The organism is Pseudomonas sp. RGM2987 (genome assembly GCF_022952855.1).
Lineage (GTDB): Bacteria > Pseudomonadota > Gammaproteobacteria > Pseudomonadales > Pseudomonadaceae > Aquipseudomonas.
On sequence record NZ_JALJDX010000222.1, the window covers coordinates 230,209 to 287,879 of the forward strand.

The 57,671-nt window shown below is 61.7% G+C and carries 35 protein-coding genes and 1 pseudogene (2 of these 36 only partly in view); 13 read left to right on the forward strand and 23 right to left on the reverse strand.

Going from position 1 to position 57,671, the window contains the following annotated elements:
- Nucleotides 1–1,184, reverse strand: partial view of a sigma 54-interacting transcriptional regulator gene (locus tag RGM2987_RS27215; RefSeq protein WP_245146172.1) — the 5' portion only. It extends 823 nt beyond the left edge of the window; only the first 1,184 of its 2,007 coding nucleotides appear in the window; the start codon lies at nt 1,182–1,184; the stop codon falls past the left edge of the window.
- 189 nt (nt 1,185–1,373) lie between these two features.
- Here RGM2987_RS27215 and RGM2987_RS27220 point away from each other — a divergent pair, with 189 nt between their 5' ends.
- The 8 genes from RGM2987_RS27220 to RGM2987_RS27255 all read left to right on the forward strand — a co-directional run bounded on the left by RGM2987_RS27220 (nt 1,374) and on the right by RGM2987_RS27255 (nt 8,186).
- Nucleotides 1,374–2,396 (forward strand): Gfo/Idh/MocA family oxidoreductase, encoded by a 1,023-nt coding sequence (locus tag RGM2987_RS27220; protein ID WP_245146041.1) that lies wholly within the window; start codon nt 1,374–1,376, stop codon nt 2,394–2,396.
- Nucleotides 2,393–3,184, forward strand: a complete 792-nt coding sequence (locus RGM2987_RS27225) for a TIM barrel protein (protein ID WP_245146042.1) — start codon at nt 2,393–2,395, stop codon at nt 3,182–3,184. Before RGM2987_RS27220 ends, RGM2987_RS27225 begins: the two co-directional genes overlap by 4 nt.
- 69 nt (nt 3,185–3,253) lie before the next feature.
- Nucleotides 3,254–4,180: a sugar ABC transporter substrate-binding protein gene (locus RGM2987_RS27230; protein WP_245146044.1), complete on the forward strand. Its 927-nt coding sequence runs from the start codon at nt 3,254–3,256 to the stop codon at nt 4,178–4,180.
- A gap of 277 nt (nt 4,181–4,457) precedes the next feature.
- Complete coding sequence (gene yfcF, locus RGM2987_RS27235; RefSeq protein ID WP_245146046.1) at nt 4,458–5,090, forward strand: glutathione transferase; 633 nt, start codon at nt 4,458–4,460, stop codon at nt 5,088–5,090.
- Nucleotides 5,091–5,181: 91 nt separating this feature from the next.
- Nucleotides 5,182–5,451: a YceK/YidQ family lipoprotein gene (locus RGM2987_RS27240; protein ID WP_245146048.1), complete on the forward strand. Its 270-nt coding sequence runs from the start codon at nt 5,182–5,184 to the stop codon at nt 5,449–5,451.
- Nucleotides 5,452–5,578: 127 nt separating this feature from the next.
- Nucleotides 5,579–6,484 carry a transcriptional regulator GcvA gene (gene gcvA / locus RGM2987_RS27245; protein WP_245146054.1) on the forward strand — a complete coding sequence of 302 codons (906 nt, stop codon included), beginning with the start codon at nt 5,579–5,581 and terminating at the stop codon, nt 6,482–6,484.
- A 75-nt stretch (nt 6,485–6,559) separates the two neighbouring features.
- Entirely contained in the window at nt 6,560–7,387 is an 828-nt protein-coding gene (locus RGM2987_RS27250; protein WP_245146055.1) for an EamA family transporter, read from the forward strand.
- Nucleotides 7,388–7,424: 37 nt separating this feature from the next.
- The gene (locus tag RGM2987_RS27255) at nt 7,425–8,186 is read left to right on the forward strand and encodes an SDR family oxidoreductase (protein WP_245146057.1); all 762 of its coding nucleotides are present in this window, start codon (nt 7,425–7,427) and stop codon (nt 8,184–8,186) included.
- Nucleotides 8,187–8,253: 67 nt separating this feature from the next.
- On the opposite strand, the gene RGM2987_RS27565 is transcribed toward RGM2987_RS27255, so the two are convergent.
- The 5 genes and pseudogenes from RGM2987_RS27565 to RGM2987_RS27275 form a co-directional block, all read right to left on the reverse strand.
- Nucleotides 8,254–8,382 carry a hypothetical protein gene (locus RGM2987_RS27565; protein WP_280640067.1) on the reverse strand — a complete coding sequence of 43 codons (129 nt, stop codon included), beginning with the start codon at nt 8,380–8,382 and terminating at the stop codon, nt 8,254–8,256.
- 51 nt (nt 8,383–8,433) lie between these two features.
- On the reverse strand, nt 8,434–9,141 hold the full coding sequence (locus RGM2987_RS27260) for an RES family NAD+ phosphorylase (RefSeq protein WP_245146059.1): 708 nt from the start codon (nt 9,139–9,141) through the stop codon (nt 8,434–8,436).
- Nucleotides 9,134–9,805 (reverse strand): MbcA/ParS/Xre antitoxin family protein, encoded by a 672-nt coding sequence (locus RGM2987_RS27265; RefSeq protein ID WP_245146061.1) that lies wholly within the window; start codon nt 9,803–9,805, stop codon nt 9,134–9,136. Before RGM2987_RS27265 ends, RGM2987_RS27260 begins: the two co-directional genes overlap by 8 nt.
- 297 nt (nt 9,806–10,102) lie before the next feature.
- Nucleotides 10,103–10,769 (reverse strand): annotated as a pseudogene (locus RGM2987_RS27270) (RNA 3'-terminal phosphate cyclase).
- 4 nt (nt 10,770–10,773) lie between these two features.
- Nucleotides 10,774–11,994, reverse strand: coding sequence for an RtcB family protein (locus RGM2987_RS27275; RefSeq protein ID WP_245146178.1), 1,221 nt, complete (start codon nt 11,992–11,994; stop codon nt 10,774–10,776).
- 214 nt (nt 11,995–12,208) lie between these two features.
- Between RGM2987_RS27275 and rtcR the strand changes: the two genes are divergently transcribed.
- The 4 genes from rtcR (at nt 12,209) to RGM2987_RS27295 (ending at nt 17,006) form a co-directional block, all read left to right on the forward strand.
- A complete protein-coding gene (gene rtcR / locus RGM2987_RS27280) occupies nt 12,209–13,849 on the forward strand; it encodes an RNA repair transcriptional activator RtcR (RefSeq protein WP_245146063.1) in 1,641 nt (546 codons plus the stop codon).
- A 234-nt stretch (nt 13,850–14,083) separates the two neighbouring features.
- Entirely contained in the window at nt 14,084–14,647 is a 564-nt protein-coding gene (msuE, locus tag RGM2987_RS27285; protein WP_245146065.1) for an FMN reductase, read from the forward strand.
- 59 nt (nt 14,648–14,706) lie between these two features.
- Entirely contained in the window at nt 14,707–15,894 is a 1,188-nt protein-coding gene (locus RGM2987_RS27290; RefSeq protein ID WP_245146067.1) for an acyl-CoA dehydrogenase family protein, read from the forward strand.
- A gap of 8 nt (nt 15,895–15,902) precedes the next feature.
- Nucleotides 15,903–17,006, forward strand: coding sequence for a sigma-54 dependent transcriptional regulator (locus RGM2987_RS27295; protein ID WP_245146069.1), 1,104 nt, complete (start codon nt 15,903–15,905; stop codon nt 17,004–17,006).
- A gap of 59 nt (nt 17,007–17,065) precedes the next feature.
- On the opposite strand, the gene RGM2987_RS27300 is transcribed toward RGM2987_RS27295, so the two are convergent.
- The 9 genes from RGM2987_RS27300 to RGM2987_RS27340 all read right to left on the reverse strand — a co-directional run bounded on the left by RGM2987_RS27300 (nt 17,066) and on the right by RGM2987_RS27340 (nt 25,702).
- Complete coding sequence (locus tag RGM2987_RS27300; RefSeq protein ID WP_245146072.1) at nt 17,066–17,848, reverse strand: PhnD/SsuA/transferrin family substrate-binding protein; 783 nt, start codon at nt 17,846–17,848, stop codon at nt 17,066–17,068.
- Between the two features lie 35 nt (nt 17,849–17,883).
- Entirely contained in the window at nt 17,884–19,212 is a 1,329-nt protein-coding gene (locus RGM2987_RS27305) for an LLM class flavin-dependent oxidoreductase (RefSeq protein ID WP_245146074.1), read from the reverse strand.
- A gap of 34 nt (nt 19,213–19,246) precedes the next feature.
- Nucleotides 19,247–20,152, reverse strand: coding sequence for an ABC transporter substrate-binding protein (locus RGM2987_RS27310; RefSeq protein WP_245146076.1), 906 nt, complete (start codon nt 20,150–20,152; stop codon nt 19,247–19,249).
- Between the two features lie 48 nt (nt 20,153–20,200).
- On the reverse strand, nt 20,201–20,884 hold the full coding sequence (locus RGM2987_RS27315; RefSeq protein WP_245146078.1) for an ABC transporter permease: 684 nt from the start codon (nt 20,882–20,884) through the stop codon (nt 20,201–20,203).
- A complete protein-coding gene (locus RGM2987_RS27320) occupies nt 20,884–21,513 on the reverse strand; it encodes an ABC transporter permease (RefSeq protein WP_245146080.1) in 630 nt (209 codons plus the stop codon). Before RGM2987_RS27320 ends, RGM2987_RS27315 begins: the two co-directional genes overlap by 1 nt.
- Nucleotides 21,510–22,541: an ABC transporter ATP-binding protein gene (locus RGM2987_RS27325; RefSeq protein WP_245146082.1), complete on the reverse strand. Its 1,032-nt coding sequence runs from the start codon at nt 22,539–22,541 to the stop codon at nt 21,510–21,512. The genes RGM2987_RS27320 and RGM2987_RS27325 overlap by 4 nt, the downstream gene beginning before the upstream one ends.
- A 19-nt stretch (nt 22,542–22,560) precedes the next feature.
- The gene (locus RGM2987_RS27330) at nt 22,561–23,505 is read right to left on the reverse strand and encodes a fatty acid desaturase (protein ID WP_245146084.1); all 945 of its coding nucleotides are present in this window, start codon (nt 23,503–23,505) and stop codon (nt 22,561–22,563) included.
- 513 nt (nt 23,506–24,018) lie between these two features.
- Nucleotides 24,019–25,449 carry a diaminobutyrate--2-oxoglutarate transaminase gene (locus RGM2987_RS27335; RefSeq protein WP_245146085.1) on the reverse strand — a complete coding sequence of 477 codons (1,431 nt, stop codon included), beginning with the start codon at nt 25,447–25,449 and terminating at the stop codon, nt 24,019–24,021.
- Nucleotides 25,450–25,486: 37 nt separating this feature from the next.
- The gene (locus RGM2987_RS27340) at nt 25,487–25,702 is read right to left on the reverse strand and encodes an MbtH family NRPS accessory protein (RefSeq protein WP_053154124.1); all 216 of its coding nucleotides are present in this window, start codon (nt 25,700–25,702) and stop codon (nt 25,487–25,489) included.
- Between the two features lie 201 nt (nt 25,703–25,903).
- Between RGM2987_RS27340 and fhuF the strand changes: the two genes are divergently transcribed.
- Nucleotides 25,904–26,641 (forward strand): siderophore-iron reductase FhuF, encoded by a 738-nt coding sequence (gene fhuF, locus RGM2987_RS27345; RefSeq protein WP_245146087.1) that lies wholly within the window; start codon nt 25,904–25,906, stop codon nt 26,639–26,641.
- Between the two features lie 8 nt (nt 26,642–26,649).
- Here the strand turns inward: fhuF and RGM2987_RS27350 are convergent, their stop codons facing one another.
- The 8 genes from RGM2987_RS27350 to RGM2987_RS27385 form a co-directional block, all read right to left on the reverse strand.
- Nucleotides 26,650–28,293: a cyclic peptide export ABC transporter gene (locus tag RGM2987_RS27350; RefSeq protein ID WP_245146088.1), complete on the reverse strand. Its 1,644-nt coding sequence runs from the start codon at nt 28,291–28,293 to the stop codon at nt 26,650–26,652.
- Nucleotides 28,290–32,078, reverse strand: a complete 3,789-nt coding sequence (locus RGM2987_RS27355; protein ID WP_245146090.1) for a non-ribosomal peptide synthetase — start codon at nt 32,076–32,078, stop codon at nt 28,290–28,292. Before RGM2987_RS27355 ends, RGM2987_RS27350 begins: the two co-directional genes overlap by 4 nt.
- A complete protein-coding gene (locus tag RGM2987_RS27360) occupies nt 32,075–41,128 on the reverse strand; it encodes a non-ribosomal peptide synthetase (protein WP_245146092.1) in 9,054 nt (3,017 codons plus the stop codon). Before RGM2987_RS27360 ends, RGM2987_RS27355 begins: the two co-directional genes overlap by 4 nt.
- A gap of 2 nt (nt 41,129–41,130) precedes the next feature.
- Nucleotides 41,131–50,595 carry a non-ribosomal peptide synthetase gene (locus RGM2987_RS27365; protein ID WP_245146097.1) on the reverse strand — a complete coding sequence of 3,155 codons (9,465 nt, stop codon included), beginning with the start codon at nt 50,593–50,595 and terminating at the stop codon, nt 41,131–41,133.
- A gap of 67 nt (nt 50,596–50,662) precedes the next feature.
- Nucleotides 50,663–55,480, reverse strand: coding sequence for a non-ribosomal peptide synthetase (locus RGM2987_RS27370; protein ID WP_245146099.1), 4,818 nt, complete (start codon nt 55,478–55,480; stop codon nt 50,663–50,665).
- 70 nt (nt 55,481–55,550) lie between these two features.
- On the reverse strand, nt 55,551–56,540 hold the full coding sequence (locus tag RGM2987_RS27375; RefSeq protein WP_245146102.1) for a TauD/TfdA family dioxygenase: 990 nt from the start codon (nt 56,538–56,540) through the stop codon (nt 55,551–55,553).
- A 117-nt stretch (nt 56,541–56,657) separates the two neighbouring features.
- Entirely contained in the window at nt 56,658–57,611 is a 954-nt protein-coding gene (locus RGM2987_RS27380; protein WP_245146104.1) for an iron-siderophore ABC transporter substrate-binding protein, read from the reverse strand.
- A 51-nt stretch (nt 57,612–57,662) separates the two neighbouring features.
- Nucleotides 57,663–57,671, reverse strand: partial view of an iron ABC transporter permease gene (locus tag RGM2987_RS27385; protein WP_245146107.1) — the final stretch only. The gene runs 1,041 nt beyond the window's last position; 9 of the gene's 1,050 nt are visible here — the last part of the coding sequence; its start codon lies off the right edge, out of view; it ends in the stop codon at nt 57,663–57,665.

The following is a 57,671-nucleotide window of genomic DNA, read 5'->3' on the forward strand; positions in this document are numbered from 1 at the left end:
CGCCGGTCGCTGGCGTTATGGATCGCCTGGGCGAACAACTCCTTGCCGGTGCCGCTCTCACCGAGGATCAGCGTGGTCGAGTCGCTGCGACTGGCGATTCGTCCAAGGTGCAACGCGTCTTGGATGGCGCGGGAATGGCCCTGGATGGTGTCGAAGGTGTAGCTGGCCTGGGTGCCGATGATCCGCCGGGTGATTTCGCGGATGCGCCGGTTCTCCCGCAGCGAAACCACGCATCCGCCCCACTCCAGTGAACACACCGACACCTGGCACGCCAAGGCGCTGCGATCGTGCAGTTCAAAGGTGCAATCCAGATCCCGTGGGCCTTGGCCGCCACGCAGCAGTATCTCATCGCTCAGCTCGCTCTGGCCCAAGTGCCGGAACGGGCTGCCCAGCAGGTCGTTGCCAACGCGGAACAACTGTCGGGCGTAGCCGTTGATGGCGCGGATGCAACCCCGTTCATCCAGCACGACCAAGCCTTCGTTGAGCACTTCAAGGACGGTCTGTTGCTCCTTGAGCAACGCCTGGAGCGCCATCTGCCGCGAGACGGCTTCGGCGGCGGCCTGCACCGTGCCCAGGGTGTGGAAATGAAACCACCCCGGCTCGGCGGTCAGGGTCAGGATGGCTTGCGTACGGCCCTGGGCATCGCGGACGGGCGCGGCGGCGCAATGCATGCGTCGACGTCTGAGGCCGGCACCGAAGTTTTCCTCCGCCAACACGTAGACCAGGCGATCCTCGGCCAGCGCCAGCCCCGTGCAGTTGGTGCCCTGCACAGACTCCAGCAAACGGCTGCCCACTGGCGTCAGGTCGAGGCCGCAGAAATACAGCGTCGTGCCTTCGGCATCGGTCAGGTTGATATGGCCCCTGGGGTTGTAGGCCAACAAGCCGCGCATGACCTCGGCCGCGGCGGCAATCATCACCCGGTGGGCGGCCTGCGTTGCAGCCAGGGCATGCGGATCGATAAAACGATACGCGCCATCCTCGGGATCAATGTCGGCACCGACGCTGCGTAGCCAGGAATCCCATATCACCTGCCTGACGCAGGCAGGTCGCTCGACTTGCCCGTTCAGGCACGCCAGCCAGGCCTGTTCCAACTCGGCAATCGGTCCTTCGTTCAACGCTGCTGGACCGAGTGCGGTGATGTAGTCGAGGTCTGGCTCGCTGACCGCGATGGGCTCCGGGATCATATTCATTCCCTATGTTCATTTTCTAGACATGTCCAGTATAGGCATGTCATGAAAATAGACACTTTTTAAGCTATGCGAATTGAGAAAACCTTACTTATCAATTCGTTACAGTCTGGCACAGGGTTTGCTCCCTACCCCTCCAGCAGCCAGGACACTCCAGCTGAACAATAAAAAAGGGGATTCATGAACATGAGCAAATCCAAGTGCATTCGTCTCGGCCTCATCGGCGCAGGCCGCATGGGCAGCTTCCACGGCCTGACGGCGGCGCGACACATTCCCGGTGCCTGCCTGGCCGCCATTGCCGATCCGACAGCCAGCCAGGCCGCCAGACTGGCAGCGGAGTTGGACGTGGAACGGGTCTATACCGACCCGCAACAACTGCTCGACGATCCGCAAATCGACGGCGTACTGATCGCCGCCCCGGCCCGCAGCCACGCCGAACTGGTGATTGCCGCAGCCCGAGCCGGCAAAAGTGTCTTCTGTGAAAAACCCATGGCCATCACCCTCGACGAAGCCGATCGCGCCATCGCCGCCGCTGCCGACGCCCGGGTGACCTTGCAAGTGGGCTTCAATCGGCGCTTTGCCAAAAGCTTTCGCAGCGCCCACCTGGACGTGGTCGCAGGACGGATCGGAACCCCGCAACTGCTGCGCTCGCTGACCCGCGACCCGGCGCTGAACAATCCGGCCAACTCACCGCAATGGGTGATCTTTCTGGAAACGCTGATCCATGACTTCGACACCTTGCGCTACCTCAATCCCGGTGCCGAAGTGGTCGAAGTGTTTGTGCAGGCCGATGCGCTGATCGCCCCGCAGTTCAAAGACAAGGGATTCCTCGACACCGCCCTGGTGAGCCTGCGTTTCGACAACGGCGCCCTCGCCACCGCCGAGGCGAATTTCCAGGCCGTGTATGGCTACGACGTTCGCGGCGAGGTGTTCGGCAGCGCCGGCATGCTGACCATGGGCGGCGTCAATGACTCGGACCTGGTGCGCTACCTGTCCTCGGGCGTGCAGGCTGATACCCAGCGCCTGGACACCGACCTGCTGCGTGATGCCTACGTGGCCGAGCTCAACCATTTTGTCGACTGCCTGCGCACGGGTAACAAACCCATCGCCAGCGGTGAAGACGCCCGGGCCGCCCTGGCCATTGCCCGTGCCTGCATCGAGTCTTACCAACAGGGCCAGCCAGTGCGCGTGCAGGGAGGCCGCCCATGAGTTTCTCGCCGTTCAAACTGGCGATCAGCGCCGAGATGGTATTCCTCGACCTGCCGTTCACCGAACGGGTCGAGCGAATCCATGCGCTGGGTTTCAGCGCCGAAATCTGGGACTGGACCCAGAAAGACATCGCCGCCCTGGTTGCCACCGGCGCTGACTTCACTTCGATGACCGGCTACATCGCCGGCAACCTGACCGACCCCGAGGACATCCGGCAACTGCTCGACAGCGCGCGGGAGTCACTGGCCGTCGCCGCCCGCTTGAATTGCCCGAGCCTCAACCTGCACGGCACGGGCCTGGGCGACCAGGGCCTGCCGGTCAAACCGGTGGCCCTCACTACCGGGCGCATGTGGCTGAGCGCCTGCAAGACCCTGGAGAAGATCGCTCGCCTGGGCGAAGACGCGGGCCGAGTGTTCCTGCTGGAAAACCTCAACACCGAGGTGGATCATCCCGGCACGCCATTCGCCCGTGCCGACGATACCTTGGCGCTGATCGAAGCCGTAGGCAGCCCGCATTTGAAGATGAATCTGGACCTTTACCATGCGCAGATCGGCGAAGGAAACCTGATCGAACTGATCCAGCGCGCGGGCAGCGCCATCGGTGAAATCCAGGTCGCCGACGTTCCCGGACGCATGGAACCGGGTACTGGCGAAATCCATTACCCGGCCATCGCCAAGGCGCTGTTCGAGATAGGCTATCGCGGTGTCGTCGGCCTTGAGGGCTGGGCCAGTGGCGACAGCGAAGCAGCACTGGAACGATTCCGGCAAGCCTTTACGCTGGACGGATGAAACGGCGGTACCTCGGACGTCGGCCACCGTTACGCTTGAGCCATTCATAACAACAAAAGGAACATCATCATGCGTCGCTGCACACTGCTTTTTGCCACGCTGCTACTCCTCTTCAGCCAATGGGCCAGCGCCAGTTACCGCATCGGCGTCAGCATCGCCAGGGTCGACGACAACTTCATGACCTATGTGCGCAATGGCCTGGACGAGGCCGCCAAACAGAACGATGTCCAGATCCAGTTCGAAGACGCCCAGGGCGATGTGGTGCGCCAGCTCAACCAGGTCCAGGGCTTTATCAACCAGAAGGTCGACGCAGTCATCGTGCTGCCGGTGGACACCGCCGCCACCACCAATATGACCCGTGCCGCAGTCGAGGCGAAGATGCCGTTGGTCTACGTCAATCGGCACCCGGACGAACGCGTGCTGCCCAAGGGCGTGGTCACCGTGGCCTCGAACGACATCGAGGCCGGGCAGCTGCAAATGCATTACCTGGCGAAAAAACTCGACGGCAAAGGCACCCTGGCGATCATCATGGGCGACTTGGCGCAGAACGCGACCCATGACCGCACCGAAGGGGTCAAGCAGGTGCTCAAGGACTACCCCGGCATCAAGATCGTCGAGCAGCAAAGTGCCGAATGGCAACGCGCCAAAGGCATGGACCTGACCAGCAACTGGCTGCTGGCCGGCACTTCGTTCGATGCCATCGTCGCCAACAACGACGAAATGGCTATCGGCGCGGCCATGGCGTTGCAGCAGGCCGGTAAAACCAAGGGCGAGACGGCGATCGTCGGCATCGACGGCCTGCCCGATGGCCTAGCGGCCATCAAGCGCGGCATGCTGGTCGCCTCGGTATTCCAGGATCCCAAGGCCCAGGCGACTTCAGCGGTGCAAGCGGCGGTCAAGATGATCAAGGGCGAGGCGGTCGAGTCAGAGGTCTGGGTGCCTTTCCAACTGATCACGCCGGAGCAGGTGGCGGTGTTCGAACAGCATTACAAATAGCGTCGAGCTGACACTGACGCCGCTGACCCAGCCGGGGTCGGCGGCGTTTTTTGGTTGAGCGAGAGCGGCTGGGCAGCATCGCTGAGTTCGATGCACATGGCTTGGAAGCCCACACCTATGGCAAAGTGGACGCCTTGGTAGCGGAGAAAGCCGACTAAGAACCGCCACTCGAGCCTGAGCGCTATTCCGGCCAGGAATACGCCCATGAAAAAGCTGAATTGTATTTATCGCGCCGGAACTCGTAGCGTGTGTTCTCCCAACATAAGGAGATGAGACCGTGACCGATTCCCGCCTGCGCCTGTACGTTGACGCCCAGTTCAGCAGCCCCTATGCCATGTCGGTGTTCGTGGCACTTCGTGAAAAGGACATCGAATTTGAAATCAGCCCGATTGACCTCGATGCGTCCGAAAACCTGGCCCGGGACTATGCCAGCCTTTCGTTGACCCAGCGGGTACCCACGCTCGTGCATGGCGACTTCGCCCTGTCTGAATCCTCGGCAATCACCGAGTACCTGGAAGAGGCCTTCCCTTCGATGCCGGTTTATCCCCAGGATCGATTCCAACGTGCCAAGGCGCGCCAGCTGCAGGCATGGTTGCGCAGTGACTTGCTGCCGATCCGGCAGGAGCGCTCCACATTGGTGGTGTTCTATGGGGTGAAGTCGGCGCCGTTATCGCCAACGGCCGAATCGGCAGCGCGCAAGCTGGTGAGTGCCGCACAGACTCTGCTGGCCGACAGCCCGGAGTACCTGTTCGGTCAGTGGTCGATTGCCGACGTTGACCTGGCGTTGATGCTTAACCGGTTGATACTCAACGGCGACGCCGTGCCCGCCGCGTTGGTGGAATATGCGCAGCGCCAATGGCAACGACCTGCGGTGCAGGAGTGGGTCAAGCTGCAACGTCCTGCGCTGTAGAAGACACGCGGCAAAATCTTGCGCCTAACGACTATGAGAAGCCGGTCAGTTTCAGTGCTACAGTCTCACCCTTTCAGGGTGAGGCTACATCATGCGACTCATGCTAACGGCTTTGACCATGGCGCTGCTGACAGGGTGCGCAACTGTCAACGAAAGCTCCAGCTACGGGCACATGTGCGGCCTTCATCCTTACTGCGGCGTTACGGTGGACATGGAGATCATCAAGGACGCGACGGCTAAAGATGCGGGGGCCATGAGTGCCCTGGCGCCGTTTGCAGTCATTGACCTGCCGTTCAGTTTCGTCGCCGATACGCTGATCCTGCCGTACACGATTTTTCATATGAAGAGTGCCGACGAGTAGCGGTACCCCGCGTACTTTTCAAAACCGGCCTCCGACGGCCGACTTCTCATCCTGCGACCGAGATGCTCTAACATGAGCTAGCGTTCATGCCACGCATTTCCGATGACTCGCCGGGATACCTTCATACATGAGAGACCTGCCACCGACCGCCACACTCCGTGCCTTCGAAGTCGCCACCCGGCACGCGACCTTTACCTCCGCGGCCCAGGAGCTGCACGTAACCCAGAGTGCGGTCAGTCACCAGCTCAAGCATCTCGAGGCGCTTTGGGGCCTGCAATTGTTCGAGCGTGGCAAGTCATTGAGCCTCACAGCGGCGGGCGCCACGCTGGCGCCCATCGTGCGGGAATTCTTCATGAGCCTGGAGGCCACCCTGAATGATCTGCGCGAGCAGAAAGACCGGGTCCGTCTCGAAGTCAGCGCCACCTATTCCTTCGCCCTGAAATGGTTGCTACCACGGCTGCCCGGCCTCTCTCGCCAGCATCCCGAGTTGTTGGTTTCGCTGGACACCACGGACAGGATCATCCACTTCTCCGACACCCAGGCCGATGTCGCGATCCGCCTGGGCAAGGGCATTTACCCAGGCTTGTACTCGCAATTCCTGTTCGGCGAACAGGTGTTTCCGGTGGCAAGCCCCGACCTGCTGCAGCGCTTCGGGACACCCCACAGCCCCGCCGAGTTGCTGCACTACCCGTTGCTGACACGCGATGGCGCTGAGCTGGTGCCAAAATGGGAGGTCTGGTTTGAGAAGGTCGGACTGGAATTCTTGCCGCTCAAGGACAGTGTCAGGTTCGGCGATACCAATATGACGGTCGAGGCCGCCTTGCTCGGTCAGGGCGTTGCCTTGGTGCGCAGCGGGCACGTTGAAGCCGAAATCAGCGACGGCCGTCTGGTGCGGCTGTTCGATGTGTCGTTCCCCTCACCGCTTGCCTACTATTTCGTCTGTCCAAAAGGCATCGAATCGCAGCCGCACATTGTCAGCTTTCGCCAGTGGCTGATGTGCGAGGCGCTGAAAGCCCAACAGTCTTATGGTTAATGCATGAGGATTTACTCATGCAACGATGAGGAGACTTCGCTGTAGTCCGCGCACCGGGTTGCTTAACATCGGCCCATGCCTATCCATATCACTCTGCTGGTTCTTTTCGCCGCCCTGCTGCATGCCGGCTGGAATGCGTTGCTGCGTGGCGGCGCCGATCGGCTATGGTCGATGACAATGATGTGCATCGCAGTCGCCATCGCCAGTGCCGTTGCAGCTGCGCTCATGGTCGCGCCAGCACCCGCCAGCTGGGGCTATGCGGTGCTCTCGGCGCTGCTGCATGTCGGCTACAACCTGTTTCTGGTGCGCAGCTATCGGATCGGCGACCTGGGGCAGACCTATCCGATTGCCCGTGGTTCGTCACCGGTGCTGATCACCTTGGGCGCCGCGATCTTTGCCGGCGAAAGCATTGCCCCCAGCACGTTACTGGGGATCGGGCTGGTGTCAGGCGCAATCATTTCGCTGGCCTTCAGAAATCGCAAAATGGCGGTGCCCAGCCTGCCCTACGCACTGGGAACCGGCTGCTTCATCGCGGCCTACAGCGTCACCGATGGCATCGGCACCCGACTCTCCGGCGCGCCGCTGGCCTACACCGTTTGGATGTGCGCCTTGTGGGGCGTGCTGATGCCTGTGGTGTACATCGGCCTGCGCGACGCCCGCAGCCTGTTCTCGATCCGCCCCGGCATGTTGACCGCCCTGGCCGGCGGGCTGGTCTCCCTGCTGGCTTATGGCATTGTCATCTACGCCATGAACGAAGCGCCCCTGGGCGCGGTGTCGGCATTGCGCGAAACCAGCGTGCTGTTTGCCGCAGTGATTGGCTACCTGTTCCTCGGCGAGCCACTCACTGCCCGCCGGATCCTGGCGTGCGCAGTGATCGCCAGCGGCATCCTCATCATCGGCTGACACAGCTGACTCCCCACCGCTACAGGAGACTCTCACGATGGATAACGTCTCGCAGGCACCGCTGATTCTGATCACCGGCGGCAGCCGCGGCGTAGGTGCTGCCACAGCTCGGCTAGCCGCCGCACAAGGCTATGACGTCGCGATCAGCTACGTTGCCAACGAATCCGCAGCGCTGGCGGTGGCGGCGGATATCGAGGCGTTGGGCCAGCGGGCGTTGGCGATGCGGGCTGACAGTGCAGACCCCGAGCAGGTCGCCAGCTTGTTCACGGCCATCGACCGCTCGTTCGGGCGCATCGACGTACTGGTCAATAACGCCGGGGTACTGGCGCGTCAGTCACGCCTGGAGGACCTCGGCCTGGAGCGCATGCAGCGCATTTTTGCGGTCAACGCCATCGGCCCGATTCTCTGTGCCCAACAGGCGCTCAAGCGCATGTCCTATCGACACAACGGCCCGGGTGGAGTGGTGATCAATGTGTCCTCGGCGTCGGCGCGTCTTGGCAGCCCCAATGAATACGTGGACTACGCGGCATCAAAGGGCGCCCTGGAGACGTTCACCATCGGCTTGGCAAAGGAGGTGGCTCGGGAAGGAATACGCGTCAACTGTGTGCGCCCCGGTCATATCTATACAGAGATGCATGCCAGTGGCGGCGAGCCTGGGCGAGTCGATCGAGTCAAGGACTCGATCCCCATGGGCCGGGGTGGACAGCCAGAGGAAGTGGCACGGGCCATTCTGTGGCTGGCCAGTGCTGAAGCGTCGTTCGTTACCGGGACGTTTCTTGATGTGACGGGGGGTAAATGAGTTGGGAATGGGGACTTTTGAATTTTTTGCGTGAGGGCGCAAGCGTCCTCACAGCATTGCCTGGCGGCTATCCAGGCAACTGGTGGTTGTCCAGTACGCGATTGACCACTAACCCACTCAACATGATCACCTGTTGCAGCACTAGCATCGTGTTGCGCTGCGAGCCTTGCATCGCTTCGGCGATATCACTGGCCATGTCACTGGCATCCCTGGATGAGAAAATTCAGGCGCTGCACGGCTATCAGTTTCAGCTTTTTCCCGCGACGATGACGACTCCAATCCGGTCTGCCAGATCCAGCACCGTGTCGAACGCATTCGAATTCCCAGTCAAGCTGCGTGACATCCCCTGCGGATCGAGCGCCCCGTCAGGAATGCGGTCACCGAAGAGCACCACCGCACGTGCCGAGTCATCTTGTCGCGACACCCATGACAACCCGTGCACCTCCGGGCATTGACGGTGGATCGCCTCAGCCCATTTACGTGTAGCAGGGTATTGATCTTTCTCAGTGTCGATCAATTGCTTACGCGTAATGCCCAGTTTACGCAGAGGAACACTGGACAGATCAACCAGTTGCAACGGTTGGCTAACCTGGACGGAGGAATGCATCTGTCCAGCAAGCTTGCCCTTGTCGAAGCTCTTGAAGCCAGCCGTGTGGGGAACGTCGTGAAAAACGGTCTCCATCAAGGCGCACTCAACCGTAGTGCCGCCATACAAAGTGGGAATCGCCCGCCCCTGATCATCCTGAATCGGACTGAAGCGTGCATTACCATGCACACCGGGATTGAATTGATCCGGCCGATATTTTTCCTGATGCACCCGATGGAGCACGTCGCCTTTAGCAAGAACCGAAAGAGTCACGTGCAGCGTATCCGCAGGAGCTGGGGTGACGGACGCCGCCAAATCCGTGGCAGGTGTAACCAAACTCTCGCTGGACTCGGTACGCTGCTTAGCCATGGGCAATGCTCTGGATCTCATCCAGCGCAGCAGCAATCACCCGATCGGGCACCGATGCCAGCAGGTCCTGAGGCCTTTTTCCGCCTAGAAAACTGTTATCTGACCGGAACCAGTAAGCCATACCCCACCCGTCCTTTTGGCCACCGAAAACCTCAATGACTTTGGCTAGTGCCTTGAGCGGCCGATAGCCCGCGTCAGGATCCAAACCATAACCAGGGAAATAGTCGACCCCTGCGTGATTGATGGCAAAGATCTGTCCCTGCTTTTTCCATTTGTTGGGCTGAGCACTCGGGTTACGAGTACTCAACTGAGCCACCTGCGCGATATTTGCTGCGGTCAGCCAATCACCGCTCTCCAACACCGCTTTGCGGGCCTGCACCAGCATCGCCGCTTCCTTGAGCAGGCGAGGTGAAGGCGGCTTGCGTGTCACAAACACCTCGGCCAAGCGCTCCAGAGCCTTCGGATCCTGACGCTCCTGCAGCACTTCATACATTGAGGAGGCCACCTGGGCAAAGTTCTCCACCAACGCTTCAAATACGCTGAGCTGGATCCTATCGAAAGACACGACCAGCACTCGATCCGCATGCGAGCGACTCAAGCTGGCCCGAGCCTCCTTAGGCGTACCTACCAAGGTGGAGACGCCCGATTGCTCTGTAACGCTCATGGAAAATCCCCTCATCAGTTATCTAGACTATCAAATCCTAGCATATCCTTGATAACTCCAGCTCTGCCTAACGCCCCATTCATCCGGATGCGATAGATAGGTTTGAAGGGAACACCTCGTTGAGCATCAAACGATCATCGCCCCTTGCCGACCGTTGCGTCTAGGCTGTTGAAGGCGATCGGCAACCAACTCCCAGGCTACATCGATAACTTCGTATCGCTTGCCCATCGCGACCTCCCGCCTTCAATGGGGGCCAACTCTACCGAATCTCAATGCTCAGGTACGGCGACAGGGGTTTCAAAGAATTTCACAGAGAGCCTGGCGAGCATGAACCCCAGCACCCACGCTTCCGTGATCGCACAGTTGAGTAAGTCGCACATCAACCGCAATGAACTGCTGGATCACCGCAGCCTTCGTTCGGATGTGATTGCTCAAACGCTCGGTTGTCAGTTTGCCCGCGCCGGCAATGGCCATTGGCAACATCAGCTGATCCGCCAGGCGATTGCCGACCGCTGCATTGGATTGGTCCCAGGCCGTGAATTCGTCTACCGCCACGTCAGCGACTTGCATCGAAAGGCGGCGCGGCCGGATTATGCGTTCCGCCGGTGATCCGGACGGTACTCGACCCATCGGCCTGCAACAGCGCCGGCAGCAGGGTCTGCAACACCAGCATGGTGCTACCCGCCGTTCCGATGGCGAACGAATACTGCCCGGCCTTTACGGCCCCGGGACTGAACTCGATGGCGGTCGAATTGAGTTCCGCTCCAAGGGTCCTGGCGCCGCAAATCTCGGCCGCTGCTCGTACGGCGGTCAGGTGCTGGCGCAACAAACCGGGACGCGAGCGCTTGCCGCGTATCCCGGTCATCCGGAACGCCTGGCCGGTGATCATGGAAAGGCTCAGGGCAGTGCGAAGCACCTGCCCTCCTCCATCGGTTCCATCGATAAGAATCAGATCCTGGACCATCGCCTCACCCCTTCACGCAGACGACTTGGCGCAAGGTATGGACCACTTCAACCAGATCGCGCTGGGCAGCCATGACCGCATCGATGTCCTTGTAGGCCATCGGGATCTCGTCGATGACCGCCGCATCCTTACGGCACTCGACATGGGCCGTCGCCCGCACCTGGTCCTCAACGGTAAATAACGCCTTGGCCTTCGTACGACTCATCACCCGTCCTGCACCGTGTGAACAACTGCAAAAGGCTTCCTCGTTCCCCAGGCCTCGCACGATGAAACTCCTGGCGCCCATCGACCCGGGGATGATCCCCATCTGCCCCTTCTGCGCAGAGACGGCGCCTTTACGCGTCAGCAGAATGTCCTCGCCGAAATAGGTGCCGCGCTCCACGTAGTTGTGATGACAGTCGACGGCGATCAACCGCGATTCAAAAGGCTTGGTGATGACCGACCGTACGGCATCCAGCACCGCCAGCATCATGACCGCGCGGTTCTGCTTGGCAAAATCCTGGGCCCATTCCACCGCCTCGACGTAATCATCGAAGCTGGAGGTGCCTTCGCGCAAGTAGGCCAGGTCCCGGTCAGGCAGGTTCACCATGTGCCTGCGCATTTCCTCGCGGGCCTTTTCGATGAAATAGCTACCGATCGCGTTCCCTACGCCACGGGAACCGGTATGCAGCATCACCCACACATGGTCGGCTTCATCCAGGCATACCTCGACGAAGTGGTTACCCGTTCCCAGCGTTCCGAGGTGTTTGCGGTTGTTGGACTTTTCAAGGCCCGGATGCTTTTCGGTAATGAGGTTGAAACGCCCCTCAAGGGCTGACCAGGCCTGATCAACCACCGCCGGCGCGGTTGCCCAAGCCCCTTTGTCGCGGCCGCTATGCCCCGAGGAGCGTCCATGGGGAACCGCCTTCTCGATGGCAGTACGCAGGCCAAACAAATGATCGGGAAGGTCGCTGGCGCGCAGCGAGGTGCGCACAGCCGACATGCCACAACCAAGGTCGACCCCGACGGCAGCGGGGATGACCGCGCCCTTGGTAGGAATCACGCTGCCGATCGTCGAGCCTTTCCCGAGGTGAACGTCCGGCATGACAGCCATGTGCTTGAACACGAACGGCATCTGCGCCGTGTTCATCAGTTGCTGCCTGGCCTCCGGCTCGACAGGGACGCCCCGGGTCCACATTTTGATGGGTTTGCCGTTTGCAACTTCAAGCAGCTCGAAGGTTTGGATAGTCATGGTTTCTTCGCTCCTGTGATTTCTGTTTGGGAGCTCTATAGCGAGCGGCATGCCAATTCTACGACTGGCGCACGGAATTTTTACTATCTAGTTGATTTTAAATGTTTTTAATAACGACTCCGTCAACTCGAAGAGGTTGATGCTAGTCACCTGACGGATCAAAAAACTATACTTTGTTATCGATACCTATCTTTTGAGATATCCCTCAATGCAGTTCAAAAAGACAATCGCCATTGGAATGCTTGGCTCAAAGCTCGACCGCGTCGGCAAGGGTGAGCAGCGCTGGAGCAAATGGCGCCCCACCATCGCGCTTTGCCAACAGCCCGACCTGGTGATCGATCGCCTTGAACTGATTCACGGCGAAGCGCGCTGGGACGCCGATCTCGCCTTGAAAGTAGCGGCTGATATTGCCCAGGTCTCGCCCGAGACCGAGGTTCGCCTGCATAGCATGGCGATGCGCAACGCCTGGGACTTCGAAGAGGTTTACGCCGCATTACATGACTTCGCCGCCGACTACCCATTTGACACTGAGCGCGAGGATTATCTCGTTCACATCACAACGGGCACCCATGTCCAGCAAATCGTATGGTTCCTGCTGGCCGAATCCCGGCACATCCCTGCCAGGTTGATACAGACGCAGCCGAGTGGCTTTCGCGATGATGATTCGGCACCGGCCGGTAAGCACGTGATTACCGATCTCGATCTTCAGCGCTACGACCAGATCGCCAAGCGATTCCAGGCTGAGCGCCTGGAAGGCACGGAACTGCTCAAATCCGGTATTGCGACCCGCAACGCGGCGTTCAACCGGACGATAGAACAGATCGAACGAGTCGCCGTTCGATCCCGGGCGCCGATCTTGATCAGCGGCCCTACGGGCGCTGGCAAGTCGTTTCTCGCGCGGCAGATATACGAGCTCAAACGAGGCCGTCATCAGGTCGATGGCCGGTTCGTCGAGGTGAATTGCGCCACGCTGCGCGGTGATGCTGCCATGTCGACACTGTTCGGCCACACGAAGGGCGCATTCACCGGCGCTCAACAAGCACGCGAGGGCTTGCTGCGCTCGGCGCACAAGGGCGTCTTGTTCCTCGACGAGATCGGAGAACTGCCCCTCGACGAGCAGGCGATGCTCCTCAAGGCGATCGAGGAGAAGAGGTTCTTGCCGATGGGCTCTGACAAGGAGGTCGAGTCTGACTTCACGCTGATCGCAGGTACCAACCGCGACCTGCACGAACGCGTTGCTGAAGGCCTGTTCCGCGAAGACCTGTTAGCCCGGATCAACATCTGGACTTTTGTACTGCCCGGACTGGCCAGCCGGGGCGAGGACATCGAGCCGAACATCGATTTCGAATTGCAGCGATATGCCCGAGACCACGGCCATACGGTTCGCTTCAACACCGAAGCCCGGCGCCGGTATCTTGCCTTTGCGACCGCCAGGGAGGCCGCTTGGCCAGGAAACTTCCGGCAGCTGTCTGCTTCGATCACGCGCATGGCCACCCTGGCCGATAGCGGCCGCATCGACATGGCGCTTGTAGAGGATGAACTGGAGCGACTGCGCCTGGATTGGCGGATACCGACCGCCTCCGACCCACTGTCCGAGCATCTGGAAAACGCCGGCCTTGAGATCGACCTGTTCGATCGTCTACAACTGGAAGCGGTCTTGAAGGTCTGCAGCACAGCGACAAGCCAGGCGGATGCCGGTCGCAAGCTCTTTTCACAGAGCAGGTCGACCAAGGCATCGAGCAACGATTCGGATCGAATTCGAAAGTTTCTGGCTCGATTCGGTATCACCTGGAGCCAGGTCCATGAGCTTCTATCGCCTCGTCAAAAAAAACCGCTGGAGCAAAACTGAAGCTGATTATGGCGACACGAAACCTCTAAACGGTCTGTTTTCCTGCATGCTGTTGCTACACAAGCAGCCGCCAACTGTTCCTCCAGCAACACCCTCCCAACATTTAATCCGCCCAATCAACAATCGGCGGCACCTGCACAGGCTCAGGCCCAGTAAATACTGGGCTTCTCGCCTTGGTACGGCCCTTGCTCAAGCCTGTGTACCTCCATCAACCGTCCAACAGGAAAACCTAGGATGAGCACTCCATTGAAAGTCGTCGCCGTTTCCGGCGGCACCGGCCGTCCCTCGCGCACACTGGCATTGACCGAAGCCATCCTGGGCGAACTCGGTCAACACCTGGCCATCGATACCCACCTGATCGAACTGGGCGATATTGCCCGCCCTCTGGGTGCTGCGCTATGGCGCAAGGAACTGCCGGAAACCGTCGAGCATGAACTGCGCCTGATTGAATCGGCAGATCTGCTGGTGGTCGCCGCGCCGGTGTACCGCGGCACCTATCCGGGCCTGTTCAAGCATCTGTTCGACCTGGTCGGCCAGGACGCGCTGGTCAACACCCCGATAATGCTCGCTGCCACCGGTGGCAGCGAGCGTCACGCCCTGGTACTCGATCATCAACTGCGTCCACTGTTCAGCTTCTTCCAGTCGCTGACCCTGCCAATTGGTGTGTACGCCAGTGAGAGCGATTTCCTCGACTACCGCATCGTCAGCGAGCTCTTGCAGGCCCGTGTCGAGCTGGCCGCCCAACGCGCCGCCCGCCTTTTCGGCAGCCAGGCGCATGCGCTGCGCAAGATCGCCTGAGGAGCCTGCATGACTGTTTACTGCGCTGGCCTGGAAGGCCTTTGTACGAGGGATGTCGTGTGAGCATTCATCAACATCCCTCCGTTCTGACCCCATTGCAGACCGCCCGCCGCCTGGCGGGGGAATTTGCCGAAACCGCCGTCGAGCGCGACGAGGCCGGTGGCACGCCCAAGCTTCAACGCGATGCCATCCGCCAGAGCGGCCTGCTGGCCTTGAGCATTCCAACCCAATTCGGCGGCCTCGGTGCCAGCTGGAGCGAAACCCTCGGCGTGGTCCGTGAGTTCGCCAAGGTCGACAGCTCCATTGCCCACGTCTTCGGTTTCCAGCACCTGATGCTGGCTACCGTGCGCCTGTTTGCCCGCCCTGACCAGTGGCAGCCGTGGTTCGAACAGACCGCACGCAAGAACTGGTTCTGGGGCAACGCCTTGAACCCGTTGGACACTCGCACCGTGGTCAAGACCTTTGATGGCTGGCGTGAGTTCTCCGGCAAGAAAAGCTTCTGCTCCGGTGCCAGCGACTCGGAAATGCTGATCGCCTCGGCCATTGACGAAAGTGCCAACGGCAAACTGTTGATCGCCGCCATCCCGAGCGGCCGCACCGGTATTACCCTGCACGGTGATTGGGACAACATGGGCCAGCGCCAGACCGACAGTGGCAGTGCCACCTTCGAACGGGTGCGGGTGGAAGAAAATGAATTGCTGCTCGACCCAGGCCCGCTGAGCACCCCCTTTGCCTGCCTGCGCCCGCTGATCGCGCAACTGCATTTCGCCCACATATTCCTCGGCATCGCCGAAGGCGCCCTTGAAGAAGCCCGGCACTACACCCTCAAGGAAGCGCGCCCGTGGTTCCGCTCCAAGGCCCAGCATGTCAGCGAAGACCCGTACATATTGCGTCATTTCGGCGAGTTCTGGGTCGGCCTGGAAGGCGTACGCCTGCTGGTGGAACGCGCCGCCGAGCAACTCGACGAGGCCTGGCACAAGGGACATGCCCTGGGCGCCGAGGAACGCGCGCAACTGGCGCTGTCCATCGCCACCGCCAAAGTCGCTGCCGTACGCACCGGCCTGGACATCTGTAGCCGACTGTTCGAGGTCACCGGTGCCCGTGCCACCCATGCGTCGCTGCGCCTCGACCGCCATTGGCGCAACCTGCGCACCCAGAGCCTGCACGACCCGGTGGATTACAAATTCCAGGAACTGGGTGAGTGGGCGCTGAGCCAGACGCGGCCCACCCCCTCTTTCTACTCATAGGCAAGCCCATGAAACTGCTGACTCTCCCCCCATCGCCGTCACTGGCCACGTCGATCCGGGCGACCGCACAAGTTTTCGAAGACCCTAGATCGCAGGCGCTTCTTGCTCACGTTCAGCAGGTCGCCCCCAGTGAAGCCAGCGTCCTGATCATTGGCGAGACCGGCACGGGCAAGGAGCTGGTCGCGCGCCACATCCATAACCTCAGCGGCCGGCGCAGTGGCCCTTTTGTCGCCGTCAACTGCGGCGCCTTTTCCGAATCGCTGGTAGAAGCCGAACTGTTCGGCCATGAAAAAGGCGCCTTTACCGGTGCGCTGGCGGCCAAGGCCGGCTGGTTCGAAGAGGCCAACGGCGGCACGTTGTTCCTGGACGAGATCGGCGATCTGCCGATGGCGATCCAGGTCAAGCTGCTGCGAGTGCTGCAGGAGCGCGAGGTGGTACGCCTGGGGTCGCGAAAAAGCATCCCGATCGATGTGCGGATAATCGCCGCCACCAACGTGCAGCTGGACAAGGCCATCGGAGCCGGGCACTTTCGCGAGGACCTCTACTACCGTCTCGACGTAGTCAGCCTGCAACTCTATCCGCTGCGTGAACGGCCAGGCGATATCCTGCCGTTGACCCGCCATTTCATCAAAACCTACTGCAACCGCCTCGGCTACGGCGAAGTGCGCCTGACGGTACAGGCCGAGCGCAAACTCGTGGACTACAGCTGGCCGGGCAACATCCGCGAGCTGGAGAACGTCATCCACCATACGTTGCTGGTGTGCCGCAATGGCCTCGTACAGGAAGACGACCTGCGCCTGTCGCCCATACGCATCGAACGGCAGGAAGCCCCGCAATCGGAACTGGGCGAGAGTGCCGAGGAACAACTGCTGCGCTCATTCCACCGGTTGTTCGAAGAACAGGCCGGGGGCCTGCATGAGAAGGTGGAAGACAGCCTGTTGCGTGCGGCCTACCGCTTCTGCCATTGCAACCAGGTTCGCACCGCCAACCTCCTCGGACTCAGTCGCAACATTACGCGAGCACGGCTGATCGCCATTGGCGAGCTAGTGGTCAACCGACGCCGCCCGGACTCCGGCACTCGGCCAAACCGGGCCCTGCAACTGTCGATCTGAACACCGTAGAACCAGGTAATGCCTCACCCGCGAGCCGGGACTGGCCAGCAGGCGCCGGCTCATGTCGACACGAACGAAAAGCCGCAACGAACCGCACTGCGCTCATATTCCAGAAGGCACTCATAATCCGCCTCGCTGGCCGGCAGGACTTCCTTGATCGCCAGGTCCCGAGAAACCTCAGGAAGCTGGCTCAAGGCTTGATTCATTGCGTTCCTGATTGAATCTGCCTCATACGCGGTTCGACGAATCGATGTGATGTAAGGCAGGCACGGACTGCGCACACTTCGCGCCAGGATCTTCAGGCCGTCAATCTCTTCACTGTCATCCCGCGCAAGATAGTCATAGGTAACGCTGTCGATGGCCGCCAGATCACCGTCATGATGCCTGAGTCTTCGAATACTCTCCCGGTGCGACCCCGTGTAGGTCAGTTTCGAGAAGAAACCGTGAGGGTTGACTCCAGCAAGCGTGTGGCGCAGCAGATTCATCCCCGAGTTGGAGTCCCGGGCGTTGATCAACCCATGGCTGCCCTGCAAGTCCGCCAGATCGGCGACGGACGAATCAGCTCTACAGAGCAACAGACTGCAATGTTCGCCCCCCGAACTATGCGCCAGCTCATAACGCGGGCGCCCGATCAGCCTGACCTTTCCCAGCAGCGACGTGATGAAGGGATAACCGCAGGTCTGGGACAGCAGCAGATCCGGTGCCAACCAATGGGACGCTGGGTCGAGGACCGGTCTTTGCTCGCGCGGCTCACCGAGGATCTCCCGAACACGCTGGAGCCAGGTTTCCTGCGCCTGTACAACCCTGGCAGGCGCGACGTACATCGATAGATCGCTGATCATATGAAAGCCTTCAGAGGATTGTGATCGGCTCCAGCTCACAGTAAAAAACTGTTCGCAGGTGCTTTCAAACCCAAGCGGTCCCTTAGCGTGCCGGGTTCATATTCCTTACGGAAAACCTCTTTGGCTTGCAGCAACGGCACGACAGCGCGGGTGAATGTCTCGAAGTCGGTGGGCAAGAACGGAAACATCAGGTTGTAGCCATCGACGGCATTCGACTCGTACAGCTGCGAAAGCTTATCGGCAATGTGCTCGGCCGTTCCGATCAGCAGCCAGGTACTGGAACTCTTGACCAGTCGACGCCCTATTTCACGGATGGACAAGGCAGCATCGTACTTCTTGAGCAACGCCAGCTCGGTTCGGATGCCGTCGAACTCGGACTCATCCGGCAGCGCCGGCAAAGGGCCGTCTGGCGACAGTCCGGTCAAGTCGAGCCGGGTGTAGCTGGAGACCAGGTCAATCGCAACGGCATCGATGATCAGGCTGTCCTCCAACTGCTGGCGCCGCTCTTGCTCGGTCTCTTCTTCCAGCACGACAGGAAGCACACCGGTAATGATTTTCAGATCACCGGGCTGCCTGCCCTTGGATTCAAGACGGCGGTTCAAATCGGCCCTGTACGCCAGTCCTTCCTCTATCGTGTTGATGAAACAGAAATGCACGTCCGCATGGGTAGCGGCCAGATTCTTGCCTGCTTCGGAGGAGCCCGCCTGGGCAAGCACGGGATAGCCTTGAGGCGGACGCGGCACGTTGAGCGGACCACGTACGTTGAAATGCCCGCCCTTGTGGTGGATCGGGTGAATGCGCGACGGATCGGCGAAATCGCCGGTGCCCTTGTTGAACTCAAGCGCCCCTTCCTCCCAGGAGTCCCAGAGCTGTTTGACCACACGGATGAATTCGTCGGCCCGCAGGTAACGATCACCATGTTTTGCCACCCCTGACAATCCGAAATTGGACGCCTCCTCCTCCAGCCAGGACGTCACGATATTCCAGCTGGCTCGCCCTGAACTGAGGTAGTCCAACGAAGCAAAGTACCGGGCAATATTGAAAGGCTCGTTATAGGACGTCGAGGCGGTCCCCATCAGACCGATGTGATCGGTCACGGCGGCCAGGGCGGATAACAGCGTAATGGGTTCGAGCCGGGCATTGGCGTAGTGCCTCAACCCGCTGGCCACGGAGTCCCAAACCGCCACGTGATCCGCCACGAAGACCGCATCGAACTTCGCCGCCTCGGCCGCCTGCACCAGTTTCACGTAATAACCCAGCGTCAGGACTTCATGGGTCGGTGACTGCGGATGGCGCCAGGAAAAACGATGGTCCCCTTGGGGATTAAAGAAGAACAAATTCAGAATCATGCTTTTATTGGACATAACGCCTCCGGGCCCCTTGCTCCATTGCCTTCAATCAGCGAGTGGTCTTGACGGTGTTTTCGGCAACCCATTGCGCCGCGACCTTGGCTGGATCCTTGTGATCGATATCAACCAGGCGATTAAGCTGCTTGAGGTCGGCATCGGTCAGCTTTGCGGAGACTTCGTTGAGCACCTGGGTGACTTCAGGCGTGAGCAACGCCTTGCGCCCCAGTGGCGTAATGTTCTGCAAGGGTTGTTGGTGCTTGTCGTCCTCAAGGACAACCCAGGGTTCTTTCGCCAGGATGCCTTGCGTGGAAACAACGGTGGCGACGTCGATAGCGCCGGAGTTCAACGCCAGCCGCGACAAGGGCCCGCCCATGTCCAGTGATTTGACGCTCTTGAAGTTGATGCCGTAGACCGCCTTCAACCCGGGCAGGCCCAATGCGGAAGTTGCGACTTCGGGTGGGCCACCCAACGTCAATTCACCCGAGACAGGCGCCAGGTCGGACAAGGTGCGCAAGTTGTACTTTTCGGCAGTCGTCTTGGTAACGGCCCAGGCGGTAATGGAGCCAACCGAAGAAGGCTCGAGCAGTTGCAGGTCCGCCGGCAACTTCTGCTTCAAGGCACTGACGATTTGCTCCTGGCTGGTCAAGGCAGTTTTGCTGTCATAGAAACTCAGCAGCGACCCTATGTACTCGGGCACTACATCGACATCGCCGTTCTCCAGCGCCTTGGCGATGATCTGGCGATTGCCCAGGTTAAGCCGGGTCTTGACGTCTATCCCTTGGCTTTTCAGGGCTGACGCATAGATGTTGGCGAGGATGGTCTGCTCGGAAAAATTGGCCCCGCCAATGGTGATCGATTGAGCACTGGCGAACGTGCTGCCCACCAACAGGCCCAAGCCCAGCAACAATGAAGCCGGGAGCGGCAGGCGCGCCTTCAAGCGTAGTGTTCTTTTCATTTTGATTTTCACCTCTGCAGCATTAACGGGCACTTCAAATGCCCATGATCAAGTAGCGCTCAGCTCGACGCCGCTCGCTCGCCATTTTCGAAGCATTAATTTTTCTATGAGAGAGCAGATCCACTCGCTGACGATGGCCAGGGCCGACACCACCAATGCCCCGCCAATGATTTGCGGGGTGTCATTGCGTCCGAGCCCGTCAATGAGAAACCTGCCGAGCCCGCCGAACCCCGCATAGGCGGCGATGGTGGCCGTTGCAATCAGTTGCACCAGGGCGGATCGGAATCCGGAGAAGATCAGCGGGAACGCCAAGGGCAATTCGAGCTGGATAAACATCTGTGCCCTGCGCATCCCCATCGACCGGGCGGCCTGCTTCAGCGACGAATCGACTTGATCGATCCCGACATAAGTGTTGGTCAATATCGGCGGGATGCTCATGGTGACCAAGGCTATGATCACCGTGCTGGTTTCATAGCCAATGACCATGATTGCAAGTATCACGATACCGAGCGAAGGCAATGCTCGCCCGATATTGAATACGCCTATCGCCACTTGGGCGCCTTTACGATAGTTAGCCAGCAGTACGCCGAGCGGCAACGCGATCCCACAGGCAATGGCAAGGCTTAGAGACACGTAATAAACATGCTCTGCCAACCGAGTTAGAATGCCGTTCTCGCCCCACCAGTTTTCTGCAAGCGAAAACCACAGGCACACATCCGCGAACATATTCATTAGCGCACCCAGGGAACCAGCCACTTATCGATGGAATAAAACAGAAAATCAAAACACAGCGCCAACAGCACGGTCAGGAACAAGCTGACCGCCACAGGCGTGGTGAAGCTCTGTGCCAGGCCGGTAATAAAGAGCTGTCCCAGCCCACCTTGACCAATCAACGCGGTAACCGTGACCAGCCCGACCAGGGTCACCGATGTCGTTCGCAACCCTGCCAATAACGAAGGCAGCGCCAACGGAAGTTCAACCCCCAGGAATCGCTGCATGCGCGTATAGCCCAGTGCACGGGCTTCCTCCAGTACGTCCGGGGGATTGCTCGAAAGTCCCGCCAGGGTGTTCTGTAGAACAATGAGCAAGGAATACAGGCTCAAACCAATCACCGCCGTTGTCTTGGACAAACCGGTAAAAGGCATGATCAAAATAAACAGGGCCAGGGACGGCACGGTAAAAAGTATGCCGCTTAGATAAATCATCGGTCCCGCCAACCCGGGCTTCCACAACGTCAACAAGACCATGGCGCCCGCTAACAACAGGCCGATGCACAGCCCGGAGATCACCAACTGGATATGGTCCAACAACAGCTGGGCGATCTGCTGCCAGTTTTCAATGATCCAGGGCCAGTCAATCATTGCGCACTTCCGAAGCGGCTTGTATTGAGTGCGCTGTGAAGACTGGCAATTGAGAGACAACCGTCGTAACCGCCCTTCTCGTCCAGCCTCACAACTACACCGATCGGGGCGGTCAGAATTTTAACCAGTGCCTGATGCAACGAGTCATTGCTCGAAACCGTTGTAAGCTCGGGCACAGGCACATTCGAGTCACTGACCCATTTCAACGGCGTGGCTTGATCGTCCAGCAGGAGTTTGAATGTGCAATCGATTTCATCCGCAGGAAGGTCAGCGACCTTCATGAGCGAAAGTCTTTTCAGCAAGGGATCCTTGCCGATAAAGTTCTTCACGAACTCGTTGGCCGGATGGGCGAGGATATTTTGAGGTGTATCGAATTGAACAAGCTTTCCCTCGCCCTCGAAAACAGCGATCCGGTCAGCAATCCTGATAGCCTCCTCCATATCATGGGTCACCAGGATGATGGTCTTGTGCAAACGCCGCTGAAGCGCAACCAGTTCGTCTTGAAGTCGTTCGCGAATGACCGGATCGAGCGCCGCGAAGGGTTCGTCCATCAATACGACCGGCGGGTCCGAGGCCAATGCTCTTGCCAGAGCGACACGACTTTGCTGCCCCCCCGACAATTGATTGGGGTAGCGGTCGAGGAACTCCGGCTGTAGTCCGACCAGGGAAATCAACTCGCCCACCCGCTCACGGATCTTGTGCTTGCTCCAGCCCAGGAGCCGCGGTACAGCACTAATGTTTTCGGCAACCGTCTGGTGAGGAAACAAGGCTGAGCTCTGCATCATGAAGCCAATGCCACGGCGAAGCGTAACGACGTCAAGCTCATCGGTCGCAACGTCATTGACATAGACGCGGCCGCTGTCCTGGATATCCAGGCGGTTGATCATCCGCAAAATGGTGGTTTTGCCACAACCGCTGGGTCCGACGAACACACAGATTTCACCCTCACGGACATGCAGCGTCAGATCGCTCACGGCCATGCGTGGGTTGCCTTTATGGGTCTTCTTGATGGCTTCAAAACGTATCATTTTCCGACGCCTTTGATATTTATTGCCTGGCAGGATGACGAGGACAATCCACGGGACTGACCAGATGCCTGTGCAACAATTGGAAGTAGCCGTGAATGACATAGCCGTTGTTCCGGGCTATCCATTGCTCGCGCCTGGCTCTGTACACCCGGGGTAAATAAAACCAGGGCAACCCGGGAAGATCGTGATGTACCAAATGAAGATTCAAGTTCAGAAAGAGCCAGCTCAAGAGTCCTGAGGATTCGTTGAGGACCGTGCGGTGTTCTGGCAGCGCTGACGGCCGATGCTCGTAGAATGACCGGATCATTGAAATGGACAGGGCCGGCAGCGAAACCAGGAGTAGGTACTGCACGGCACTGATGGCGCTGAATTGCTCAACCAAAGCCAGCAGCACCACGACACTGGGCACATGAACTGCCCACACCTGCCAGGTGCTGCGTCCCGTGCGAAACAGCCCCCTGATCTCGCTCCCCAGAAAGGCCATCACGGCCAATGGCGCTCCCATCAGCAAGCGACCGCCTAACGTCTTATTGGCCCACAGCAAGACCTTCAGATAACCGGGTGACTGCAACCAGAAGTCACGGGTGACGTAGCGACTTTCCGGATCGCGACCGGGCACTGTCAGGTCCGCGTCGTTGTGATGCGCCAGGTGCGTGTCTCTATAAATATCGTAGGGGTACCACACCGCGAATGGCAGCAATCCCAGGGCTCTGTTCAGGGCAGGCCAACGGGTGGGGTGACCGTGGATCAGCTCATGCTGAATCGACATCCAGAGCACCACCAGTGGGATAAGCACAACGATGGTGAACAGTTCGCCAAAGGCCTGCCCGTAGAAGATGACCAGTATCCAGCCCAGATAGAATCCGCCCAGCAACAGCCAGGTAGGCCATTGCGTTCGGCTGGTAAAGGTAGTGCTTAACTTAACGATTTCAGCTCGATGAGCTTCGTCCAGATAGTTCGGCATGATGCAAAGTCGCGGCAAGGACTGTAGGCGCCCAGTCACTCATGCTCCAAGCCGTCACCCTGTTAGATCGGGTAGATACTTGAAAATGACTGGCCAGACTTACGGTATGGAAGTGTCCAACGGCGCTGCTTCACATCGCGTAGAGAAGAAATGCCAGGCCCTCGCTGATTGCACTGCAGGCTTCACTGTTGGCTTGGACAGGGAGAGGTTTGCCGGTGACTGATGGAACGGCAATGGAGGTATTACAGCTGACGCGAATAACGCCGGAATGAAAAATCCCCGGCGCTCCGTCAGAAGACGAAGTTACAAGGCTGATTCGAGAAATTCGGGCGCCGGACATAGTCATACCATTGAATAATGTTGAACATATCCGGCGGTCCGGTTGACGCAATCTAGCATGATGACTAATACGATCAAGCAATAAATTGTCTTATGCTTATTTCCAAAAAGAATATCAATCGCCACGGCTGCCCCGACAAATCGGGCAGCCGCTCTAAGCGTTATCGCTAGGTTTCACGCGATGTGCAGCGTCCTTCCCTTGACCTCTTCCAGAGCATTGGCCAAGGCAACCTGGAAACGCTCGACCAACAAGTCGACTTCTTCAGGCTGGATAATCAACGGCGGCAGGAATCGCACCACGGCGCCATGGCGTCCTCCCAGTTCCAGAATGACCCCCAGGCGCAGGCACTGGCGCTGAATCGCCTGGGCCAAGGCCGTATCCGCGGCCGGTACACGATGATCGCTCGGCTTGTCGCTGACGATCTCCACGCCCACCATCAGGCCCCGGCCACGCACATCGCCCAGGCACGCGTAATCGCCTTGCAACCGACGCAGTTGCGCCATCAGTCGTTGCCCCATGACCTCGGCGTGTCCAGGCAAGTCTTCACTGATGATGTGGCGCAGCGTCGCCGCCCCCGCCGCCATCGCCATCTGATTGCCACGGAATGTGCCGGCGTGGGCGCCTGGTTTCCAGGTGTCGAGTTCTTCGCGGTACACCATGACGGCCAATGGCAACCCTCCGCCGATGGCTTTGGAAAGCACGAGGATGTCCGGCTCGATATCCGCATGTTCGAAAGCAAACAGCTTCCCGGTACGGCCCAGGCCGGTCTGTACTTCATCAATGATCAGCGCAACGCCGAACTTGCGGGTCAATTGGCGCAGTCCCTGGAGCCAGCGGATCGGCGCCGCGATCACACCGCCCTCGCCCTGCACGACTTCGACCACCACGGCTGCGGGCGGCAATACACCCGACTCCGGGTCACCGAGCAACTGCTCGATAAAATGCAGGCCTGCATCGATACCAGCCTCGCCGCCGATGCCGAACGGGCAACGGTAGTCGTAGGGGTATGGCAGGAACTGCACGTCAGCCATCATCGAGCCCAGCGCCTGTTTCGGCCCCAGGTTGCCCATCAGGCTCAGCGTTCCAAGCGTCATGCCGTGATAGCCACCGGAGAACGACAGGATCGGTTTACGTCCGGTGGCCGTCCTGGCCAGTTTCAATGCCGCCTCGACGCCATCAGCACCGGTCGGGCCGCAAAACTGGATGCGCGCATGGCGGGCAAAGTTTTCCGGCAGTGCATTGAACAGGTCTTCGACGAAACGATCCTTGACCGGTGTGGTGAGATCCAGGGTATGCAAGGGCAAGCCCGAGTCGAGCGTTTGTCGCATGGCCGCAATGGCGACCGGGTGATTGTGCCCCAGCGCTAGCGTCCCCGCCCCCGCCAGGCAATCCATGAACAATTGTCCCTGGGTATCGCGGACATAGAGCCCATGGGCCTCTTGCAGCGCCAACGGAATACGCCGCGGGTAAGACCGGGCATTCGACTCACGGGCAGCCTGGCGTTGCAGGTACGGGTTGGTGTTCAGTTCACGCGGCGCTTGCTGGCGGAACTGTTCCAGCGTGAAGGTTGCGCTGGAAGATAGACGGGGCTGGACGCTTTCCATATTGAATCCCTGAGTGAAGAAACGCTGTCGCGGGCGATCAGCCCTGTCCTTGTTCCTGCATGGCCTGGCGCAAGCTCAACGGGCGCATGTCGGTCCAGACCTTTTCGATATGGTCCAGGCACTCTTGCTTGCTGCCTTTCACGTCGAGTGCGCGCCAGCCATCGGGCACACTTCGATAATCCGGCCAGATTGAGTATTGCTCCTGCTCGTTGACTACAACCAGAAAGCGCGTATCCGGGCTGTCCAAACTCATTGCTTGCTCCTTGAGGGTATGACGCGAAGGATCCTACGATACAATACTAATGGTAGCGATTCTCATTAATATTTTAAAATATGTGCCTGTTTCTCAAAATTCATCTCGACGATGAACAGTCGCAAGACCGCAACGCCCTGTTTATACTTCGAGCCCTTCTGAACGATAACCGCTCTCAATACGCGGCCTACGGATGAGTCGATGATTCCCAGCCTCGCCCCGCTGTTCACCGGTCCGCTGGCCGACCACGGTGAAAAGCTGCAACTGCGCAGCCATCCTCGGACGGATGTGCCGGCAAGCAGATTCTTCCAGCCGGGGCATTTCAACGCTTTCGTCGACGAGCTGCAGGCGCGGTACAAGACCGATGAGCGTCTGGCCCTGGTTTCGCTGTGGTCCAAGTGGTACTTCAGCACGTTCCTGGCACCGGTGATGGCGGCCAATCTGCTCCAGCAATGGGAGCTGCCACTGGCGCTCGCCGACACCGGAATCCAACTGGGCAATGACGCCAGGCCGCAGGCATTGCACTTGTCCCATGCCGGCCAGCCTTTGCCTCCCGGCACCGCCTTCGAAAGATTCCATCCCCTGATCGAGGACCATCTGGAGCCCGTCATCGAAACCCTGGTCGGTGCCTCCCGGGCATCGCCCCGGCTGTTCTGGAGCAATGCCGGCAATACCTTCGAGTTCGTCACCAGCCGTATCGACCTTCACCCGCTGGCCAACGCCCACAGCACCGCACCGGCCAGGGAAATCCTGGCCGCTCGCCTGCGCCCCGACGGGCGACGCAATCCCTTGTTCGCCCCCGTGCATTACCAGGATATCGGCGAGGACGAACCACAGCGCCTCAGGCGCATCTGCTGCATTCGCTACCGCCTTCCCGGCGTCGGCTATTGCAGCAGTTGCCCCCTCGATGAGTGCAAAGAGCAGGAGCAGCCCGTCTGACGGCTCCCCTATTTCGCCAGCTGGAAAGGGTTTTCTGCCGTTCGGTCATAGTCCACAAGATGGCCGTAATCGAGACGATAGACCCGGTCGGCCACGTCGAAATAGCGGTCATCATGGGTGATTGCGATCACCGTCTTGCCGGCCGCCTTCAACTCCGGTAGCAGCTCGTTGTAGAACACATGGCGGAACACCGGATCCTGGTCTGCCGCCCACTCGTCGAGCAAGAACACTTCCCGGCCTTCCATCATCAGCAACAACAGCGCCAGGCGCTTGCGCTGGCCCTGGGACAACGCCGTGGTCGACAAGCGCCCGGCGGCGAACTGGACTTTATGGGCCAGTCCCAGGCGGTCCAGATAGTGGTCCACCCGATCCTCCAGCCCTTCATGATCGCCCGCCTCGCCCAGCACATCGGCGAACAGATAGAAGTCGGCAAAAATGGCCGCGAAATGCTCGCGATGCCATTCACTGGTGCTGGCATCGAGCACCACGCCATTAAGCGAAACCTTCCCCGAAGTCGGCACATAGAGCCCGGTCAGCAGCTTGGCCAACGTCGATTTACCGCTGCCATTGCCGCCGACAATGAAGATCAATTCCCCGCGACGAATCGACAGGTCGATCGGCCCCAGCTCGAAGGCGAATTCGTCACTCTGCCCCGGATAGCGGTAGCGCACGTTTGACAGGCGCAACTCGCCGAAGGGTTCTGCCGCTTGCGCAGGGGTCTTGAACTGCACCGTCTCGCCCAGCGCCAGGGCATCGATGGCTTGCAAGGCGACATGGCCACGAATGACCGCGGGAATGGCATCCAGGATCATCGAGATCGGCGTGCGCAGGAACATGATCGCCAGCACATAGCCCACCACCACCTGTTGGCTGAGCAACCCAAACCCCTGGCCGAGAAAGAACAGCGTACCGATGAGCACGAACACCAGCAGTGTCGTCCAGTTCAGGTTCACCGCCCATAGGGTGTCGGCACGCACCGACGCATCCAGCGAGGCCCGGGCGATGGGTTCGAGCTTGTGCTCATAGAGCAAGTGCCGGCGTTCCCGGCTCAGGCCCAACTCGCAGCGACCCTGGATGGCAGCCTCGAATTGCTCGGTCAACTGGTCGTCCTGGCGGCGTACGGCCTGCATCAAGGCCTTGACCTTGCGCCCGAGCAACACATCAAGCCCTACCCCCAAGGCAATCACACCGAGGGTCAGGAAGAAGAACGGCAGGCTCAGCCACGCCATGTAGGCAAGCCCGGCCAGCAACAACAGACCGTTGTACAGGGAGATCGGAAGCTGCTTGAACGCCGTGGCAACAGTGGTCACGTCCTTGGTCAGCGCGTTGTAGATACGCGGGCTGCCGAGCCGCTCGATGCGTTCGAGTGCAGTGCCCAACACCTTGCCCACCAGCCGCAGGCGCAACTGGTAAACCAGGCGATGCCCGATCTGCACCAGCAACCATTGCGACGTGATACCACTGAGGAACAACAGGATCAGCAAGCCACCGAACAGCAGCAAACCGCGGCCGATATCATCCAGGCCATGCTCCAGGCTGCGGTTGATGTAGCCGATCAGGCCGATACTGGTGGCCGCGCTCAAGGCGCTGCTCAGGATCGCCAGCAAGATGCGCCATCGAGCGTCATGCAGCAGTTCTTTCAATAGGATCATGGGGCAGACACCACCTTGGCAGAGGTTTCCAACAGTAACGGCAGCAGGCTTTCGACCAGTCGCGGCTCACCGAGCATCTCATGATGACCCACGTCCAGCGTCCACTGGCGAACAGCGTGCCGAGTATACGCTTGCCACGGGGCCCGCAAGTCGGCATGGGCATTGCCGCGCCAGAGCCACAGCGGTACATCGACGGTGGGCAAGGCCTGTTCATACAAACCCATCTTGATCGCCCGATACTGCGCCAATAGCCTGAGCAAATCAGCATCGGCGGCGTCCCATTGCAGATGCGCACGCACCTGGGCGTCGTCGAGCAAGCGGGCAACCCCCTCGGCGTAGTCATGCCCGGCCAACAGGCCTGTCAAACGCTCACGCAGCGACTCACCCATGGGCTGGGCATGGCTGCGGCAGTAGAAAGCGAAGTCGGCAATCAACTGGCCCGCCTCATCGCCCTCACCCGCCAGGCTGCGCTGCGCATCGTGATCGAGGACCACGAGCCCTTCGACGCTAAAGCCGTTGGCTTGAAGATGGGGGATCAGCAGCAACGCCAGTCGCGACGCAAGGCTCCAGCCCAGCAGCACCAACGGGCGCTGTTTCAGTTGAACGGGAATGCTCGCCACGTACTGTTGCAACAACGCCTCCATGTCGCCCTCGCCCCACCCCTTTTCCAGGGCAGCCAGGCCAAAGACGGCGACTTTGCCGTCGAGGTTGTCCAGCAGCGGCTGATACGCCTGCAGATGCCCTTGCGCACCGTGCACCAGCAGCAAGGCCGGCGCATGTTCATCCGCGTCCTGCAAGACTTTCCAGGGGCCGCCGCTCTCGCGGTTGTCCAGCCCTTGGACCAGGTCACGCACGGTATGCCGCTCGAACAATAGGTTGGTCGGCAACTCGAGAGACAGGCGCTCGCGAATCAGCGATACCACTTTGATCGCCGCCAGGGAATGTCCACCGACATTGAAGAAGTGGTCGGTCACGCCCAGTTCGTCAACCCCGAGCACCTCGCACCAGATGGCCAGGACGGCGGTTTCCAGCTCGCCGACAGGTGCCACGCGGGTGCTCTGCAAGCGCTGCCGGGCACGTTCGAGCAGGCTCTTGCGATCCAGCTTGCCATTGCTGTTCAGGGGCAGCGTCCTGAGCGCAAGGATCGCGCTGGGCAGCATGTAGTCCGGTAGCTGGCGAGCCAGGGCGGCGCCCAGATGATCGGTGGTCTGCAACACGGCCTCGTCCCTGACCACGAACGCCAGCAAGCGGGCATGGTCACCTTCACCGTCCAGCAAGACAGCGGCCTGCGCCACGCCCGGCTGGGCCAACAACGCCTGTTCGACTTCCGCCAGCTCCAGGCGGAACCCGCGGATTTTCACCTGCTGATCGTTGCGCCCGAGCACGCGCAGCGCACCATCGGCCTGGCGCAAGGCCAGATCACCGGTGCGATACAGGCGGCTGCCGCTGAGCGGATCGACCCCAAAGGCACTGCTGCCGGCACCGCCCACATAACCGCGCCCGACACTGGCGCCACTGATGCACAACTCCCCGGCCTGGCCGGGAGGCACCGGTCGTTGCTGCTCATCGAGCAGGTGGATACGGTTATCGCCCAAGACTTGATTCAAGGCAATGCCACTCGCGCCCTGATCGATATCGATCGCCCGCCACAACACCCCCACGGTGGTTTCGGTCGGACCGTAATGGTTGTACAGGCGACAGGCTGGTTTGGCCTGGGCCAGACGACTGAGCAAATGCTCACTGACCGGCTCTCCGCCCAGGACCAGGACGCGGCGTGGAAGAACCGCGTCGGTCGCGTGTTCGCCCATCAGGGCCACAAGGTGCGAAGGGACAATCTTGAGCACGTCCAACGGGTAGCGCTCAAGCTCCTCGGCAAATGCCCGCGCATCCGTCACGGTGGACTGCTCCAGCACATGCACGCAACCGCCCTGCAACCAGGCCGGAAACAGCACGGTGTTGCCGAGGTCCGCCAGCAGCGAGGACACCAGCCCATAATGCCCGCCCTCGGGCAACTGCAGCGCGCGGGTCACTTGTGTGACGTAATGGCGCAATTGTCCTTGCTCGATCTGCACACCCTTGGGCTTGCCACTGGTACCCGAGGTATAGAGCACGTAGGCCAGGTCTTGCGCGGTGCCCGGCACCGGCGTATCGAACACCGGCCCGATGGATGCCTGCGACCAGCACAGCGTATCGACCGGGGTATCGGGCAGCAGCCCTTCCAGGTGCAGCAACAGCGCTGGTCGGGCATCCTCGATGATGCCGGCCAGACGCAGCGGTGGTTGTTGCGGATCCAGCGGCAGATAGGCCGCACCGGCCTTGAAGCAGGCCAGCATCGCGATCAACATCTGCGCCCCGCGCGGCAAATACAGGCCGACCACCTGCTCACGGCCGACGCCGGCCTGACGCAGGCTGCCGGCAACACGATCGCTCAGGGCATCGAGTTCGGCATAGGAGAATATCTGCTCGGCATAACGCAGCGCCGGCCGATCCGGTTGTGTCCGCGCGTGTTCACGCAGGGTGGCGACGATATCGAGATCCGGCGCCAGGGCCGGACGGATCGGCACCGCCGACAGTTCCTCGGGCATGTGGCAGTCGACGCCCTGGATGAGGCCGTTGGGCGACCGCACCAATTGCTCGAGCCAATGGCCGAAGCGCTTGAGCAACACCTGCATCTGCTTTTCACGGTACAGCCCATCATCGTAGGCCAGCACCAGTTCCGCGCTGCCCTGGGCGTCGAGTGTCAGCTGCAATTGCAGTTCGACCGGGGTGTCGAAGGACAGGACCTGCACACCTTGCAGCAACGGTGCATGGACAACACGCAGCCCTGCCTGGAAGCTGGCACGCCAGTCGGGCAACAACTGGGCCTGGCCCACATACTCCTGCCAGGCCACCGCGTTTTCCAGTTGCCGTGCCAATGGCCGCGCCAGGTTGATCCAGGTGCTGTGCTCGGACATCCGCACCGTCATCGGCAGGGTCTGCTCGAACAGCCCGAAGGCGCCCGACAGCTCTTCATAGTCATCACGAGGATCGTGCTGCAAACCCAACTGGCCGTCCTGCTGCCCATTGAGCCTGCCCAGCAACGCACCCCAGGCGGCCAGGACCAGCGGCTCGACCGCCAGGCCTTCGCGCTCGGCCAGGGCCTTCAACGCCGCCGGCAGTGTCGGTGCAAGCGTCAGCCGGACCACGGCATGCTTGCCGCTGGCGATGCCATAACGTTCGATCAAACGCATGCCCGGCACTTCCTGCAAGGCCTGGTTACGCCAGAACTGCACGCCCTGCTCGGCATCTTCGTCCAGTTGCAGGCCGTTGATCCATTCGACGTATTCGCCGTACTGCATGGGTTCGGCGTCCAATGGCGCGGCGCGCCCCAGCAATTGTTCCTGCAACTGGATCAGGCTGCGCTGATCCAGCGAATACACCGGCACCGCCAAAAGCAGCCAATCGTCGAGCAGCCAGGCCAACACATCGGGCTGCTCGGTCAGGCAACGCTGCTGGGCGTCGCGCAGCCATGTCTGCTCATTCTGCGTGTCACTCGAGCGCCCCTGACGCCAGTCCAGGCGCAACTCGAAGGGCTCGACCACGCGCTGGCGCAAGCCCGTGGCGCCGACCGGGCGCTGATAGCGCAGGCGCAACGCTTGATGCTGCTGGAGGCCGTCACGCAGGCGCTGCTCGACAATGCCTTCAGGCACGCCGGTCAGTTGCATCCGGACCCAGCGCCAGGCTTGCGGATTGGCCTGGGCCAGTTGCTTTTGTTGGGGTGAAAGCGTGAGTCCGAGGTCCATCATGATTCCAACTCTGCGTGTGTCTGTTCGGTCTGCGCCGGCGCAGCCATCACCTGGTCACGACCATAGATCTCCCCCATGGCCACCACAATCTTGCGCTCGCCCTCGAACGGGTCCCGGGCGTGGGCCGCCATCATGTTATCGAGCATGACCACATCTCCCTGCTGCCAATCGAAACGCACGGCACACCGCTCGTAAGCGGTGTTGATAGCCTCGATAGCCTCCGGTTCAAGTTCCGAACCGTCACCGTAGAACACCTGACGGGGCATCGAGGCTTCACCGTCGCGCAAGAACTGCTCGCGCACGTCAGCATCGAGAAAGGCCGGGTGATAAAGCTGGATCTGATTGAAGAAACTCTCCTCGCCCGTCAAGGGGTGCAGGATGACCGCCGGACACACCTGACGGGTGTGCAGATCGTTGGCCCCGCGCCACTGGAACTCGATGTTGCTCTCACGGCAGATCCGTTCAACGTCGGCCCGCTCTTCAGTCTGGAAGAAATGCTGCCAACTGACATCCAGGCTGGTACTGAAATTACGCACGTACATCAGCTGTTTGCGTCGCAGGTTGGCTTGCAGCCAGGCCGGCAGTTCACGGTAGACCTGACGGCTGTCGACAATCGGGGTCGCGCCACCCGACGTGGCCGGGATCTGGCAGTAAAACCACTGCCGACGCGGCCAGCGATGCTGATGGGCACTCTCGTTGTGGAACAGGATCATCCGGTCCTTGGGATAGGGCGTGGATTTGTAGATGTTCTTGCCACCCTCTTCCTTCGGCAGGTCGCCGTACTGACCATACAGCTGCGGGCACAGGGCCTGGCAGAACGCTTCGAAAGCCGCCGGGGTCGGCAGATCGAAACCTCGGAAGACTATGCCACCGTGGTCGAGCAGCCAGCTTTCGACCTTCTCGCGGTGGGCTTGCGCCCAGATGGCCGGCGCCAGTTCGCGGTCACGCAGTTGAATCGACAAGGGGAACTTGGAGCCTTCGCGCAGCGGTCGGGCTTCGAAGGGCTCGCGAGTGACAGGCGACCCGCTCTGGCGCATCTTGCCCAATTTGCTCATTTTGCGTTGCAGCGGGTTGTCCGTGGACATGGCGGCAGCTCCTCCTGGAGTCTTGATCAGGGTATCGATTGGGTTGTCGGGCGCACCAAGAGCCATGTCCAGCAGCGTTTGGAAGGCATCGCGCAGGCGTTCAACCGTGGCCTGGCGAAACAGGCTGGTGCGATACACCCAACGCAGATTGATTACGTCGCCGTCTTCGCTGGCGAACAGGGCCATGTCGAACTTGGAATGGTGCTGCTCGCCCGTCAGTGGCTCGACCTGCAAGTTGCCGAGCTGGCGTTGTTGGCGCGGCGTGTTATCGAGCACGAACAAGGTCTGCAACAGTGGATGGACATTCGCCACCCGTGGCAGCTCCAGGCATTCGACGACACGTTCGAACGGCGTGTCTTGCCAGGCAAACGCTTGCAGGCAGACTTCCCGGACCTGCTGCGCTTGCTCACGCAAACTCAGCTCCGGTTGCAGGCGGATACGCAAGGCCAGCAGATTGACGAAGAAGCCGATCAGTGACTCGGTGGCGGGATGCTCGCGGTTGGCCACGTCCGTGCCGATGACCAGGTCGCGCCCTTGGGTTTCGCGCTGCAACACGGCGGCGTAACAGGTCAGCAACAGCATGAACGGTGACGTTGCGCTGTCTTGCGCAAACGCCTCCAACCGGCCAACCGTCGTCGCCGGCAACTGGAAGTCCAGCGCCGCCCCGATGCCACTGTCACGCTCCGGGCGTGGAAAATCGAACGGCAGCGGCACTTGCGCGGGAATGCCGGCCAGGGCCTGTCGCCAGAAGTCCAGGCCTTCACGCTGACGCCGCTGTACCGCGGCGGAGCCTTGCCATACCGCGTAGTCGACGTATTGGATCGCCAGCTCATCTTGTGGCGGCAGGACACCTGCGCTGTAGGCCTCGTAACCCTGGATCAGCTCATCGACCAGCACGGCGCCGGACCAGCCGTCCGAAGCAATGTGGTGCATGACCAGTTGCAGCACATGGTCCTGCTCACCTAGACGGTACAGGACCGCCCGCAGCGGTGCCTCGCCGGCGAGGTTGAACGGTCGCAGCGCAACATCGCGGGCAGCGACCGGCCATTGCGCCGCGCTCGACACGATCACTGGCAACGCCACCGACAGCTGTTCGTGGATCCGCTGGTACAACTCGCCGCCACGCTGGTGATAGGTGGTGCGTAAGATCGCATGGCGCTCCACCAGCCGTTGCAATGAACGCTCCAGGGCCTGGCAGTCCAGTGGCCCGCGCAGGCGCACGTTGCTGCTCATGTTGAAGCTGCTGTCAGCCAGATCCAGCTGCTGCATCAACCAGACCCGTTGCTGCGCCGAGGACAAGGGCTGATCAATCTGTCTATCGACGCGAGGGATTTGCAACGAAGCCAGGTCCAGGTGAGGCGCAAGCCCCTCGATGCGCTGCGCCAGGTCCGCCAGCACAGGTGTTTCGAACAGCCAGCGCAACGGCACTTCAAGGCCTTTCTCGCGCAAGCGTGCACGCACTTGGGCCGCCATCAGCGAATGTCCGCCCAACTGGAAAAAGTGCCCATCGGCAGGGATCCGTGGTTGGTTCAACACCGCTCCCCAGACCTCGGCCAGCAATGTCTCGCTGGCCGTCAGCGCACGCTGGACGACGCCAGCACCGCTGACGTCCAACTGCAGCCGTGGCAGTTGCTTGCGATCCACTTTGCCGTTGGTATTGAGGGGCAGTTGTTCCAGCGCCAGCAGATGCGTCGGCAACATGTAGGCCGGCAAACGGGCCTGCAAATAGCTGCGGATCGCGGCTTCGTCAGGTGGGTTAGCGGTACTGGCGACCCAGAAAGCGGCCAGATGCTCGCCCTGCACGGCCACGACCGCCTGCAATAAATCGGGATGACTGAGGAGCACGGCCTCGATTTCCCCCAGCTCGATGCGATAACCGCGCAATTTGATCTGGTCATCGGTGCGGCCCAGGTAATACAGCTGCCCATCGGGCTGCCAACGCGCCAGGTCACCGGTGCGGTACAACCGCCCGCCCTCGCGGTTGAACGGATCGGCAATGAAGCGTTCGGCGGTCAACCCCGGTTGCCCGGCATAACCGCGGGCCAGGCCGTCACCAGCAATATAAAGCTCGCCCACACAGCCGGGCGGCACTTCGCACAGGTGCTCATCCAGGACGTGGCAACGGGTGTTGAGCAACGGCCGGCCAATCGGGGCAACGGGCGATTGCAGGGCATCGATCGGCGTCTGGGTGGACCACACCGTGGTTTCTGTCGGGCCGTAGACGTTGACCAGGTGGGCCACGCATTGCCTGAGCTCGCTCGCCATCTCCGCCGACAGCGCCTCACCACCGGCCAGGGCCACACGCCCGGCCAGTACCTGGCGATCGCCTTGCAGCAGCATCGCCCAGGTGGCCGGTGTGGCCTGGATCAGATCCACGGCCTGGTCCTGAATCAGGTTTGCGAGCAACAGAGGGTCCTGTCGCTCTTCATCATCAGCCAGCACCACCGTGCCGCCGCGCACCAGGGGCAGGCACAGCTCCAGGCCGCAGATGTCGAAGGTCACGGTGGTCAGGGCCAGATAACGTTGCACATTATCCAGCGGCAGCGCCTGCTCCATCGCGAGCAGGAAGTTGGCGAAACTGCCTCGACTGATCTGCACGCCCTTGGGTTGTCCGGTGGAGCCCGAGGTGTAGAGGGTATACGCCAACTGCCCGAGGGTCGTCGCCAGGCCCGGGGCTTTTGTGTATGTGTGCGCCGAAAACTGTGACAACGGCAGGTCTGCCCACAGGCAACTGCGCAGGTGCCCGGGCAAGTCTGCGGACAGCGTGTCACAGAGCAGCAATTGCGGCTGCGCCCGAGTGAGAATCTGCGCCTGCCGTGCCGGTGGATGCGCGGGGTCGAGCGGCAGGTAGCCTGCGCCGGCCTTCTGGATGCCCAACAGGCACACCAGCAACCTTTCGTCTCGCGGCAGGCAGAAGGCGACTGTCGACTCCTGCCCGATGCCCTGCGCCAGCAGCCAATGAGCCAGGCGGTTGGCTTGGGCATCCAGCGCCGCGTAACTCATGCGGCGACCGGCGCAGCACACCGCGATACGCTCAGGGTGAACGGCGGCCTGCACTTCAAAGCGGGTGACAAAATCCGCTTCGCCATCCAGGTTCGCAGGCTTGCCTGCGGTGTCCAGGGTTGCGACTGAGCCCAGGGGGACTTCCAGCAAGCGCTGCGCAGGATCGAGGCTGGCCAGGCTGCTGAGCAAGCCCTGGTAATCTTCCGCCAGTCGTTGGCTGGTGCCGGGATGCACCAGGGCAGTCGCGTACTCGACAATCAAACCGGTGCGCGCATCGGCCCCACGGCCTCGGGTGAACACATTGAACGTCAGGTCGAACTTGGCACTCACCACACCGTCCGGCAGCGCCAGCGGCTCCACGTGGATGCCGGGCAGGCTGAGGCTGCGCGCATCACGGTGGTCAGCCTGATAGTTGAACATCGCCTGGAATACCGGCGTGCGGTCCAGGCTACGTTCGACATTGAGCATGTCCAGCAACTGCTCGAACGGCAGCGCCTGATGGGCCAGATCACGGGTCAACCGCCCGTTCAGATCGTGGATAAAGGATTGCAGGCTTTGCCGCGCATCGATCTGCACCCGGTGCGCCAGCGTGTTGACGAACAAGCCGACCAATGCCTGGCTCTCAGCCGATTCGCGCCCTGCCACGGGCAAGCCAATGGCGAAATCACTGCGCCCGGCATGACGCCAGAGCAGTAGCTGGTAGGCGGCGAAATACAGCACGAAGGGCGTGACACCCATGGCTCTCGCCCGGGCATCGATAGTCGTACTCAACGCGCTGGGGAAGGCAAACTCGGCGCGGGCACCCGCGTACGCCTGCATTGCCGGGCGAGCGCAGTGGTCCGGCAGCTCCAGCGGCTCGTTGCCGAGGCCTTGCAGGCGTTGTTGCCAATAAGCCAGCAACTGGCTGCCCTGCTCTCCTTCCAGGGCTTGCCGCTGCGCTTCGATCAATGGCAATAACCCGGTGGTCGCGGGCGTGGCCTGGTTCTGGTTCTGGTTCTGGTAGAGCCGCGCAAAATCCTCGACCAGCAAGCCCATGGACCAGCCGTCCACGGCAATGTGGTGCACATTGAAGAGCACGCGGTAATCACCCGGCGCCACACAGAACAGGTCGATTGCCAGCAACGGTCCCTGTCCCAGGTCGAAAACGCGCTTGGCAGCAGCGGCGATGGCCGCTACCTGCTGCGGCTCATCCTGGCCGTTGAGGTCATGCACATTGAAAATGGCAGAGGCCGTCTCATCCAGGCGCTGCCAGACCTGCCCTTGTGCTTCGAAGAACCTGCAACGCAGGGCCTCGTGACGCGAGACCAGGGTCTGGCAAGCGCGTTGCAGGCAAGGCACATCCAGCTCACCGCGCAAGGCCAGCAACTGCGTAACGTTGTAGGCGGTCGCGGTCGGATCGAGCTGCTGCATGAACCACACCCGTTGCTGGGCATGGGACAGGGCACGCTGCGGCTGCGAGGCTTCGGTTTCCTGCTTCGGTGCTACGGTCGGCGCGGCTGCACCAGCCAGGATCCCGGCCAGTTGCCGGGCGGTCGGGTTTTCCAGCAATTGCCGGGGCATCAGGCGTAGTTCGGCCTGACGCAGACGCGCGATCAATTGCAGGCTGAGGATCGAATCCCCGCCCTCGGCGAAGAAATCAGCGTCCGGCCCCAGGCCAGGCTGCTCCAGCAATTCGCGAAAGGCCGTGAGTACGGTCAGCAACACCGGGTCCAGCCGAGCGTCGATGCACAGGGCCATGGCCGCCAGGCTGGGGTGTTGCAAGACATCGCGCGGTTGCAGCTTGAGCCCTTCGCGCGAAGCCAGGCCGATCAATTGCAGGCTCAGGATCGAATCGCCGCCCAGGGCAAAAAAATCATCCTCACGCCCGACGTGCGCGCAGCCGAGGACCTGACACCACAACTGCGCCAGGCGCTGTTCCGTGGCACCGCTGGGTGGCCGAGCGGCTGTATCGGCCGACGCCTGCTCGGCCGGTTCCGGCAAGGCACGTCGATCCAGCTTGCCGTTGGCCGTCAGCGGCAACGCCTCCAGCACGCACCAATGACTGGGCACCATGTGTTCCGGCAATTGACGCCTGGCCTCGGCTTGCAGGCTCGCCAACGCGTCGCTCGCCAGGGACGGACTGAGGTACGCCACCAGCTGCGTGCGCCCTTTCACCTCGCAGGCCAGCACCACCCCTTCGCGAACCTGCGGCTGAGCCTTGAGCCAGGCGCTGACTTCCCCCGGCTCGACGCGAAAACCGCGGATCTTGACCTGATCGTCGCCACGCCCGAGGAACACCAGGCGCCCGTTGCGATCCAGGCGAACCCGGTCACCGCTGCGATAAAAGCGTTGGCCTTGGGCCGTGGAGCCAAATACCTTGGCGCTCAATTCAGGTTGGCCGAGATACCCCTGGGCCACCTGAGGACCAGCGATCAGCAACTCGCCGGCGACACCCAGCGGCACCGATACATCGTTGCCGTCGACGATGCGCAGCTGGCAGTCCGATAACGGCTGGCCCAAGGGCAGGTACGGACTCGGGTCCAGCGAGTCGAGCGACTGGATTTCTCCGCAGATCACACCGACCGTGGTTTCCGAGGGTCCGTAGTGGTTGAAGATGCGCAGTTGCGGTGCCAGTTCGCGCACCCGTGCAAACAAGGCGTGATCGAAGCCCTCGCCGCCCAGGATCAATACCTCCCTGGGCAAGACACGTCGGGCATCATCCAGCGCCAGCAAACCGCGCAAGTGCGACGGCGCGATCTTCAGGCAGTCCACCGGTTGCTGGTCAAGAAAGTCAGCCCAGCCTGGCGGGTCGAAGGTCAACGACGCCGGCGGCAGGATCAACGGATCACCGGCATTCAGCGCAGCGAACACGCAGGTCAGCCCCAGGTCCGCCGCTACGGTCGCTAAGGTAGCCCAGCGGCTGCCCGGCCTCGCTTGCAAGCGTTGACCGACCGCACTCGCGTAATGCGCCAGATTGCCGTGGGTGACCAGCACGCCTTTGGGCTGGCCGGTCGAACCGGAGGTATAAATCAGATAGGCCGGCAAGTGGGGCTGGCTGAGGCTCTCGCCCAGGTCCTCAGTGACCTCGGCACGCACGTCAGCGGCACTGAGTATCAGGCGTTCGATTTGGATGCCGGTTTCCGGGGCGTCGGCCAAGGTCACCCACAGGCTCGCACCACTGTCCTGCAATAGCTGCGCAAGTCGCTGTGGTGGCTGCGCCGGGTCGAGAAACAGGCAGACCGCACCTCGTTGCCAGCATGCCAGCGTCGCCAGCAGTTGTTCCGCGCAACGCGGCATGCACAGCGCAACCACTTGCCCCGGACCCACGCCCTGCCCGGCCAGTCGCGAGGCCAGGGCGCGGCTCGCGGCACCGAGCGTGGCGTAGTCGACGGTTTCGTTGGCGCTGCACAGCGCCGCCGCGGTTGGCGTATGCGCTGCCCAATGCAGTACCTGCCGGTCCAACGGCAGGGGTATCGCGCCCAACGCCGGACCACACAGCTCACTCGGCGGCGAAACCAGCGGGAACTCGGCCAGGCGGCGCTGGGGACGACTCGACGCCTCTTCGAGAATCGCCAGCAAGTCGTCCAGCATCTGCTCGACCGTCGCTGCATCGAACAATTCGTCGCTGTATTCCAACTCGCAACGCAGACCTGCGTCAGCGGTCCGCACCAGGCGCAGCGTGAGGTCGAAGCGTGCGTGACGCTGCGGCGGATCCAGAACTTCAACCGCGACACCCGGCAATACCAGGGTGCGGCTTTCGGGCAAGTCCACCTGGACGAACATGACTTGGAACAGCGGACTCAAACGTGAGCGCTCAAGGCTCTCGAGCACCTTTTCAAAAGGCAGCAGCTGATGATCGAAGGCGGCTGCGACGGTGTCACGGGTGCGCAGCAGCGCGCTGGCGAAGTCCGGGTTGTCGTGCAGGCGCTGACGGATCACCAAGGTGTTGAGCAAGGGCCCGATCAGCGGCACCAGCTCCGGGCGATCACGGTGCGCGACCGAGGTGCCCAGGCATAAGTCGCTCTCGCCGCTGTAGCGCGACAGCAGGCAGCTGAAAGCCGTCAGACCGTAGATGTACAGCGTCACCCCGTGATTACGAATAGCTGCCTCGACCGCTGTCGTCAGTCGCGGTGACAGCGTGCGGGCCAGCACCGCGCCGCTGTGGCGGCGTTGCGCGGGCGCCGGACGTGACCGATCCAGGGGCAACGCCAATGGTGCGGGCGCATCGACCAACTGTGCACGCCAGAAATCGATGTGCTGGCGGCAGCTTTCACTGTCCAGCCACTCCTGTTCCCAAGCGGCGTAGTCGGCGTACTGGATGCTCAGTTCGGGCTGCCGGGCAGGCTCATCCACTGCCAGCGCCCGGTACGCCTCGGCCAGCTCAAGGGTCAGTTGCTGGGCCGACCAGGCGTCGTAGGCCACATGATGAATGGTGAAGAATAGCCAGGTCGATTGCTCCTGCGCATCGCTGAACGCTTGCCAGCGCCAAGGTGCCGACTGGCTGAGGTCAAAGGGTTCTGCCAGTTGCCGGGCGTACTCATCGGCGCACCATTGCTCATATTCGCCGGCAGCCAGGCTTAATCGTTCGACGGTTGGCCGAATGACCTTTTGCGGCTCGCAATGGGACTGCAACTGTCCATTCGGGTCGGTCGTATAACGGGTGCGCAATATCTGGTGACGGTCGCTCAACTGCTGCATGGCCTGCTGCAAGCGCTCGCCATCGAGGCGACCATCGAAACGCAGCACCGAGCACAGATTGTAAAGCGCACGACTGCTCAGGGCCTCCGCCGACAGGAAACGCCGCTGCGCCTGCGCCAGCGGCAAGCACCCCGCTTCAGCGAACACGGCGGGTACGATCGGCAGGCGCCAGCTATCGATACCCTTCTCGGCCAGGCGCTGGCGAAAGATCTTTTTCTTGTCCGCGGGCAAGGAAGCCAGCCGCTGCGCAATCTCCAGGAACGCTTGTTGCGTCATCGCACTCATCCTTACTCTTCCATCTCTGATAACAGGCGCTGCATTTCGTCCAGGGCCTGGTCCGTCGACGGCCCCTGGGGTTTCTCGATCTGCTCGGCAAGACCGGCAATCGTCGGGTTGTGGAACAGGCTGCGCAGCTCGATCCTGACGCCGAAACGGCTCTCGACCTGGGTCATCAAGCGCATCGCCAGCAGCGAATGCCCTCCCAGCTCGAAGAAACTGTTGAACACCCCAACCTGCGGCAACTCCAGCAGGTCCTGCCAGATCTCGGCCAGTTGCTGCTCAAGCTCAGTGCGCGGCGCCACGCCCTGGATCGTGACCGGTTGCGGCGCCGGCAAAGCCTTGCGGTCGATCTTGCCGTTGGCATTGAGGGCCAGGCGTGGCTGGATAATGAAACCCGCCGGGATCATATAGCCCGGCAACAGGCCTTCCAGATGCCGACGCAGTTCTGCCTGGTCAACGGGGCTCGGCGCTTGCAGCCAGGCGAACAGGCTCTGACTGCGCGAGTCGATCATCACCACCGCCTCCTCCACGCCCGGATAACGACGCAACAGCGATTCGATCTCGCCGGGCTCGATGCGGAACCCGCGCACCTTGACCTGGAAATCGCTGCGTCCGACGTAGGCCAGTCGTCCGTCATCGCGCCGGCGTACCAAGTCGCCGGTGCGATACATGCGGCTGCCAGGTTCACTGGCATACGGGTCGGGCAGATAGACCGCTGCCGTGGTGGCGGCGGCATGCTGGTAACCACGGGTCACCCCGGCGCCGGCGATATAGAGTTCACCCGTAGTGCCCAGTGGCACCGGGCGCAGCATTTCATCGAGCACATAGCAACGCGTGTTGAGCAGCGGCGAGCCGATATCGGCCACGCCAGACGGCACGTCTTGCAGCGCCTGCGTCGTCGACCAGACCGTGGTTTCGGTCGGGCCATAGGCGTTGATCAGCACCACGCCGCGGCTGCGCAGCTCCGTCACCAGCTCAGCGGGCACCGCCTCACCACCGATCAACCCGCGCACAGGCGGCCAGTCGGCCTGCGCGGTTTCCAGCAGGATCTGCCAGCCGGCGGGAGTCGCCTGGAACACGGTCGCGCGGCGAAGCAAGGCAAACAGCCGGTGACCATCGACGACCTGCTCGCGACGGGCCAGCAGGATGGCCGCGCCATTGACCAGCGGCAGGAACAGCTCCGGCTTGCACATATCGAACGCGTAAGTGGTGCTGGCCAGCCAGACATCCGCAGCACCCAATGGCAATTGCCGATCAAGAGCGACCAGCAGGTTGCCCAGGTTCCCACGGGTGACCTGTACGCCTTTGGGTGTGCCGGTCGAGCCCGAGGTGTAGATCACATAGGCGCGTTGCTCCGGGTGGGTCGTCAACATCGGGTTGTCGGTGCTGCATGCCTCCAGCGACAACTGATCGAGCCAGACGCTGTCGACACCGTCGAGGACATCGCCGCACAGGCTTTCGCTGAGCACCAGGGCCGGACGGGCGTGCTCGATGATGAAGCGCAGGCGATCCGCCGGGTGTTGTGGGTCCAGCGGCAGGTATGCCGCGCCGGCTTTGTGAATGGCCAGCAGTGTCGGCAACAACCAGCGGCCCCGGGTCAGACAGACGGCAATCAGGTCGTCCGTGCCGACGCCCTGTGTACGCAACCAATGGGCCAGGCGATTACTGAGGGCGTTGAGCTGGGCATAGCTCAGTTGCTGATCCTGACAGTCGACCGCCAACGCATCGGGCGTCAGTGCCACTTGGCGTTCGAAACGGGCAATCAGGTCCGCTTCGCGGGGCAAGGCCTCGGCCGTCTGGTTCCAGGGCCGCAGGGCCAGGGCATGATCGGTATTGGCCAGGTCGATGTCCCAGAGGCGCGCCTGGGTGTTTTCCAGCGTGCCCTCGAGCAGATGCAGGTATTCGTCCGCATAGCGTTGCGCCGTGCGGTCCAAGAACAGGTCGGTGTTGTATTCCAGCACGCATTGCCAGTCATCACCGTACTGCTCGATGTGCAAGCCGATATCCACCAGGGCGCTGTCGCTTTCCACGTCCAGCCGCTGCATCGGCAGACCGGCGAAACGCTGCTCGCCCGTTGCTGCATCGCGCTGGATCAGGTTGAACAACGCCTGGAACAGCGGGGTGTGGCTGAGGTCGCGGCGCACATTCAACGCTTCTACCAATCGTTCGAAAGGCACGTCCGCATGCTGCTGGGCAGCCAGGTGATTGGCTTGCAGTTGCTGCCAGAACTGTTCGACCGGCTGCTGGGCATCGATGTGGCTGCGCAGCACCTGGGTGGTCGCGAAGTAGCCGATCAGGTTATCGGTGTGAGCCTGGTGGCGATGGGCGACCGGCAGGCCGATCCAGATTTCACGCTGGCCCGAGTGCCTGGCCAGGAGGATTTTCCAAGCGGCCAGCAATGGCGCGAACGCGGTCAGCCCGTGGCGTTGCGCGGTGTCACGCAGACGCTGGACCAGCGTGGCCGGCAGGCTGAAGCGCAGGCGCTGGCCGTTGTAACCTTGTTCGGCGGGACGAGGCCTGTCGGTGGGCAGGTTCAGCACCGGCGGCTCCCCTTCCAGGGTTTGCCGCCAGTATTCAAGCTGCGATTCGATACGCGCCTGCCCTGCCGGACTTTGCCAACTGGCGGCGATGTCCGGGAACTGCAGCGGCAGTGGCGGCAGGCTAGCGCTGCGCTCTTCCAGCAATGCCTGATAGATCAGTTGCAGCTCATTGAAGAAAATCTCCAGCGAACGGGCATCGGCGATGATGTGGTGCAAGGTGACCTGCAGCACACAGAGGTTCTGGCCCTGATACACACGCACCCGCCACAGCGGCGGCGCCGACAGGTCAAAGGGACGTTGCGCTTCCTGACTCAGTTTCTGCGCGAAACCTGGGGACTGCTCGTCCATCTCCAGTGGCTCGACGCTCAACGGCACCGTCGTGGACGCCTCGACAGACTGCCGCGCCCCATCGGACGTTTCGCTGAACACCGTGCGCAGGCTGTGCTGGCGATTGCTCAGCTGCGTCAGCGCCTGCTCCAGCAATGACGGTTGCAGCGTCCCTCCCAGACGCAGGGCGAGGGACAGGTGGTAGGCCTGGGTATCCCCTTGCAGGCGATCCAAGAACCACAGGCGCTGCTGAGTGAAATGCAGCGGTGCCAGGCGTTCCTTGGAGGGACGCAGGATGCCCTCGGCTTCAACATTCGCCGCCGCCACCTGCGCCGCAAAATCGCGCAGCACCGGCTGCTCGAACAGCGTGCGCAATGGCAGGCGCCGGCCATGCTGTTCGGCAATCCGCGCCACCAGCCGCGCCGCCAGCAATGAATGGCCACCCAGGGCGAAGAAATTGTCGTGGGCGCCAATGTCGGTGCAGCCCAGCAGTTCCTCCCAGAGCCTGGCCACCTCCCGCTCCCACTCGCTCGAAAGCGTGCCGCGCTGTCCGTCGCGTTGTTGCGGTGCCGGCAGTGCCTTGCGGTCAACCTTGCCACTCGGGCTCAACGGCAGGGTGTCCAGGCGAACGAACTGGCTCGGCAGCATGTAGTCCGGCAGTTGCGCGGCGAGCGCCCCGCGCAGCATCGTTTCATCCAACTCGTCGCCTGCGTAGTAACCCACCAGGCTCGCGGTTTCACCGCTGCCCAGTAGCACGACAGCCGCTTCGCGAACCCCGGGGATGCGCGCCAGCAGCGCTTCGATTTCACCCAGCTCGATCCGGAAACCGCGCAGCTTGACCTGGAAATCCAGCCGTCCCAGGTAGTCCAGGCTGCCATGGCTGTTGCGTCGGACCCGGTCACCCGTGCGGTACATGCGCGCACCTGGCACGAACGGATCCGGCAGGAACGCCGCCGCGGTCAGTCGTGCTGCCGCGAAGTAGCCCCGACCTAGGCTCGCCCCGGCCAGGTACAGTTCACCGGGCACCCCGGCGGCCACCGGCTGCAAGTCGGCATCGAGGACATACGCGGCGGTATTGGCGACCGGATGCCCGATCGGCACCTCCACACCAACACCCTCGTCACCGCTGCGTACTTCAAAGGTGCTGTAGACCGTCGCTTCCGTCGGCCCGTAACCGTTGATGACCCGGGCGCCCCTGCCCTCGATGGCTTCGGCCAGCGCACAGGGCAAGGCCTCTCCGCCGGAAATCGCACGCACGCCCTGCCAGCTGCGCGAGGTATGCGCCACCAGCATTCGCCAGGTCGCGGGCGTGGCCTGCATGATCGTCGGCTGGCCGGTCATCAACAGTTGATCGATCGCCTGGGGATCACGCGCCTGTTCGCGGTCGGCCAACAGGATGCTGGCGCCGTGTGCCAGCGGCAGCAGCAGTTCGACGATGGCAATATCAAAGGTCGCGGTGGTCAATGCCAGGACCCGGTCCCGAGCCGTCATGGGCACAGCCTGCTCCACGGCCAGCAACAGGTTCATCAGGTTGCCACGGCTGATTGCCACGCCCTTGGGCTGACCGGTGGAGCCGGAGGTATACAACACGTAGGCGAGCTGATCCTGAGCCACTACCGCAGCCGTGTAGCGGTCGGTGGTGCTCAGGGCATCGATGTCCAGCAACGCCACGCCACTGTTCCACTGCGCCAATAGCGCCAGGCTCGCGCCGGTGCCCAGGCACAGCTTGGGTTGCGCCGCCTCGAGGATGTAGCGGCCACGTTCCGGCGGGGTGTCCTCGGCCAACGGCACGTAGGCAGCACCGGCCTTGAGAATCGCCAGCATCGCCATCGGCAGGCGAGCGTCGCGGGGCAGGCTGAGGGCTACTCGATCCTCGATGCCAACGCCATGGGCTTGCAGGGCCGCCGCCAATCGCTCGGCAGCCTGGTCCAGCTCGGCGTAGCTCAGGCGCTCATCACCGGCCATTATCGCCGTCGCGTCAGGTTGACGGGCGACCTGACGCACAAAGGCCTGGAGAATATCCTGATGCCCCGTGACGCCGGGTCCTTCGATCCGGGCCAGGGGGTTCTCGGCAGACTGCCAGGCCAGTTCACCCAATGCGCCCTCTGGATGCTCGATCAACGCATCGAGCATCGCCAGGTACTGCTCGGCCATCGCTTGGGCGGTCTCTTCGCGGAACAGGTCGCTGCTGTATTGCAGGCTCAGGCTGATGCCGTGCTCGCTGTCACGCACATCCAGGTGCAGATCACACAAGGCGCTGTCCGGACGATTGTCCAACGGCTCGGCGATCACATCGGTCAATTCAAAACGCTCCAGGGCATTGCCCGGGAAGTAGTTGAACATGGCCTGGAACAATGGGTTGTAGCTCACCTGCCGGACCACGCCGAGTTGCTCGATCAGGTAATCGAATGGCAAGTCCTGATGGGATTGAACCGACACGGACAGCGCTTGCAGCTCGCTCATCAGTTGCAGCAGGCTGCGCTCGCCGGAAAGCTTGTTGCGATACACCAGCGTGTTGACGAAGCAACCGACCAGGGGCTGGAGTACCCCGTGGTGCCGGTTGGCCACGGGAACGCCGACCAGGATGTCATCCGCGCCGCCGCGACTGCGCAACAGCAACTGGAACGCGGTGAGCATCGGGATGAAATTGCTCCAGCCGTGGCGGGCACTGAATGCGCGCAAGCGTGCCGTCAGGGCTTCGGACAAGCGCCGTTCGACACGCCCACCGGCCTGGCTCGCCTGGGCGGGACGGGGAAAGTCAGCCGCCAGCTCCAGCACCGGCAGCTCGCCAGCCAACTGCTCGCGCCAGAACGCCAGTTCCTGTTCGCACGCCTTGCTGCTCATCCATTGGTGTTGCCAGAGGGCATAGTCGGCGTACTGCATCGACGGCGCCGGCAGCGCTGTCGCCAGCCCTTGCCGCAGGTTGCGGTACTGCTTGCACACCTCATCGATGATCAACTGCAAGGACCAGCCATCGGCGACGATGTGATGGCAGTTCAACGACAAGACAAAGGCATCCGGGGCCAGCCGATAGAGCCTGGCGCGCAGCAACGGAGCCGTTTCCAGCGCGAACGGCGTCATTGCATCCTGACGCAGCAGCTCGTGCAGCGTTTCTTCGTCCTGCACGTCGACCAAGGGCAACTCAAGCTCAGTGCGGGCCAGGATCAGCTGGCTCGGCCCTTCGGCTTGGTTGATGAATCCGGTGCGCAGCACTTCGTGCCGATCCACCACAGCCTGCAGCGCAGCCCGCAGGTCGGCGATGTGCAACTCGCCGGTCAAGCGAACGGCGCCTGCCAGGTTATAGGCGGGGCTGTGGGGATCCAGCTGTTGCAGAAACCACAGACGTTGCTGGGCAAACGACAGCGGCAGCTTGTCAGGGCGCGGCAACAGCGTTGGCGACGCTTTCACAGTGCCAGCCTGGTTTTCCAGCCAATCGGCCATGGCGGCGATGGTCGGGCGTTCGAAGACCACGCGCAGGGGCAAATCCTTGCCAGTGAGTTTGCCGATCAGGCCAATCAGTTGAGTGGCCAGCAGCGAATGACCGCCCAGCTCGAAGAAGTTGTCCTCGACACCCACCTGGCCGAGCCCCAGCACGCTCTGCCACGCCTCGACCATCTGGCTTTGCAGCTCGCTGCTGGGCGCAACGTAGCGGGCCTGGCTCTGCGCGGCAAAATCCGGGGCGGGCAAGGATTTTCGATCGATCTTGCCGTTGCCATTGAGCGGGAAGCGCTCCAGGAACACAAATGCGCCGGGCGTCATGTAGGGTGGGAGATGGCCCAGGACATGCTCGCGCAAGGCCTCGATACTCACGTGTGCATCGCCCACCACATAGGCCACCAGCACCTTGGCGCGTTGCTGATCGTCACGGGCGACGACCACGGCTTCCCGGACGCCGGGGTAATGGCTCAGGCAGGCTTCGATTTCGTCCAGTTCAATGCGATGCCCGCGGATCTTGACCTGATGGTCGGTACGGCCAACGTATTCAAGATCGCCGTTGGGCAGGAAGCGCGCCAGGTCACCGGTGCGATAGAGACGCGAACCGTCGTTGGCAATCGGGTCCGGCAGGAACACCGCCGCCGTGCGCGCCGGGTCTGCCATGTAGCCGCGTCCGACGCCGACACCGGCGACGAAAATCTCCCCCACCGCACCGGCCGGTATGGGTTGCAGGTCGGCGTCGAGCAGGTACAAGCGGTTGTTCAGGGTGGCGCGGCCGATGGGCACGTTGATGCGTTGTTCCGGCAGACGTTCGAGCAACGGATGGAACGCGACATCATCGGAGCATTCGGCGGGCCCATAGGCGTTCATCAGCGGAATGGCGGGATAGCGGTCGAACCAGCGACGCGCCAGGGCCGGCGTCAGCGCCTCGCCGGTGGCCAGCACCCAGCGCAGTGGCGAGTGCTCGAGCCCCGCGTCGAGCAGGCTCTGCATCAGCGACGGCACGGCTTCGAGGATACTGATGCCGTGCCGTTCGATGGCCGCCGCCAGCGCATCGGGATCCTGCGCGATGCAATCGCCGAGGATCACCGTGCGTGCCCCCAGCACCAGGCCGGCCAGGGTTTGCCAGACAGAAATGTCGAAGCATTGCGGCGCGGTCTGGGCAATCACATCGGACGCATCGAGCCCCAGCCCCGGCAGTTTGCCGAGGATGTTGTTGAGCATGCCCGCGTGCGCCACCATGGCCCCTTTGGGCGTGCCGGTGGAGCCGGACGTGAAGATGCAATAGGCCAACGAAAGGTCGTGGACCGCAAGGTCCAGGTCTTCATCGCTGTAGCTGTTCAATACCGCAGGATCGTAGAGCACAGCCTTGGGAGGCTGTTCGAGCAGCTCCACCGCCTCCAGCGCCAGCTCGCCGAGCCCCGCACTGTGAACCAGCAACGGCGTTCGGCTCTGGCGCAGGACCTGGGCCAAGCGCTGAGGTGGATTGCGTGGGTCTAGCGGCAGCCAACCGGCACCGGCCTTGAGGGTGGCAAGGATCATCACCACCAGGTCCAGGCCACGCTCGTCGAACACCGCGATCAAGTCGCCGGCGTTGACACCCTGGGCGCGCAAATGCCGAGCCAGACGGTTGGCGGCGCGGTTCACCTGATCGAACGTCAGGCTTTGGTCGCCGTGAACCATGGCAATGCGCTCGGGCGTCAGGCGAACCTGTTGCTGCAATCGCTCGATGTACAAGGGTTGCAGCAGCTGTTCGTCGGCCGCCAGGCCTCCACCGGCCCAGACCTGATGCTGGTGCGCGATTTCGCGCTCATCGAGCATCGCCAGGTGGTGCAGCGGTGTCTCTGGATGAGTCTGCAAGGCCGCACCGATGTTCAGCAGCAACGTGCGGAAGTGACGCAGCATCTGCTCGATTTCTTCGCGCAGGAACCAGTCGGTCTGATAGGTCAATTGCAGGTGCAGGCGCTCACCCGGAACGATCACCACCGTGATGGGGTAGTTGGTGTGGGTGCGGTTGGCCATGTCGCTGATCAGGTAGTCCAGTTGCCCCTGACGCAAGTCGGCGGCAATGGGCGCGTTCTCGAACACGAACAGGCTCTGGAACAGGTCCTGGCGCTGCACTTCGCTCCAGCGCTGGATCTCGGCCAGGGACACGCTTTCGTGTTCGCGCAGGCTCAGGTTCTCGGTCTGCAAGGCCTTCAGCCATGGACCCAACGCGTCATCCGGGCGCATGCTCCAGCGCAGTGGCAGGCTGTTGATGAACAGGCCGACGATACTTTCCATACCTTGCAGGTGAACCGGCCGACCGGCGACCGTGATACCGAATACCAGGTCGCGATCCCCGCTGTAGCGCGCCAACAGCAAAGCCCAGGCCCCCTGCACCAGCGTGTTCAGGGTAATGCCGTGCCGGGCCGCCGCGCTTTGCAGGGCGAGGGTCTGCTCGAGCGCCAGGTGTTCGACGCAGTCTTCAACGGGCTCCGCGGCCCCCTGGATCCGGCCGACATGCCCGAAGCCAAACTCGTTGGGGGTGTCGAACCCCGCCAGGCGCTGCTGCCAGAACGCCTGGTGGTCCTGCGGCTTCTGGGTTTCCAGCCAGCGAATGAAATCGCGATACGGACGCGGCGCCGGCAGATTCAGGCGCCGGCCTTCCTGGGCGGCACGGTAGCCGTTGAGGAAGTCCATCATGATGATCGAGAAGCACCACGCGTCCATCAGGATGTGGTGGTAGCTGCGCACGAATTGATAGGTGTCGGGCGCCAATTTGTACAGCCTGACCCGCATCAGGGGCGCCTTGGTAAAGTCCAGTCCCTGGGCCCGCTCTTCACTGAGCAGGTGCTCCAGGCGCTCCTGTTGCTCGCCTTCGCTCAGGTGCGACCAGTCCTCATAAGTGATCGGCAATTCGACCTGTTTGTGCACGACTTGCATCGGACGCTTTTGCTGCTTCCAGACAAAGGAGGTGCGCAGCAATTCATGGCGCTCCACCACCTGCGCCCAGGCCTGACGGAACGCTGCCAGGTCGAGATTCGGCATGACCATGACATGACGGTATTGCAGCAGGTACATGCCCTTGCCAGGGTACAAGAGACTGTGGAACAGCAATCCCTGCTGCATGGGTGCCAGCGGATAAATCGCTTCGATATTGCGCGAAAGTGCTTTGACCTTGTCGTTCATGCTGACGGTATCCGAACCTGTATGTATGCGTGTATGTATGCCTGTATGTACGGCTACGCAGGGTTAATCACTGCTCGAGCTGTTCGAGCAGGCCCAGGAATTCATCGTCGGACAGGCCTGAGTCAGCGAAGTCCGAAGCCGTGGCGCGACCCACCGTGGGCGCCAGACAGTGCTCCAGCAAGTCGGCGATGCGCTGCTGGAACTGCTGGGCCAACTCGCGGACCAACGCCGGCTCGTGGATCTGCGGGTCGTAACGCCATTCGATATGCAGCCGGCCTTCGTTCACCAGCGCCGTGACGTCCAGCAGATGCGTGCGGCGGGTGCTGTCGGCGCGCATGCCTGGGCAGATCGGCCGGGCCAATCGCCAGAGCCTGGATGCCTCCAGCCATTGCTCCACCCGTCCCAGATAGTTGAAGGTCAACAGCGAGGCCGCTCCCAGGCCGTGGACCGGATCGAGGCGCAGCAATCCGTAGCCCAGGCCTTGTTCAGGCAGGCGGCGCAGGGCTTCCTTGGCTGCGATGATCGAGCGTTCCGGTTCCCAGGAGGTGTCGATGGCCAGCGGATAGCGGCTGGTGTGCCAGCCGATCGAACGGGACAGATCGGGGCCTTGCTCCCAGCCGCTGCGACCGTGGCTTTCCATTTCCAGGGTGACCCGCTCGCGTCCCTGCCACTGTCCGAGAGTACCGGCCAAGGCAGCCACCAGCAGATCCTGGACTTGCGTGCCGTAGGCGGCATGGCAATCGCCCAGCAACAACTGCGTCTGCTCAACGGTCAGTTGCGCCTCCAGCGTCCGGCTCTCACCGTACACACTGACCTGTTCGGGCACGGTGCCCTCAGCGGCCAGTTGCTCATGCCAGTAATCCACCTGCGCCAGCACTTCGGGGTCACCCCGGTGGCGCTGCAACGCCTCGCTCCACACATGGAAACCTGCCGTGACGGCGGGCAGTACCGCATCCGGTTGCAGGTACAGGCTCTCCAGCTCGTGCAGCAGAACCTGCCATGACACCGCATCGACCAACAGGTGATGGGCCGTGCAGAGCAACTCCCGGCTCTGGGTGAAATACACCCAGCGGATCAAGGGTGCCTGGGCCAGGTCCCAGCCTTGCTGCGAACGTTGCAGCAAGGCTTCGGTCAAGGGCTGTTCCTCGACCCGGAACAGCGTTTTGACCTGGTCCTGGGAAAAACCTTGATAGCGTTGCTGCCAACCCTGCGAGGACGCTTCAAACGTCAGGCGCAGGCTGGCGTGGCGTTCAAGCAACGCGCCCAGGGCTCGGGTAAACCGTTGCTGGTCCAGTGGCTCGTCCAGGGCCAGCAGCAACGACTGGTTCCAGTGTTCGGCCAGGTTCTGTTCCTGGGAAAAAAACCATTCCTGGATCGGCGTCAAGGCGAAGGCCGTGGTCGGTTCGGGCGCGTGGCTGGCGGACTGCTCAGTCATCGCGCCAAGGTCTACCGCTTGCCCGGCCCAGCCGCGCACGGTGGGAAACTCGAAGATCTGTTTGGGCTTGAGCAGCAGGCCCTGTTGTTTGGCCCGGGCGATGATCTGCAAACTCAGGATCGAGTCGCCGCCGACCGAGAAGAAGTTGTCGTCGACCTGCAGATCCGAGTTATTGAGAATCTCCCGGGCGATCTCCAGCAGGCGCAGCTCCAGGCTGCGCTGTGGTGTCTGCACCACCCGGGCCAAGGCACGCACCGTTTGCTCGGCAAACAACTGCTTGGGCGTCATCAAGATCTGTTGCTGGCGCGCCAGGGCGATGATTTGCAAGCCGAGAATGGAATCGCCACCCAGGGCGAAGAAGTTGTCATCGGGCCCGACCTCCTGGTTGCCGAGCATCGAGCGCCAGATGTCCAGCAACGCGGTTTCCACGGCGCTCAAGGGCTGATCGTCCGACCGCCCTGCCCCATGGGCCGGGGTCGTCGCCTGCTCAGCCAGGCGCAACAATGCCTGTCGATCGGCCTTGCCGTTGGGCAACAGCGCGAAAGCGTCGAGACAATGCCATTGCGCCGGTTGCATGTAATCCGGCAGTTGCCCTTGCAAGGTTTCCTGGATGCCGGCCAGCGCGGCTGGCGGCGCAACCAGGAAGGCGACCAGTCGATTGCCCGACAACGGCGTCGGGCAGTTCAGCACCCTGACATCGCTGACCTGCGGCATGGCGCGCAGTTGGGCCGCGACCTCGGCTGGCTCCACCCGGTAGCCGCGGATCTTGACCTGTTCATCGAGGCGACCGAGAAACTCCATCTGCCCCAGGTGATTGAGCCGTACCCGGTCACCGGTGCGATAACCGTGCTCACCGAAACGTGCGCGGTCGGCGTCGCTGGCACTCACATAACCCAGCGCCACGGTCGCCCCCTGAACGTACAGTTCACCGCTGACGCCTACCGGCAACAGGGTACCGTCAGGGCCGCGCACGCTGACCTGGACATTGGCGAGTGGCCGTCCCAACGGCGCGGCACCACTGGCATCCACCTCATGGGTCAACACCCCGACCGTGGTTTCGCTGGGGCCATAGTGGTTGACGATGCGCAAATCGGCTTTCAACGCGCGCAAGCGTGTCACCAGGTCGTGGCTCAGGGCTTCGCCACCGACCACCAGGCACTGTCGTGGCAACAACCGCTGTGGGTCCCTGGCGATCAACAAGGCGTTCAGGTGCGACGGCACGATTTTCAACAGATCGACGGGTTGGCGCGCCAGTACGGCCGCCAGTTCTTCGGCATCGAAGGCCAGGTCCTCGGCGAGCAGGCGCAGGCAGCGACCGCTGAGCAGCGCGCCGAACAAGGCGGTATGCCCCAGGTCCGTCGCGCAACTGGCCAGGCTGGCCAGGCTTGCATCGCCAGGCAGCCCCAGGCGCTCAAGGCAACCGCTCACATAATGAATCAGGTTGCCCTGACTGACCTCGACGCCCTTGGGCCGGCCACTGGAGCCCGAGGTGTAGACCACGTAAGCCGCCAGGTCGGCCGCGAGGGAAGCCCGCAATGGTGACTCACTGAACAACGGCGCAGGCGGCAACGCCACCCATCGAACCTGCTCGGGCAACCACTCGGGTCGCTCGCCCTCACTGATCCAAACCTTGGGCGTGGCGTCCTGGCAGATCTCCTGCAAACGCGACGCCGGCCATTGCGGATCGAGCGCCAGGTAAGTCGCGCCGCACTGCCACGCTGCGAGCATGTGCATCACCAGCTCACGACTGCGCGGCAAGCACAGGGCGATGCGCTCACCGGCCAGGCTCGAATCCTGCTGCAAGCGTTCGCCACGAGCGACCACGGCACGTCCCAGCTCTGCGTAGCTGAGCGTACCCTGCTCATCCTGAAGGGCAATCGACTGGGGCTTGCGCCCACATTGCTCGGTGAATGCCTGCCAGGCGTTGCTGAAGGGAACCGGCACGTCCTCCCCTTTGAGCAACGACTGCTGCTCGGGCGCCAGCCAGTGGAGGTCGGCAAACGGCACCTGGGGCTGTTCGATCGCCGCCAGAGCCAGGGCGACGAACTGATCGCGATAGCGTTCGATCGTTTCGTGGCGATACAACGCCTTGCTGTAGCGCCACCGGCAGAGAAATCCGTCTTCTTCGTCGATGATCACCATGTTCAATTCGTGGGCCGCGCCTCGTTGCTCCGACAGCAAGCGGTCGACGTACTGCTCGAACGGTGCAATGCGTTCCTTGTTCAGCGTGAACATGTGCTGGAACAGCGGCGCCCTGCCCGCCTGGCGCGGTAGATCCAACTGCTTGACCAGGCGCGAGAACGGGTAATGGCGGTGCTGCAAGGCGTTCTTGACGGTGGCATCGACCTGCCTGGCCCACTCGCCGCTGGACAGGTCCCGACGCAGACGGCAGCGGATGGGCAGCGGGTTGACCAGGTACCCCGGCAGGTTGACGTGTTCACGGCGCAAGCGCCAACCGCTGGGCGTTCCCAGAATGAAGTCGTCCTGGCCCGACAGCACGCCGAGAAATTGCTGGAACAGCGAGAACCACAACACATACGGCGTCACCCCCCACTCTCGGGCGACGGCGCGAAACCGCGCCGTGGTGGCCGGGTCGAAGCGGACCGACAACTCCCCGCCCTTGAATGCCTGGTTGCTGCCATAGGGGAAATCGGTAGGCAGCTCCAGGGCCGGGGCTTCGGCCAGCTGTGCCTGCCACCATGCCAGTTCCACGGGCTCGGCCGCCTCACTGCGGATATGCAAGTCGCTGCAATAGTCGCGATAGGCATCGGGATTCACGGCGGGCAGCGGCTGATCGTGGAGCAGCGCGAACAGCTCATTGAGCACGATGTAGAACGTGGCCAGATCCGCCGCGATGTGATGAATCACCAGCAGCACGCTGTGCTCGACATGACCATCGCGCGCGTTGCTGAAGAGGACTACCCGGCTGACGTCTGCGTCTTCCAGCTTGAAGGGAAGATCGGCCGTCTCGGTGATGCGTTGCTGCAACGTCTGCGCGTCCGCGTCCTGCAATGCCACGCGCTGCAACGACTGGACGCGCTCGCGGTGGCTCCATTGCAGCAAGTCACCGTTGCGCTCGGCATAGGGCGTGCACAACAACGGATAGCGCTGTTGTACGGTTGCCCAGGCGTCTTGCAGACGCTGGGGCAAGTCCTGGGTAACGAACTGTGGCTTGATCCGTCCGGCATAGGCAATGTTGTAGGCGCAGCTGTCGGGCGCAAGGCGCTGGAGAAACCAGAGCGCCTGCTCGTTGTCCGTCAGCGGTCGGGCATCGAAATAGTCGGGGTGTCGTTGCAGCCACTGCCGCACTTCAGTGTCGCGTGCATGAAGTTGGGCGTTGAGTTCTTCATCCAGCGCACCGGGCGATCCGTGCGTAACGATCAAACGACCTTCGGCTATCGATAGGCGAATTCCACGCAGCCAGCAGCGATGCATCAGGCGATCGAGCATTTGATGTCCTTCATTGTGCTTGTTCGAAATAGGCCGCCCATTGCGGCGGCTTTCTGAAAGGAAGAGGCGATCAGCCTGCCGAGGCCGGCTCCGCCATGGCGACCACGACCTTGCGCGATCCTTGGAAGGTTGCGCGACCGTGAGCGACCAGCATGTTGTCGAGCATCAAGACGTCACCTGCCTGCCAGGGAAAGCTCACCTGACAACGCTGCAGGACTTCGCGGATATGCTCCAGCGCCTCCAGTTCAATCGGCGAGCCGTCGCCATAAAACACGTTACGCGGCACACCCTGTTCCCCGACGATGGAGATCAATGTCTCGCGTACCGGCGCTGCAAGGTTGGAGATATGGAACAGATGCGCCTGGTTGAACCACACCCACTCCCCCGTCACCGGGTGCTGGGCCACGGCCTGGCAGACCTGGCGAGTGGAAAGCTCACCGTCGTCTTTCCACTGGAACTCGATGTTGCTGGCACGACAGTAACGCTCGACCTGCGTGCGGTCCTCGGTGCTGAAAGCCTGCTGCCAGGGCAGGTCCAGGCCGTTGCCGTAGTTGCGCACATACATCAGGCGCTTCTCGGCAAAGCGCTGACGGATAGCGGGGTCGATCTGCTGGTAGACGAGACGGCTATCGGCAATGGGCGTTTCACCGCCGACCGGCGAAGCCTGCACACAATGGAACCAGATCTTCATCGGCCAGTTCAGCGAATAGGACTGCTCATTGTGCAGCGGGATAACCTGGTGGGCCGGGTACTCGGTGGAGGTGTACACCCGGTTGTTGAGCTTGGTGCGCGGAGTGGACGCATAGTCGTAGGTCAGCAACTCATGACCGAAGCTGCGGGCAAATTCCTCGAAGTCCGCTTCACCCTTGAACGCGAAACCGCGAAACAGAACCCCTCCCGCACGAGGCAACTGGGCCTCCACCGCTTGCAGGATCTGCGCTCGACTGGCTTGCCAGGCAGCGCCGGCCTGCGGTGCCTGGAATATGAACGGCAAGGTCTGCTCGTTACCCGGTACAACATCCATGGTTTGAACCTGTGCACGCACCAAACCGCTTTCCATATAAGCTCCCGCCATCCGATCAGCGAATTTTTTTCGAGAGCATAAACTAATACAAACGACTAACAGCCGCAACAGAGAATCATTGTCATTAGTATTAATCGCATCATCAGGATCGGCTTATTTGCCCTGCAGGACGCTCTCCCGCTCGGCGATATGCGACATCAGCAGATAGGCAGAACCCAGCAGGCCCTGCATCGTATCGGCATAGCGGCTGCGATTGAGGTACAGAAACTGGCGGTTTTTCACTGCAAACAGGTTCTTCCACTGAGGAGACTGACGAAACGCGGCGGTGCTGGCTTCCGAGTCGAGCAATTCTTCATAGGTGTCGATGATGAAATCACTGTCGAAGTCGCCGATTCGTTCCAGGCTGTAAGGCACGTTCTGCCGCGCCTCACGATAAGCGGCGACGCGCCCCAGGCCAAAATCGGTAATGACGTCGTCCATGCCGCCGCGGCCGATCAGTTGGAAGCCATCGCTGTAGACTTCCAGCGTTGTGACCGTGATGCGCGAAGGATCCTTGACGCGCTTCTTGAACTCGCTGACGACCCACTGATACTCGTGGAGCATTTCTTCATAACGCTGCTGCTTGCCGACCAGCTCGGCGAGCTCCTTGGCGTAAGTCTTGATGTCGGTTTCCCGGGCAGGCAGCAGCACGACCGGTGCGATCTTGCTGAGTTTGTCCTTGATGTCGGCGTGATAGGACAACCCCACGATCAAGTCAGGCTTCAAGGCTGCGATAGCCTCCAGATCGGGTGACTGATGCGAGCCGATATACTGGATTCCCGCCGTATTGAACCGCTGCTCCGCTCCGCGAAACAGCACATCCGAGAACAGTTTCTTGCGCCCCGTCGAACCACAAGGCTTGACCCCCAGCTCGAGCAATTGGTCCGTCAGGCTGAAGTCATGCAAAGACACGATGCAGTGCGGAGCGACGGGAACCTCAACCCGACCGAAACTGTTCTCGAACACCTTGGTTTCAGCGGCCTTGGTTTCAACGGCGCTGGCCTGTGCAACCACCAATGCCAACGGCACACAGAGCATGCCGATCAAACCTCGAATAGAACCTTTCACCCATTCCCGCACGTATTTGCCTCCAGACAATTCAATGAACACCGCTGCGCTTCAACGGCT

Coding starts and splice junctions, on each gene's coding strand:
- RGM2987_RS27365 (WP_245146097.1), bottom strand. CDS start 50,595: ATGAACGACAAGGTCAAAGCACTTTCGCGCAATATCGAAGCGATTTAT.
- RGM2987_RS27355 (WP_245146090.1), bottom strand. CDS start 32,078: ATGATGGACCTCGGACTCACGCTTTCACCCCAACAAAAGCAACTGGCC.
- RGM2987_RS27265 (WP_245146061.1), bottom strand. CDS start 9,805: ATGAGCGTTACAGAGCAATCGGGCGTCTCCACCTTGGTAGGTACGCCT.
- RGM2987_RS27335 (WP_245146085.1), bottom strand. CDS start 25,449: ATGGAAAGCGTCCAGCCCCGTCTATCTTCCAGCGCAACCTTCACGCTG.
- RGM2987_RS27310 (WP_245146076.1), bottom strand. CDS start 20,152: ATGAAAAGAACACTACGCTTGAAGGCGCGCCTGCCGCTCCCGGCTTCA.
- RGM2987_RS27375 (WP_245146102.1), bottom strand. CDS start 56,540: ATGGAAAGCGGTTTGGTGCGTGCACAGGTTCAAACCATGGATGTTGTA.
- RGM2987_RS27315 (WP_245146078.1), bottom strand. CDS start 20,884: ATGAATATGTTCGCGGATGTGTGCCTGTGGTTTTCGCTTGCAGAAAAC.
- RGM2987_RS27370 (WP_245146099.1), bottom strand. CDS start 55,480: ATGCTCGATCGCCTGATGCATCGCTGCTGGCTGCGTGGAATTCGCCTA.
- RGM2987_RS27325 (WP_245146082.1), bottom strand. CDS start 22,541: ATGATACGTTTTGAAGCCATCAAGAAGACCCATAAAGGCAACCCACGC.
- rtcR (WP_245146063.1), top strand. CDS start 12,209: ATGCAGTTCAAAAAGACAATCGCCATTGGAATGCTTGGCTCAAAGCTC.
- RGM2987_RS27250 (WP_245146055.1), top strand. CDS start 6,560: ATGCCTATCCATATCACTCTGCTGGTTCTTTTCGCCGCCCTGCTGCAT.
- RGM2987_RS27220 (WP_245146041.1), top strand. CDS start 1,374: ATGAGCAAATCCAAGTGCATTCGTCTCGGCCTCATCGGCGCAGGCCGC.
- RGM2987_RS27255 (WP_245146057.1), top strand. CDS start 7,425: ATGGATAACGTCTCGCAGGCACCGCTGATTCTGATCACCGGCGGCAGC.
- gcvA (WP_245146054.1), top strand. CDS start 5,579: ATGAGAGACCTGCCACCGACCGCCACACTCCGTGCCTTCGAAGTCGCC.
- RGM2987_RS27360 (WP_245146092.1), bottom strand. CDS start 41,128: ATGAGTGCGATGACGCAACAAGCGTTCCTGGAGATTGCGCAGCGGCTG.
- RGM2987_RS27350 (WP_245146088.1), bottom strand. CDS start 28,293: ATGATCCTATTGAAAGAACTGCTGCATGACGCTCGATGGCGCATCTTG.
- RGM2987_RS27340 (WP_053154124.1), bottom strand. CDS start 25,702: ATGAGTTTGGACAGCCCGGATACGCGCTTTCTGGTTGTAGTCAACGAG.
- fhuF (WP_245146087.1), top strand. CDS start 25,904: ATGATTCCCAGCCTCGCCCCGCTGTTCACCGGTCCGCTGGCCGACCAC.
- RGM2987_RS27330 (WP_245146084.1), bottom strand. CDS start 23,505: ATGCCGAACTATCTGGACGAAGCTCATCGAGCTGAAATCGTTAAGTTA.
- RGM2987_RS27225 (WP_245146042.1), top strand. CDS start 2,393: ATGAGTTTCTCGCCGTTCAAACTGGCGATCAGCGCCGAGATGGTATTC.
- RGM2987_RS27565 (WP_280640067.1), bottom strand. CDS start 8,382: ATGGCCAGTGATATCGCCGAAGCGATGCAAGGCTCGCAGCGCAACACG.
- RGM2987_RS27260 (WP_245146059.1), bottom strand. CDS start 9,141: ATGGCTAAGCAGCGTACCGAGTCCAGCGAGAGTTTGGTTACACCTGCC.
- RGM2987_RS27230 (WP_245146044.1), top strand. CDS start 3,254: ATGCGTCGCTGCACACTGCTTTTTGCCACGCTGCTACTCCTCTTCAGC.
- RGM2987_RS27320 (WP_245146080.1), bottom strand. CDS start 21,513: ATGATTGACTGGCCCTGGATCATTGAAAACTGGCAGCAGATCGCCCAG.
- RGM2987_RS27300 (WP_245146072.1), bottom strand. CDS start 17,848: ATGATCAGCGATCTATCGATGTACGTCGCGCCTGCCAGGGTTGTACAG.
- msuE (WP_245146065.1), top strand. CDS start 14,084: ATGAGCACTCCATTGAAAGTCGTCGCCGTTTCCGGCGGCACCGGCCGT.
- RGM2987_RS27240 (WP_245146048.1), top strand. CDS start 5,182: ATGCGACTCATGCTAACGGCTTTGACCATGGCGCTGCTGACAGGGTGC.
- RGM2987_RS27295 (WP_245146069.1), top strand. CDS start 15,903: ATGAAACTGCTGACTCTCCCCCCATCGCCGTCACTGGCCACGTCGATC.
- RGM2987_RS27305 (WP_245146074.1), bottom strand. CDS start 19,212: ATGTCCAATAAAAGCATGATTCTGAATTTGTTCTTCTTTAATCCCCAA.